62 protein-coding genes and 1 riboswitch (1 of these 63 running past the window's edge) are annotated in these 55,631 nt (G+C 59.6%); of the genes, 44 read left to right on the top strand and 18 right to left on the bottom strand.

Annotated features, from left to right (window positions below; genetic code table 11):
- Both H8S11_RS11990 and H8S11_RS11995 read left to right on the top strand, forming a co-directional pair.
- Positions 1–234, top strand: a 234-nt coding sequence (locus H8S11_RS11990; RefSeq protein WP_186853283.1) for an S-layer homology domain-containing protein, incomplete at its 5' end; no start/stop codon positions are given.
- Positions 235–515: 281 nt separating this feature from the next.
- Complete coding sequence (locus tag H8S11_RS11995) at positions 516–701, top strand: hypothetical protein (RefSeq protein WP_147570941.1); 186 nt, start codon at positions 516–518, stop codon at positions 699–701.
- Positions 702–775: 74 nt separating this feature from the next.
- On the opposite strand, the gene H8S11_RS12000 is transcribed toward H8S11_RS11995, so the two are convergent.
- From H8S11_RS12000 to thiW, 8 genes are all read right to left on the bottom strand, one after another.
- The gene (locus H8S11_RS12000; RefSeq protein ID WP_186853284.1) at positions 776–1,456 is read right to left on the bottom strand and encodes a TenA family protein; all 681 of its coding nucleotides are present in this window, start codon (positions 1,454–1,456) and stop codon (positions 776–778) included.
- Positions 1,453–2,064 carry an energy-coupled thiamine transporter ThiT gene (locus H8S11_RS12005; protein WP_186853285.1) on the bottom strand — a complete coding sequence of 204 codons (612 nt, stop codon included), beginning with the start codon at positions 2,062–2,064 and terminating at the stop codon, positions 1,453–1,455. Before H8S11_RS12005 ends, H8S11_RS12000 begins: the two co-directional genes overlap by 4 nt.
- The gene (gene thiD, locus H8S11_RS12010; RefSeq protein WP_186853286.1) at positions 2,061–2,858 is read right to left on the bottom strand and encodes a bifunctional hydroxymethylpyrimidine kinase/phosphomethylpyrimidine kinase; all 798 of its coding nucleotides are present in this window, start codon (positions 2,856–2,858) and stop codon (positions 2,061–2,063) included. The genes H8S11_RS12005 and thiD overlap by 4 nt, the downstream gene beginning before the upstream one ends.
- A gap of 79 nt (positions 2,859–2,937) precedes the next feature.
- On the bottom strand, positions 2,938–3,240 hold the full coding sequence (locus H8S11_RS12015) for a thiamine-binding protein (protein ID WP_147570937.1): 303 nt from the start codon (positions 3,238–3,240) through the stop codon (positions 2,938–2,940).
- 1 nt (position 3,241) lies between these two features.
- Positions 3,242–3,877 (bottom strand): HAD family hydrolase, encoded by a 636-nt coding sequence (locus H8S11_RS12020; protein WP_186853287.1) that lies wholly within the window; start codon positions 3,875–3,877, stop codon positions 3,242–3,244.
- Complete coding sequence (gene thiE / locus H8S11_RS12025; protein ID WP_186853288.1) at positions 3,870–4,532, bottom strand: thiamine phosphate synthase; 663 nt, start codon at positions 4,530–4,532, stop codon at positions 3,870–3,872. Before thiE ends, H8S11_RS12020 begins: the two co-directional genes overlap by 8 nt.
- Complete coding sequence (thiM, locus tag H8S11_RS12030) at positions 4,519–5,343, bottom strand: hydroxyethylthiazole kinase (RefSeq protein ID WP_186853289.1); 825 nt, start codon at positions 5,341–5,343, stop codon at positions 4,519–4,521. The genes thiE and thiM overlap by 14 nt, the downstream gene beginning before the upstream one ends.
- A complete protein-coding gene (gene thiW / locus H8S11_RS12035) occupies positions 5,336–5,869 on the bottom strand; it encodes an energy coupling factor transporter S component ThiW (protein WP_147570933.1) in 534 nt (177 codons plus the stop codon). The genes thiM and thiW overlap by 8 nt, the downstream gene beginning before the upstream one ends.
- Before the next feature lie 72 nt (positions 5,870–5,941).
- Positions 5,942–6,046, bottom strand: a riboswitch (TPP riboswitch).
- A 106-nt stretch (positions 6,047–6,152) separates the two neighbouring features.
- Here thiW and H8S11_RS12040 point away from each other — a divergent pair.
- The 19 genes from H8S11_RS12040 (at position 6,153) to argF (ending at position 23,899) form a co-directional block, all read left to right on the top strand.
- A complete protein-coding gene (locus H8S11_RS12040) occupies positions 6,153–6,770 on the top strand; it encodes a pentapeptide repeat-containing protein (RefSeq protein WP_186853290.1) in 618 nt (205 codons plus the stop codon).
- Between the two features lie 12 nt (positions 6,771–6,782).
- On the top strand, positions 6,783–7,178 hold the full coding sequence (gene cdd, locus H8S11_RS12045; RefSeq protein WP_186853291.1) for a cytidine deaminase: 396 nt from the start codon (positions 6,783–6,785) through the stop codon (positions 7,176–7,178).
- 89 nt (positions 7,179–7,267) lie between these two features.
- Positions 7,268–7,480: a DUF378 domain-containing protein gene (locus tag H8S11_RS12050; protein WP_147570930.1), complete on the top strand. Its 213-nt coding sequence runs from the start codon at positions 7,268–7,270 to the stop codon at positions 7,478–7,480.
- Positions 7,481–7,718: 238 nt separating this feature from the next.
- The gene (locus H8S11_RS12055; RefSeq protein WP_186853292.1) at positions 7,719–8,621 is read left to right on the top strand and encodes a phosphate ABC transporter substrate-binding protein; all 903 of its coding nucleotides are present in this window, start codon (positions 7,719–7,721) and stop codon (positions 8,619–8,621) included.
- Between the two features lie 164 nt (positions 8,622–8,785).
- Positions 8,786–9,637 (top strand): phosphate ABC transporter permease subunit PstC, encoded by an 852-nt coding sequence (pstC, locus tag H8S11_RS12060; protein WP_186853344.1) that lies wholly within the window; start codon positions 8,786–8,788, stop codon positions 9,635–9,637.
- A 4-nt stretch (positions 9,638–9,641) separates the two neighbouring features.
- Positions 9,642–10,487 (top strand): phosphate ABC transporter permease PstA, encoded by an 846-nt coding sequence (gene pstA / locus H8S11_RS12065; protein WP_147570928.1) that lies wholly within the window; start codon positions 9,642–9,644, stop codon positions 10,485–10,487.
- 14 nt (positions 10,488–10,501) lie between these two features.
- Positions 10,502–11,260, top strand: coding sequence for a phosphate ABC transporter ATP-binding protein PstB (gene pstB, locus H8S11_RS12070; protein WP_147570927.1), 759 nt, complete (start codon positions 10,502–10,504; stop codon positions 11,258–11,260).
- A 1-nt stretch (position 11,261) separates the two neighbouring features.
- Positions 11,262–11,903: a phosphate signaling complex protein PhoU gene (gene phoU / locus H8S11_RS12075; RefSeq protein WP_186853293.1), complete on the top strand. Its 642-nt coding sequence runs from the start codon at positions 11,262–11,264 to the stop codon at positions 11,901–11,903.
- Positions 11,904–11,989: 86 nt separating this feature from the next.
- Positions 11,990–12,661 carry a response regulator transcription factor gene (locus H8S11_RS12080; RefSeq protein WP_147570925.1) on the top strand — a complete coding sequence of 224 codons (672 nt, stop codon included), beginning with the start codon at positions 11,990–11,992 and terminating at the stop codon, positions 12,659–12,661.
- Between the two features lie 33 nt (positions 12,662–12,694).
- Entirely contained in the window at positions 12,695–14,347 is a 1,653-nt protein-coding gene (locus H8S11_RS12085) for a sensor histidine kinase (RefSeq protein WP_186853294.1), read from the top strand.
- A gap of 165 nt (positions 14,348–14,512) precedes the next feature.
- On the top strand, positions 14,513–15,031 hold the full coding sequence (locus H8S11_RS12090; RefSeq protein ID WP_147570923.1) for a DUF4358 domain-containing protein: 519 nt from the start codon (positions 14,513–14,515) through the stop codon (positions 15,029–15,031).
- A 261-nt stretch (positions 15,032–15,292) separates the two neighbouring features.
- The gene (locus tag H8S11_RS12095) at positions 15,293–16,507 is read left to right on the top strand and encodes an argininosuccinate synthase (protein ID WP_186853295.1); all 1,215 of its coding nucleotides are present in this window, start codon (positions 15,293–15,295) and stop codon (positions 16,505–16,507) included.
- A 78-nt stretch (positions 16,508–16,585) separates the two neighbouring features.
- Positions 16,586–17,965, top strand: a complete 1,380-nt coding sequence (gene argH / locus H8S11_RS12100) for an argininosuccinate lyase (RefSeq protein WP_147570921.1) — start codon at positions 16,586–16,588, stop codon at positions 17,963–17,965.
- Between the two features lie 68 nt (positions 17,966–18,033).
- A complete protein-coding gene (argC, locus tag H8S11_RS12105; RefSeq protein WP_147570920.1) occupies positions 18,034–18,975 on the top strand; it encodes an N-acetyl-gamma-glutamyl-phosphate reductase in 942 nt (313 codons plus the stop codon).
- Positions 18,976–19,038: 63 nt separating this feature from the next.
- A complete protein-coding gene (gene argJ / locus H8S11_RS12110) occupies positions 19,039–20,262 on the top strand; it encodes a bifunctional glutamate N-acetyltransferase/amino-acid acetyltransferase ArgJ (RefSeq protein WP_207721990.1) in 1,224 nt (407 codons plus the stop codon).
- Positions 20,263–20,291: 29 nt separating this feature from the next.
- On the top strand, positions 20,292–20,633 hold the full coding sequence (locus tag H8S11_RS12115; protein ID WP_186853296.1) for a hypothetical protein: 342 nt from the start codon (positions 20,292–20,294) through the stop codon (positions 20,631–20,633).
- A 15-nt stretch (positions 20,634–20,648) separates the two neighbouring features.
- Entirely contained in the window at positions 20,649–21,506 is an 858-nt protein-coding gene (gene argB / locus H8S11_RS12120) for an acetylglutamate kinase (RefSeq protein WP_186853297.1), read from the top strand.
- Between the two features lie 217 nt (positions 21,507–21,723).
- A complete protein-coding gene (locus H8S11_RS12125; RefSeq protein WP_186853298.1) occupies positions 21,724–22,902 on the top strand; it encodes an aspartate aminotransferase family protein in 1,179 nt (392 codons plus the stop codon).
- A gap of 79 nt (positions 22,903–22,981) precedes the next feature.
- Positions 22,982–23,899 carry an ornithine carbamoyltransferase gene (gene argF / locus H8S11_RS12130; RefSeq protein ID WP_147570916.1) on the top strand — a complete coding sequence of 306 codons (918 nt, stop codon included), beginning with the start codon at positions 22,982–22,984 and terminating at the stop codon, positions 23,897–23,899.
- A 55-nt stretch (positions 23,900–23,954) separates the two neighbouring features.
- On the opposite strand, the gene H8S11_RS12135 is transcribed toward argF, so the two are convergent.
- From H8S11_RS12135 to H8S11_RS12160, 6 genes are all read right to left on the bottom strand, one after another.
- Positions 23,955–24,653 carry a zf-HC2 domain-containing protein gene (locus H8S11_RS12135; RefSeq protein ID WP_147570915.1) on the bottom strand — a complete coding sequence of 233 codons (699 nt, stop codon included), beginning with the start codon at positions 24,651–24,653 and terminating at the stop codon, positions 23,955–23,957.
- Positions 24,650–25,126 carry an RNA polymerase sigma factor gene (locus H8S11_RS12140; protein ID WP_147570914.1) on the bottom strand — a complete coding sequence of 159 codons (477 nt, stop codon included), beginning with the start codon at positions 25,124–25,126 and terminating at the stop codon, positions 24,650–24,652. Before H8S11_RS12140 ends, H8S11_RS12135 begins: the two co-directional genes overlap by 4 nt.
- Positions 25,127–25,214: 88 nt before the next feature.
- Complete coding sequence (locus H8S11_RS12145; RefSeq protein WP_186853299.1) at positions 25,215–26,243, bottom strand: threonine aldolase family protein; 1,029 nt, start codon at positions 26,241–26,243, stop codon at positions 25,215–25,217.
- Positions 26,244–26,339: 96 nt separating this feature from the next.
- Positions 26,340–29,156 (bottom strand): phenylalanine--tRNA ligase subunit beta, encoded by a 2,817-nt coding sequence (gene pheT / locus H8S11_RS12150; RefSeq protein ID WP_186853300.1) that lies wholly within the window; start codon positions 29,154–29,156, stop codon positions 26,340–26,342.
- A gap of 156 nt (positions 29,157–29,312) precedes the next feature.
- Entirely contained in the window at positions 29,313–30,338 is a 1,026-nt protein-coding gene (gene pheS, locus H8S11_RS12155; RefSeq protein ID WP_186853301.1) for a phenylalanine--tRNA ligase subunit alpha, read from the bottom strand.
- Positions 30,339–30,365: 27 nt separating this feature from the next.
- The gene (locus tag H8S11_RS12160; RefSeq protein ID WP_186853302.1) at positions 30,366–31,385 is read right to left on the bottom strand and encodes a polysaccharide deacetylase family protein; all 1,020 of its coding nucleotides are present in this window, start codon (positions 31,383–31,385) and stop codon (positions 30,366–30,368) included.
- 318 nt (positions 31,386–31,703) lie between these two features.
- Between H8S11_RS12160 and H8S11_RS12165 the strand changes: the two genes are divergently transcribed.
- From H8S11_RS12165 to H8S11_RS12205, 9 genes are all read left to right on the top strand, one after another.
- On the top strand, positions 31,704–32,012 hold the full coding sequence (locus H8S11_RS12165) for a hypothetical protein (RefSeq protein WP_186853303.1): 309 nt from the start codon (positions 31,704–31,706) through the stop codon (positions 32,010–32,012).
- A 171-nt stretch (positions 32,013–32,183) separates the two neighbouring features.
- The gene (locus tag H8S11_RS12170) at positions 32,184–32,912 is read left to right on the top strand and encodes an ABC transporter ATP-binding protein (protein WP_147570908.1); all 729 of its coding nucleotides are present in this window, start codon (positions 32,184–32,186) and stop codon (positions 32,910–32,912) included.
- A gap of 13 nt (positions 32,913–32,925) precedes the next feature.
- A complete protein-coding gene (locus H8S11_RS12175; protein WP_147570907.1) occupies positions 32,926–33,843 on the top strand; it encodes a SufB/SufD family protein in 918 nt (305 codons plus the stop codon).
- A 96-nt stretch (positions 33,844–33,939) separates the two neighbouring features.
- The gene (locus H8S11_RS12180) at positions 33,940–34,446 is read left to right on the top strand and encodes a hypothetical protein (RefSeq protein ID WP_186853304.1); all 507 of its coding nucleotides are present in this window, start codon (positions 33,940–33,942) and stop codon (positions 34,444–34,446) included.
- Positions 34,443–36,134 (top strand): NAD(P)H-hydrate dehydratase, encoded by a 1,692-nt coding sequence (locus H8S11_RS12185; protein ID WP_186853305.1) that lies wholly within the window; start codon positions 34,443–34,445, stop codon positions 36,132–36,134. The genes H8S11_RS12180 and H8S11_RS12185 overlap by 4 nt, the downstream gene beginning before the upstream one ends.
- Positions 36,135–36,193: 59 nt before the next feature.
- Positions 36,194–36,751 (top strand): hypothetical protein, encoded by a 558-nt coding sequence (locus tag H8S11_RS12190; RefSeq protein ID WP_186853306.1) that lies wholly within the window; start codon positions 36,194–36,196, stop codon positions 36,749–36,751.
- A 69-nt stretch (positions 36,752–36,820) separates the two neighbouring features.
- A complete protein-coding gene (alr, locus tag H8S11_RS12195) occupies positions 36,821–37,960 on the top strand; it encodes an alanine racemase (protein ID WP_147570903.1) in 1,140 nt (379 codons plus the stop codon).
- Positions 37,961–38,236: 276 nt separating this feature from the next.
- Positions 38,237–38,602 (top strand): type II toxin-antitoxin system PemK/MazF family toxin, encoded by a 366-nt coding sequence (locus H8S11_RS12200; RefSeq protein ID WP_317246521.1) that lies wholly within the window; start codon positions 38,237–38,239, stop codon positions 38,600–38,602.
- A 65-nt stretch (positions 38,603–38,667) separates the two neighbouring features.
- Complete coding sequence (locus tag H8S11_RS12205) at positions 38,668–39,207, top strand: hypothetical protein (protein ID WP_147570901.1); 540 nt, start codon at positions 38,668–38,670, stop codon at positions 39,205–39,207.
- 51 nt (positions 39,208–39,258) lie between these two features.
- Here H8S11_RS12205 and H8S11_RS12210 read toward each other — a convergent pair whose 3' ends face one another.
- Positions 39,259–40,620: an MATE family efflux transporter gene (locus tag H8S11_RS12210; protein WP_186853307.1), complete on the bottom strand. Its 1,362-nt coding sequence runs from the start codon at positions 40,618–40,620 to the stop codon at positions 39,259–39,261.
- A 236-nt stretch (positions 40,621–40,856) separates the two neighbouring features.
- Between H8S11_RS12210 and H8S11_RS12215 the strand changes: the two genes are divergently transcribed.
- From H8S11_RS12215 to H8S11_RS12225, 3 genes are read left to right on the top strand one after another with little or no spacing between them, the layout of a single operon-like run.
- Positions 40,857–41,162, top strand: coding sequence for an STAS domain-containing protein (locus H8S11_RS12215; protein WP_147570899.1), 306 nt, complete (start codon positions 40,857–40,859; stop codon positions 41,160–41,162).
- A gap of 40 nt (positions 41,163–41,202) precedes the next feature.
- Positions 41,203–41,640, top strand: a complete 438-nt coding sequence (gene spoIIAB, locus H8S11_RS12220; protein WP_147570898.1) for an anti-sigma F factor — start codon at positions 41,203–41,205, stop codon at positions 41,638–41,640.
- Entirely contained in the window at positions 41,637–42,353 is a 717-nt protein-coding gene (locus H8S11_RS12225; protein WP_186853308.1) for a sigma-70 family RNA polymerase sigma factor, read from the top strand. Before spoIIAB ends, H8S11_RS12225 begins: the two co-directional genes overlap by 4 nt.
- Before the next feature lie 187 nt (positions 42,354–42,540).
- Here the strand turns inward: H8S11_RS12225 and H8S11_RS12230 are convergent, their stop codons facing one another.
- The 3 genes from H8S11_RS12230 to H8S11_RS12240 form a co-directional block, all read right to left on the bottom strand.
- Positions 42,541–43,098 (bottom strand): hypothetical protein, encoded by a 558-nt coding sequence (locus tag H8S11_RS12230; protein WP_147570896.1) that lies wholly within the window; start codon positions 43,096–43,098, stop codon positions 42,541–42,543.
- Positions 43,099–43,599: 501 nt separating this feature from the next.
- A complete protein-coding gene (locus H8S11_RS12235; RefSeq protein ID WP_147570895.1) occupies positions 43,600–44,307 on the bottom strand; it encodes a response regulator transcription factor in 708 nt (235 codons plus the stop codon).
- Positions 44,300–45,487 (bottom strand): sensor histidine kinase, encoded by a 1,188-nt coding sequence (locus tag H8S11_RS12240; RefSeq protein WP_186853309.1) that lies wholly within the window; start codon positions 45,485–45,487, stop codon positions 44,300–44,302. The genes H8S11_RS12235 and H8S11_RS12240 overlap by 8 nt, the downstream gene beginning before the upstream one ends.
- Before the next feature lie 228 nt (positions 45,488–45,715).
- On the opposite strand from H8S11_RS12240, the gene pyrE reads away from it, so the two are divergent.
- The 11 genes from pyrE to uvrA form a co-directional block, all read left to right on the top strand.
- Positions 45,716–46,390, top strand: coding sequence for an orotate phosphoribosyltransferase (gene pyrE, locus H8S11_RS12245; RefSeq protein ID WP_147570893.1), 675 nt, complete (start codon positions 45,716–45,718; stop codon positions 46,388–46,390).
- 185 nt (positions 46,391–46,575) lie between these two features.
- Positions 46,576–46,851 (top strand): PF20097 family protein, encoded by a 276-nt coding sequence (locus H8S11_RS12250; protein WP_186853310.1) that lies wholly within the window; start codon positions 46,576–46,578, stop codon positions 46,849–46,851.
- Positions 46,852–46,856: 5 nt separating this feature from the next.
- Entirely contained in the window at positions 46,857–47,570 is a 714-nt protein-coding gene (locus tag H8S11_RS12255; protein WP_147570891.1) for a JAB domain-containing protein, read from the top strand.
- A gap of 115 nt (positions 47,571–47,685) precedes the next feature.
- Positions 47,686–49,653 (top strand): excinuclease ABC subunit UvrB, encoded by a 1,968-nt coding sequence (gene uvrB / locus H8S11_RS12260; protein ID WP_186853311.1) that lies wholly within the window; start codon positions 47,686–47,688, stop codon positions 49,651–49,653.
- Between the two features lie 20 nt (positions 49,654–49,673).
- The gene (locus H8S11_RS12265; RefSeq protein ID WP_186853312.1) at positions 49,674–50,084 is read left to right on the top strand and encodes a hypothetical protein; all 411 of its coding nucleotides are present in this window, start codon (positions 49,674–49,676) and stop codon (positions 50,082–50,084) included.
- 134 nt (positions 50,085–50,218) lie between these two features.
- Positions 50,219–50,425 carry a hypothetical protein gene (locus H8S11_RS13995; protein ID WP_240286912.1) on the top strand — a complete coding sequence of 69 codons (207 nt, stop codon included), beginning with the start codon at positions 50,219–50,221 and terminating at the stop codon, positions 50,423–50,425.
- Positions 50,426–50,435: 10 nt separating this feature from the next.
- The gene (locus H8S11_RS12275; RefSeq protein ID WP_243201047.1) at positions 50,436–51,137 is read left to right on the top strand and encodes a TraX family protein; all 702 of its coding nucleotides are present in this window, start codon (positions 50,436–50,438) and stop codon (positions 51,135–51,137) included.
- 18 nt (positions 51,138–51,155) lie between these two features.
- The gene (ybaK, locus tag H8S11_RS12280; RefSeq protein ID WP_340405289.1) at positions 51,156–51,644 is read left to right on the top strand and encodes a Cys-tRNA(Pro) deacylase; all 489 of its coding nucleotides are present in this window, start codon (positions 51,156–51,158) and stop codon (positions 51,642–51,644) included.
- A 13-nt stretch (positions 51,645–51,657) separates the two neighbouring features.
- Positions 51,658–51,978, top strand: coding sequence for a TfoX/Sxy family protein (locus H8S11_RS12285; RefSeq protein ID WP_186853314.1), 321 nt, complete (start codon positions 51,658–51,660; stop codon positions 51,976–51,978).
- On the top strand, positions 51,975–52,820 hold the full coding sequence (locus H8S11_RS12290) for a DUF3788 family protein (protein WP_147570887.1): 846 nt from the start codon (positions 51,975–51,977) through the stop codon (positions 52,818–52,820). Before H8S11_RS12285 ends, H8S11_RS12290 begins: the two co-directional genes overlap by 4 nt.
- A 13-nt stretch (positions 52,821–52,833) precedes the next feature.
- Positions 52,834–55,631, top strand: the 5' portion of a protein-coding gene (uvrA, locus tag H8S11_RS12295; RefSeq protein WP_186853315.1) for an excinuclease ABC subunit UvrA. The gene runs 28 nt beyond the window's last position; only the first 2,798 of its 2,826 coding nucleotides appear in the window; its start codon is at positions 52,834–52,836; the stop codon falls past the right edge of the window.

Here is a 55,631-nt window from a genome sequence, read left to right on the forward strand (position 1 = left end):
CTGTACCGCTATGCCCAGAACGAGGGGTACAAGACCAGCCAGAGCGGCAAGGGGACAGAGGGCTATCTGGACGCCTCCTCCATCTCCAGCTATGCCGTGAAGGCCATGGACTGGGCGGTGAACGCCGGTCTGCTGTCCGGCAAGGGAAACGGTATCCTGGCGCCTACCGCCGGGGCCACCCGTGCCGAGGTAGCACAGATCTTCATGAACTTCTGTGAGGATATCGCAAAGTAAGGCCGATTTTATTCCAATCGTGTACTGGCAAAGGGGCCGCTCCATCATGGAGCGGCCCCTTCTTTTGCTTGGCAACCATAAATGATATGACGACCGTGCGGATTTGTGGAGATGTGGCAAAAAGAGAAATTTTTGTTTTGCCGCAAGTTTTACCAGAACACGGGGTGTAGCAGGAAGCTGCTAAAAATTTGACAACAGATTTTTTGAAATTTTGGGAAAGAATAATGGTGCGTGGAACAAAGCGTTCCACGCCTTTTGAAAACAGGGAAGGAGCGAGGAGAATGAACAACAGCGGTTGTGGAGGATGCGGAAAATTTGTTCTGGGCGTGGCCACTGGAATGGCGGCGGGCGCGGCCCTGGGCATGACTATGGCGCCATCCCACCGACAGATCAAGCGGGCCGCCCATATGGCCGCCAAGCGGGTCAATGAGGCGGTGGAAAACCTGGCCGAGGCCATGGACCTGTAAAGGCAAAACAGAGCCGGACAGTCCTGGACTGCCCGGCTCTGTTTTTGCGGGTTCCCGATTTCTGCATCCAGTCTTCAGGGGGATGTAGGGAGGTCCTCCCTGGGGTGAGCGCTCATCTCCCAGAAATGTAGCTCATGGAGGGAGCAGGCGCGGAAAATCTCCCTGCACTTTTTTGCCCGCTCCGGTGCTAGATCTTGGCAGGCCTGGTCAGTAAACTCGGCCCAAGCCCGGCAGATGGCGTCGTAGCGGTTGCCGGCGTAGTCCCGGACAAAGGGCCAGTAGGGAGTATTTTCCACTCCGGGGGAGCGGCGGATCAGCTCGCCAAAGATCCAGCCATAGCTCAACATACAGGGCAGACAGGCCATCATGCACTCGGCGGCCCCCTCCCCGTCCCGGGCGGCGGCCAGCATACTGTCCACATAGGCCCGATTCTCCGGCCGGAGGGGGAGGGGCTGGATCTCCTCGTCCGTAATGCCGTAGCGTTTCAGGTAGTAACGTCGGGTGGCATCCTCGCTCTCATTGACAAAGGAGAGCAGGGAGTAATAGTTACGGATCTCCGCCATGTCCCGGGAGTGGATCATCCCCCAGGCAAATACCTTGGAATACTCCCGCAGGTACAGACTGTCGTCCACGATGTAGCCCTTGAAGCACTCCTCGGGGAGAGAGCCATCGGCCACACCCTTCAAAAATTTTGTATTCAGGCAGGACTCCCAGATGGGCAGGCTGTCCTGGATGCACTCCTCTAAAAAGTTCATGACTGTTTCCCTCCTATGGCGTTTTGGATGGTCTTCAGCGGCAGGGCGAGCATAATCAGCGTGGTAGCGGTGCCCTCGGGGATCTTGCAGGACAGGTGGTAGGTGATGCTGTACCCCCAGGCCCCCCAGCCGTCCCAGGCGTTTTGAGAGAAAAAGACTACGCCGGAGAGCATCTGGCCAATGAACCGCAGCAGGATGGCCAGCAGTACCCCGCACAGCACCTTCCATTTCTTGCCGTTGCCGAAGATCCCGGCATAGCCCAGGGCGGAGAAGGCAACCAGGTGCTCCACGAAAATCTGGGCCCAGTGGACGGGGGCCCAGGCGGGGATGAGGAAGATGGCCAGAATACCAGTGACCCAGCCGGTGACGCAGGCCAGCCGCCAGTCATAGGTGAGGGCCAGCAGCATCAGGGGAATCCAGGAGCCCGGACTGATGGCCGCCCCGGTGGGAAGGTAGAGCAGAAAGGAGCCCAAAACCAGGGTGGCGGCACACGTCAATCCGCCGTAGCACACAGACCTGGTGTTTAGGCGCAGTCCCCGGCACAGCCAGGCGGTGACGGCCAGATAGGCGACGGTAAAGACAGCGGTGATCATGGTGGAGGGGGTCATTTAACAAACTCCCCCTCTAGGTTAAAGAGATGATCCAGCGGCCCTTTTCCCTGCCCCAGGTCTAGCATGGAGGCCAGGGCGCCGGAGAGATAGGTCTTGGCCCGCTCCACGGAAGTGTCTAGGTCGTAGCCCTTGGCCAGGTTGGAGGCGATGGCGGAGGACAGGGTGCAGCCGGTGCCGTGGGTATTGGGATTGTCGATTCGGCGGCCATAAAACCACTTGGCCTCGCCGGAGCGCCACAGCAGGTCATTGGCGTCGTTCAGGTCGTGGCCTCCCTTGCACAGCACGGCGCAGCCGTACCGCTCACTGATGGAGCGGGCGGCCCGCTCCATGTCCTCGGGACCATGGATGGTCATGCCGGAGAGGACCTCCGCCTCCGGGATGTTGGGGGTGAGAACGGTGGCTAGGGGGAGCAGCTCCGCCTTCAGGGCATCCACCGCCTCCTCGGAAATGAGACGGTCGCCGGAGGTGGCCACCATCACCGGGTCTACCACCAGCTTCTCCACCCGGTATTCCTTCAGCTTCCGGGCGATGACCTGGATCAGAGGCACGCTGGATACCATTCCGGTCTTTACCGCGTCCGGCATGATGTCCGTAAAGACGCAGTCCAGCTGTTCCGCCAGAAATTCAGGCGTGACCTCCATGATGCTCTTGACGCCGGTCGTATTCTGGGCCACCAGGGCTGTGACCGCGCTCATGGCGTATACGCCATTGGCGGTCATGGTCTTGATATCGGCCTGGATACCGGCGCCTCCGCTGGGGTCGGTCCCAGCGATCGTCAATGCTGTTTTCATTGTGAAAACTCCTTTCTTTTTTTGCATTGAAGTTTTATTACGCGACAGCAGGTGGTGCCCCCAAGCTGCCGCGGAAAAATCAGCTCCGCTGATATTTCCCAATTTTCTGGTCGATGGTCAAAATCTCGCCGTCGGGGCGATAGACCACCTTCACATAGGCCGAGACCTTGGGCGCTCCTGCCCGAACGGCCACATGCTGGCATTCCTTCACAATATCCATCAGTTGGTCGTAGCTCTCCCCTTCGATGGTGGTTTCAAAAGGGCCCACCTGATAGTTCAGTCCGGTGCTTTTGATATAGTCGATGACCCGGTCCACGATCCGGCACACATCGGCATCGTTGTCCACTTGGGGCAGTACCTGAATGGCGATGCTTGCGCTCATATTAAATTTCCTCCTTCCAGTTGTCGATGGCTTCATCCGCCAGCTTCTTCAATTCCTCCCAGGGCTGGGTACCGCCGTCGTAGACGGCTACCACATAGTACCCCGCCATTTTGGCAGTTTTTGCAGCGCCTAGGGCGTCCTCGTAAACGGCGATCTCTCCGGGGGAGGCCCCCAGCCGCCGGGCGGCTTCGTGGTACACGTCGGGCCGGTCCTTGCCCCAGCCCACCTCCTCACAGGAGAGAAGAAAGTCAAAATAGTCCAGCACCCCCAGCCGATCCAGACAGGCTTTCATCAGCGGGAGGGCGGTGGCTGAGGCCACGCACATCCGCACCCCATCCCGGCGAAGCCGGTCTAGGTAGAGGGCAACCCCCTCTTTCAAGGGGATGTCTCCCCGGTAGTGCGCCTCAATCATGGCGTTCATCTCCCCAGCGAGAGTTTGGGGAGTGCCGGACAGTCCAAAGGTGCGGATGAACAGCTCCGCCGACTGGGTCATGGTCATAGGCTTGATCCGCTCCAGCAGCTCGGGGGAGGGGGCAAGTCCCTGCCGGGCCAGATACTCCCGGGCCAGACCACGCCAGTAGTCCATGGAGTCTACCAGGGTCCCGTCCATGTCGAAAATGGCAAAGGCTTTATCCATGGGCGGCCACCATGTCCTTTGCCAGCGCCAGCAACTGGGACGTGGCCGCGCCTGGGTCCTCCGCGCCGAAAATGGCAGAGATAACAGCCACACCGTCCACATTGCTGCCCTTCAGCTGGGCGATATTGCCTGCGTTGATACCGCCGATGGCCACCACAGGGATGGACACGGCCCGGACGATGTCCCGCAGGGCCTCCACTGTCAGGTTCCGGGCGTCCTTCTTGGTGCTGGTGCCGAATACAGCGCCCACGCCGATGTAGTCAGCCCCGGCCTCCTGAGCGGCCTTAGCCTCGGCCACTGTGCCGGCGGAGATGCCTAAAATGCGGTCTGGCCCGATGAGGGCGCGGATGTCTCTCCCCCTGAGGTCGGACTGTCCCACATGGACGCCGTCGGAGCCGCAGGACAGGGCAATCTCCACGCTGTCGTTGACCACAAAGGGGACGTTCCGCCGCTGGCAAAGCTGGCGCAGTTCCTCCGCCTCCTGGGCAAAGCGGCCGGGCTCCAGGTCCTTCTCCCGAATCTGGAGGAAGGTGGCCCCGCTGTCCAGCACACGGCGGCAGACGTCGGCCAGGCTCTCCCCCTCCTTCAGCCATGTGCGGTCACTGATGGCATAGAGCAGCATGGACCGGCGGATTTCATCCCTAGTAAATTTCATATCTTACACCCTCTGTCAGTTGTTTTTCAGTCAGGTTGAACACCGCGTCGATGAGATCAGTGCGGAAGGTGGCGTTTCCCGTGCCGTTTTTCAGCCGGCGGGCCTCGGCCGCCTCACCGCACACGCCCATGGCGGCCATGGCGGTACAGACAGCGGCAAAGGGGTCCGACGGCATGGCGCCGCAGAAGGCGCCGATCAGGGAGGTGAGCATACAACCGCTGCCGGTGATGCGGGCCATGGTGGGGCAGCCATTCCGGAGGACCATAGTCTGTTCCCCGTCAGAGATGACATCCAGAGGGCCGGACAGGGCGATGATGCCGCCAATGCGCCGGGCCAGCCCCGCGACCGTCTGGACAGCGGCAGGTAGGCTGTCCTGAGACACGGTGTCAGCCGCCGCCGCATCCACCCCGCTGCCGGACGCCTCCTGGCCGGCCAGACTGCGGATCTCCGAGGCGTTGCCCCGGATGGCGGTAAACCGTACCTTCTCCAAAAGCCGCTTGGCGGATTCCCGCCGAAGGCGGGTGCCACCGGCGGCCACTGGATCTAGTACCACCGGCGTACCAAGCTGGTTAGCACGTTTCCCGGCCAGCACCATGGCGTCTATGTCCTCGATGGCCCCCATGTTGCACACTAAGGCCCGCACTCCAGACACGGCGTCCTCCACCTCTCGGATGTCATGAGCCATAGAGGGGGAGCCGCCGGCGGCTAGGATAATGTTGGCGCAGTCGTTTACTGTGACGAAATTGGTGATGCACTGGACCAGGGGAGCCCGCTCACGGACCAGATGCAGGGCGTTGGAAAAATCAACCATGGGGCGCCTCCCGGCCCAGCTCGGCCAGCATCCGGTTCAGCAGGCCGGACCGCTTGAAGATGAGCAGAGCGGCCACCCCCATGCCGCCTCCCACCAGGGCGGCGGGGGTATAGAGGGGGATGTAGTACAGAGGGGACTGGGCGTCCAGGCCGTAAAACAGCTTCATCAGCGGATAGGCGGTCATGGCCCCCAGCAGGCCGGTGCCAGCTACCTCACCCACCAGGACCAGCCAGATGTTATGGGTCTTTTGATAGATGAGTCCGCCCAGGATGGGTCCAAAAACGGCGCCGACCACTGCCTGAATGGTCCGGCCGGACATCATCCGCATGATCCCGCATAGAAAGGCGGCGGCGCAGGCGTACCACGGCCCCAGCAGGACGGCGGCGATCACATCCACGAAGTGCTGGAAGGGCGCCATGGATGGAAAGTAGACATAGGTGTTCAATACGAAGGCCAGGCAGGCCAGCATGGCGGTAAGCACCATCTTCTTGGTTCGGAGCTGGGTTTTTGCTTGGATCTGCTGCATCGATATTTCCTCCTAAAACGTAAAATGCCGTGGGCCTGTCTTTTACCTCTTAGAAAGACGTTCCCACGGCATCAGCCGAAAAAACTATCTCCCTACGTTGGCATTACCCAAATCAGGTCACAGGTCGAAGCGCACAGCTTCCTCTCAGCCCGTTTGCGAGCTCCCTTGTTGTTTGGCCCCATCCCACGGCTGGAGCCGGCCCTCATTATAATACTTTCAAAATGGGATTGCAAGTTTTTTTGTCCTGGAGTATCCTAAAAATAAAAAAGGTGGAAAGGCGAGCGTGGAAGAAATAGGATTTTTAGACGCTCTGGCCCAGGCCAGGGAGGAGGACGACCAGATATGTCGTCTGACTCAGCTCCGCCAGGAGCTGAAGGGACTGGACCTGTCGGAGCTGGAGCTGCGGGACTGCCATTTCCATGGCTGCCGCTTTACAGACTGCGATTTTTCCAGCGCTGTCCTTGAGCGATGCCTGTTCCATAGCTGCCAGTTGGTTCAGTGCCGCTTTGGAAACAGCTGCTGGCGGGATACCGCCCTCCTAGAATGTAAGGCCGAGGGCAGCGACTTCCGCGGGGCCAGGATAAGGGAGTGCGGTTGGAAGGATACGCTGCTCCGTTACTCCAACTTCAATGAGAGCCAGTGGAGGAGCGCAAAGCTGGAGTGCTGTGACCTGCGGGAGACCACCCTGTCCAGCGCTGTGGTGAAGGAGCTGACGCTGGAAAAGGTGGACCTGACAGGAGCGGAGCTGTTCAGAACCTCACTGAAGGGAACCGACTTGTCCCGGTGCACCATAGACAGCATCTCCCTGTCGGCCAGCTGCGCCGAGCTGAAGGGAGCCAGGATTGCTCCCCATCAGGCGGCGGTGGTGGCCCGCATCTTGGGGATAGATGTGGCGGAATAGGAGGAAAATAGAATGACAGATCAAGAACTGGTGGACAAGGCCTTTGAGATGCACCAATATTCCTATGTGCCGTATTCCCATTTTCCGGTGGGAGCCGCTCTGCTGTGCGGGGATGGCAGGGTGTTTACCGGCTGCAATGTGGAAAACGCCGCCTTCGGCTCCACCATCTGCGCCGAGCGCACCGCTCTGCTAAAAGCGGTCAGTGAGGGGTGCCGGGAGGACTTCCTCGCCATCGCCATCGCCGGCAGGGGGGAGGACTACTGTTGGCCTTGCGGCTCCTGCCGGCAGATGCTCTACGAGTTTGCCCCGGATCTGCGTGTGTTGTGTGCCCGTGGGGACGGCGCCTTCGTTGAGACCAAACTGTCCCAACTGCTGCCCCACGGCTTTGGACCCAAGTCCTTGAAGTAGACTGTTGATTGGAAATATTTTCCGTGTGCATAGACTGCCCTTATCTGGTCAAACTACCTGTGGAACTTGATCCGAGGAGGTGACCTGATATGGTCATGGATAAGATCGCCCTGACCCTGCTGATCATTGGCGGGCTGAACTGGGGCAGCGTGGGACTGTTCCAGTTCGACCTGGTGGCCTTCGCCTGCGGCGGGGCCGGCAGCTTGGTCAGCCGGGTAGTATATGCCCTAGTGGGCCTGTCCGCTGTATGGTGTGTTTCCCTGCTGTTCCGGGATCGAGACCCCGTCGAGGAGCGGAGCTGACCCCTGCGCAGTCAGAGATAACCGATAAAGCCGGCCCGGACCGCACTGCGGTCCGGGCCGGCTTTTCTGAGGACTTTGGCGCGTTTTACGCGCTAGAGCCCTCTTTTTTTACATTGAGACGGAATTTTACAAAGACTTAACAGAGGTAGTGTTTCGCATTTTACATTCCTTTTTTATACTGGGCACCGTAGCACAGATCAAAAGAACCAAGACAGAATAAAAAGGAGTAATCACGAAGATGAAAAAACTGACTTGCCTGGGTCTGGCGCTGGTCATGGCCCTGTCCCTGACCGCCTGCGGCGGCAACAATAACTCCAGCTCCAATTCAAACGGCACCGGCAACTCCAACACCGGCTCCGCCGCCGGGGCGCAGAGCACAGACAACAATACACAGACTGACCTGAGCGGCTCCGTTACCACCAACGGCTCCACCTCGATGGAAAAGGTGGTCCTGACGCTGAATGAGCAGTTTATGATCGACCACCCCGATGTAAAGGCGTCCTACGACCCCACCGGCTCCAGCACTGGCATCGAGGCCGCCAAGAACGGCTCTGCCGACATCGGCCTGGCCTCCCGCGCCCTGAAGGACGAGGAGGTGGCCGACGGTCTGAAGAGCACCACCCTGGCCCTGGACGGCATCGCCATCATCGTCAACGCCGACTCCGCCATCTCTGACCTGACCGTGGAGCAGATTGCCCAGATTTTCAAGGGCGAGGTCGCCAACTGGTCGGAAATGGGCGGCGCGGACGGCACCATCGCCTGCATCGGCCGGGAGGGCGGCTCCGGCACACGGGACGGCTTTGAGTCTATCACCGGGACGGAGGACGTCTGTGTGCTCTCCCAGGAGCTGACCTCCACCGGCGCTGTCATCGAGGCAGTGAAGAATAACCCCCAGGCCATTGGCTACGCCTCCCTCTCCGCTGTGGAGGGCCAGGAGGGCATCAAGGCCATCACCGTCAACGGTGTCGCCTGCTCGGAGGAGACCGTGCTGGACGGCAGCTACGAGATCCAGCGCCCCTTCATCCTGGTGACCAAGGAGGGCGAGACCTTGAGTGAGGCCGCCCAAGCCTGGTTTGACTGGGCTACCTCCGCCGCCGCTTCCGACCTGATCCGTGCCGCCGGCGCGGTGCCTATGGTCTGATTCTGAGAGATCCTTCCGCGACAGCCTCCGCTCTGCTGATAGAGTGGAGGCTGTTGGGCTGAACGAAAGGAGTTTTGGCATTGGAAAGCGAGAAGGTCATGGACTGGGCCGCCTCTAGGGCGGAACACAAGCCGGCCTCCAGTCTCCGCCGGGGCCGGGACACTATGGAATTCATCGTCAAGATGGTATTCCTATTGTGCGGCTTTGTAGCGGTGGGCTGTGTGCTTTTTATCTGTATTTATCTAATTATTGCCGGGCTGCCCGCCATTTTGGAGATTGGCGTCACCGACTTCCTGTTCGGAACGGAGTGGGCGGGCAAACAGGAGAAGTTCGGGATCCTGCCCTTCATCCTCACCTCGGTGGCCGGCACGGCCGGCGCCGTCCTGGTGGGGGTGCCCATTGGGCTGATGACCGCCATGTTTCTGGCCAAGGTAGCGCCGCCCAAGGCGGCTAAAGTCATCCGTACCGCCGTGGAGCTGCTGGCGGGCATTCCCTCCATTGTCTACGGTCTGGTGGGCATGATCGTCCTGGTCCCCGCCATCCAGCGAACCTTCGAGCTGGCCTCCGGCGCCAGCCTGCTGGCCGCTATCGTGGTGCTGGCCATCATGATTCTGCCCTCCATTGTCAACGTGGCGGAGACCTCCCTCCGGGCGGTGCCCAAGGAGTATGAGGAGGCCAGCCTGGCCCTGGGAGCCACCCACATTGAGACCATCTTCCGGGTGACTCTGCCCGCCGCCCGGTCCGGCGTGGCAACCGCTGTGGTGCTGGGGGTGGGGCGGGCCATCGGTGAGGCCATGGCCATCATCATGGTGTCCGGCAATGTACCCAATATGCCGGACAGCCTGTTTACCCCCGTGCGGTTCCTGACCACAGCTATCGCCTCTGAAATGTCCTATGCCGGAGTGGGTACCCTGTGGCGGCAGGCCCTGTACTCCGTGGGTCTGGTGCTGTTCCTCTTCATTATGCTCATCAACGTGATCCTTAACCTGTTTATCAAGAACAAAAAGGAGGGCTGAAGCCATGGAAAAGCTGTCTAAGAGGCGCTGGCTCTACGACCGGGGGCTTCGTGCCCTGCTCTACCTGTGTGGTCTGCTGGTGTGCGCCCTGCTGGTCTTTCTCATCGGCTATATCTTCGTCCGGGGACTTCCCTTAGTCACCTGGGAGCTGCTGTCCACCCAGACCAGTATGCTCAAGGGAACCACCGGCATCCTGCCCCACATCGCCAGCACCATCTACATCATTGTGCTGTCCATGGCCATCGTCCTGCCACTGGGGGTGGGCGCTGCCATCTATCTGACGGAGTATGCCTCCAACCGGCGTTTGGCCGCTATCATCGAATTTGCCGCCGAAACCCTCACCGGGATCCCCTCCATCATCTTCGGCCTGGTGGGCATGATGGTTTTTATCCAGCTTATGGGACTGAAGGCGGGCATCCTGGCCGGCGGCCTGACGCTGGTGGTCATGATTTTGCCCACCATCATCCGCACCACCCAGGAGAGCCTGAAGACTGTTCCCCAGAGCTACCGGGAGGGGGCCCTGGGCCTGGGGGCCGGCAAGTGGCATATGATTCGCACCGTCGTGCTGCCCAACGCCGTGGACGGGATCGTCACCGGCTGTATCCTGGCTGTGGGCCGTATCGTGGGCGAGTCGGCCGCCCTGCTGTTCACCGCTGGCTTCGGCACAGTGCTGTACAGCTTTGGCGAGGCGCTGAATAACTCCTCCGCCACCCTTACCGTGGCCCTATACCTTTACGCCAACGAGCGGGGCCGGACGGATATCGCCTTTGCCATCGCGGCCATCCTGATGATTCTCACCCTGGTTATCAACCTGTCCGCCAGCCTGGTTGGGAAGAAGCTAAAGAAGTAAAGGAGCACAGAGCCATGGACCATACTATCCTGTCCGCCCGGGACCTAAATCTGTATTATGGCGAGAACCATGCCTTGAAAAATATTATGATCGACCTGCCGGAGCGGCAGATCACCGCCCTGATCGGCCCCTCCGGCTGCGGAAAGTCCACCTTTCTGCGGACCATTAACCGGATGAACGACCTGATTCCGGGGGTGAAAATCACTGGATCCCTGACCTATCGGGGGGAGGAGGTATACGCCCCAGGCAGGGATGTAACCGATTTGCGCCGCCGCATCGGCATGGTGTTCCAGAAGGCCAACCCCTTCCCCATGTCTATCTATGACAACGTGGCCTACGGCCCCCGGACCCATGGGATCCGCAACCGTGTGAAGCTGGACGAGATCGTGGAGCAGTCCCTTCGGGGGGCCGCCATCTGGGAAGAGGTGAAGGACCGGCTGAAGAAGTCCGCCCTGGGCCTGTCCGGCGGCCAGCAGCAGCGGCTGTGCATTGCCAGAGCCCTGGCCGTCAAGCCGGACGTACTGCTGATGGACGAGGCCACTTCCGCCCTGGACCCCATCTCTACCTCCAAGATAGAGGACCTTGCCTCAGAGCTGAAAAAAGACTATACTATCATTATGGTGACCCATAACATGCAGCAGGCCGCCCGTATTTCAGATAATACCGCCTTTTTCCTCATGGGGGAGCTGGTGGAATTTGGAGAGACGGAGCAAATATTCTCCATGCCTCAGGACAAGAGAACCGAGGACTACATCACCGGGAGGTTTGGCTGATATGAGGAACCGTTTTAATGAACAGCTGGAGCAGCTGAATGTAGAACTGATTAAAATGGGAGCCCTGTGCGAGGAGGCCATCTCCGCCGCCACCAAGGCGTATGTGGAGGGAGACCGAGAGCTGGGAGAGCGGGCCAGGAGCCTGGAGCAAGACATCGACCACAAGGAGCGGGATATCGAGAGCCAGTGTATGAAGCTCCTCCTGCGTCAGCAGCCGGTGGCCAAGGACCTGCGGGCCGTATCCGCCGCCCTGCGGATGATTTCCGATATGGAGCGCATCGGGGATCAGGCCGCCGATATTGCTGAGATCGCCCGGTATATGGAGAAAAGCGCCATTCTGCGGCAGGTGCCCATGGAGGAGATGGCCCTGGCTGCCATTAAAATGGTGACGGACAGTGTGGACTCCTTTGTCCGGGGTGATCTGGCCCTGGCCCACTCAGTCATCGCCCAGGACGACCAGGTGGACAGCCTGTTCCTGTCCGTCCGGGAAAAGCTGACCGCGCTGATCGCCGGAGGGGAGAATGGCGGCCTCTGCCTGGACCTGCTGATGATCGCCAAGTATTTCGAGCGCATCGGCGACCACGCCTGTAATATCGCCCAGTGGGTGGAGTACGCCATCACCGGGGACTATGAGGATGACTGAAAGAGAAGATTGCCGGACGGCGGCATGGGGAAGAAGGCACAGTCCCTCTCCCGCCGGGGAAACAAGACTGGAATGAGGTGGACCCCTTGATCTATATTCTGGAGGACGACGCCAGTATCCGCAAGTTGGTGGTATACACCCTGAACAGCCAGGGGATGGAGGCGGAGGGCTTTGAACGCCCCTCCAGCTTTTGGCGCGCTCTGGAGGAGCGGCAGCCCGACTTGGTGCTGCTGGATATCATGCTGCCGGAGGAGGACGGGCTGCAGGTGCTGAAGCGCCTGCGGGCCGATTCCAACACCAGAAGGCTGCCGGTCCTGATGCTGACGGCCAAGAGCACCGAGTATGACAAGGTGCTGGGGCTGGACCAGGGGGCGGACGACTACATTGCCAAGCCCTTCGGCATGATGGAGCTGATGGCCCGCATCCGTACGGCCCTGCGCCACTCCGGGCAGGGGGAGAACGGAGGCAGGACCTATCAAGTGGGCGCTCTCTATGTGGACCCAGGCCGCCATGTGGTCCGGGATGGGGAGCGGGATGTAACCCTGACCCTAAAGGAGTTTCAGCTGCTCTGCCTGCTGCTGGAGCGGCGAGGCACCGTATTCACCCGGGACCAGTTGCTTAATACCATCTGGGGATATGAATTTGACGGGGCCAGCCGCACGGTGGATGTCCATATCCGCACCCTGCGGCAAAAGCTGGGAGAGGCGGGCGCCTGCATCGAAACAGTCCGGGGTATCGGCTACAAGGTATCGGAATAGGACAAGGCCGTCAGAATTGAGAGGTGTAGCGGTTTGACATCAAAGATCTTTCGCAATTCCATGGCGGTAGGGCTGTCCGTATTTCTGCTGTCAGTGGCCCTGTTCATGGGAGTGCTGTACCAATACTTCGGCGACCAAATCACCGGTGAGCTGGAGAACGAGGCGTGGCTGGTGGCCCGGGGTGTGGAGTCCATGGGAATGGACTATTTTGACGGCCTCCAGTCCTCCAGCCGCATCACCTGGGTAGGGGAGGATGGAACGGTCCTCTATGACAGTGTGGCGGACGCCTCCACCATGGAGAATCACGCCGACCGGGAGGAGATCCGTGAGGCGATGAATGGTTCCCGGGGGACGGCCCAGCGCCAGTCGGCCACCCTGTCGGAAAAGACATTTTATGTAGCCCGGCGGCTGGAGGACGGCTCTGTCATCCGTCTGGCCAGCGCCCAGTATACAGTGGTGGTCCTGCTGGTATCCATGGTCCAGCCCCTGCTGATCATCCTGGTCCTGTCCCTGATCCTGGCCGCGGTGCTGGCCAACCGGCTGTCCAAGGGGATCATCCGGCCTATTTTGGACTTGGATCTGGAGCACCCGGAGGAGTGCAATACCTATGACGAGCTCTCCCCGCTGTTGACAAGGATCCGGCGGCAGAATGACACCATCCGGGGCCAGATGGACCAGCTCCGCCAGCGTCAACAGGAATTTGCCGCCCTCACCGAGAACATGACCGAGGGCTTTGTGCTGTTGGATCAAAAGGGCCGCGTTCTCTCTTATAACTCCGGCGCCCTGCGGCTTTTGGGCGCCATCCCGCCGGGGGGCGAGGCCAATGTCCTGACGCTGGACCGGACGGATGCCTTCCGCCGAGTAGTGGAGCAGGTGCTGGACGGGGTGCGCGGACAGACCCGCCTGGACCGCCAGGGCCGGTGTGTCCATCTCCTGGCTGACCCGGTGTTCCGGGAGGGAGCTGTGAGCGGAGCGGTCCTGGTACTGCTGGACGTAACAGAGCGGGAGCAGGGGGAGCGGATGCGCCGAGAGTTCACCGCAAACGTGTCCCATGAGCTGAAGACTCCCCTGACAGCCATCTCCGGCATGGCCGAGATCATCAAGGATGGTCTGGTGGACCCGAAGGATGTGGCGGGTTTCGCCGGCGATATCTATAAGGAGAGCCAGCGACTCATTAGCCTGGTGGAGGACATCATCCACCTGTCCCGCCTGGATGAGGGAGGCGTGGGGCTGGAGACGGCGCCGGTGGACCTGCTGGAGCTGTGCCGCCGGGTCATGGAGCGGCTGGAGCCCGCCGCCAAGCGGGCTGGCGTGAGCGTCAGCGTAGAGGGGATGCCAGCTACGATCCACGGGATCCCGGCAGTGTTGGAGGAGATGGTGTATAACCTGTGCGACAACGCAATCAAATACAACCGTCCGGGAGGGAGCGTGGCACTGAACCTCTCCCTAGGGGAGAAAGAGATAGAGCTGTCCGTGGCCGACACTGGCATCGGTATCCCGGCCGAGGACCAGGAGCGGGTCTTTGAGCGATTCTACCGGGTGGACAAGAGCCATTCCAAGGAGATTGGAGGGACCGGTCTGGGCCTGTCCATCGTCAAGCATGGCGCCGCCCTGCACAACGCCGCAATCAGGCTGGAGAGCGTCCCTGGGCATGGAACCACTGTGCGCCTAATCTTTCCCATCTGATTTTTTCATCCCGCGGGAGGCCGCCGGTTTCTGCCGGCGGCCTCCCGGCCTGTTATCCGCACATGATAAAAAACGGAAAAGAAGGGAACTTTTTGGGATAGGGGCCGTCTAATAGAGGGAAAGCTAAATAGGCTGAAACTTTACGACAAAACGGAGGATTATGTTATGAAGAAGATTTTAACGCTTGCCCTTGTCCTGGCCCTGGCTGTCACCGGGCTGTCTGGCTGCTCCGGAAACGGCGGGACCACGTCTGACAAGAGCCCGGAGGAACTGGCCCAGCTCTACCATACTGCCATCACAGACAACGGCGGCGAGATGGTGGAGTATAACCCTGTGATCACAGAGAAAAAAGAGGACGACGGCTCCGCTATGCTCCTTGAGATGCTGGGGCTGGATACTGGCGATATGACCGCTTTTGGAATCAGTGCCTCCATGATGAATGTCAAGGCTTACGCCATCGCCGCCGTCATGCCCGCCGAGGGGAAGGCCGATGCTGTGAAAGAGGGGCTGCAGGGCTACATCGACCAACAGAAGAGCAGCTTTGAGATGTATCTGGCTGACCAGTACGAGGTAGCTAAGAACGCCAGACTGGAAACTCTGGAGGACGGCACCATCCTGATGGTTATGTGTGAGGACCAGGATACGGTCTTTGACGCCATCTCCGCCGCCATCCAGGCCGGCTAAAGCCCACAAAACATCCCCGGTCCCCGGACCGGGGATGTTTTTGTATCAAAGTGAATAAATAAACGGAATATCCAAATATATATTCATTTTTGGTAAATATATATGGAAAATAATTGTTAGTATATGCATATTAATGCAAATAACCTCTTGCAATTACGTTAAGGGAGTGGTAGACTGTTGCCATGGAAAGCAGAGCGGACGGCGCAGACCACCAGACAGAGGAAAAAGCGCGCCCCGCACTGAGATTTGGAGGGAAAAATCATGGCTCAAGTAAAAAAAGTAGTGCTGGCTTACTCCGGCGGTCTGGATACATCCATCATCATCCCCTGGTTGAAGGAGAACTATAATGACCCTGAGATCATCGCTGTTTCCGGCGATGTGGGGCAGGGCACTGAACTGGACGGGCTGGAGGAGAAGGCTATCAAGACTGGCGCCTCTAAGCTGTATATCGAGGACCTGACCGACGAGATGGTTGACGACGTTATCATCCCGTCCATGATGATGGGGGCCAAGTACGAGGATTATCTGTTGGGCACCGCCTTTGCCCGGCCCATCATTGCCAAGCGGCTGGTGGAGATCGCCAAGAAGGAAGGCGCCGACGCCATCTGCCACGGCTGCACCGGCAAGGGCAACGACCAGGTCCGGTTCGAGCTGGCCATCAAGAGATTTGCCCCTGAGATGAAGATTATCGCCCCCTGGCGGGAGTGGGACATCAAGGGCCGCGACGAGGAGATCGACTACGCCGAAGCCCACAACGTCCCCCTGAAGATCAGCCGGGAGACCAACTATTCCAAGGACAAAAACCTGTGGCACTTGTCCCACGAAGGGCTGGACCTGGAGGACCCCGCTAATGAGCCCCTGTATGACAAGCCCGGCTTCCTGGAGATGGGCGTGTCCCCCGCCATGGCACCAGACGCCCCCACCTATGTCACCTTGGACTTTGAGAAGGGATGGCCTGTGGCCATTGACGGGGAGAAGATGAAGGCGTCCGACATCATCCGCAAGCTCAACGAGCTGGGCGGGGCCAACGGCATCGGCCTGCTGGACATCGTGGAGAACCGGCTGGTGGGCATGAAGGACCGGGGCGTGTACGAAACTCCCGGCGGCACCATCCTCTACCGGGCCCACGAGGTGCTGGAGCAGATCACCATCGACAAGGATACCAAGCACATGAAGCAGAAGCTGGCGGTGGACTTTGCCGATCTGGTGTACAATGGCAAGTGGTTTACCCCCCTGCGGGAGGCCCTGACCGCCTTCGCCGTGGATACCCAGAAGTACGTCACCGGCACTGTGAAGCTGAAGCTCTACAAGGGCAATATCATCACCTCTTCCATCACCTCGCCCTGCACCCTGTACTCAGAGAATCTGGTGACCTTTGAGGAGAGCGACTATGACCAGAAGGACTCCCAGGGCTTTATCAACCTGTGGGGCCTTCCCGACAAGGTACAGGCGCTAAGAGAGCAGGGCAAGCTGTAATATTTAAGAGTGGAGAGTGGAGATAAGCCCAATATCTTCGCTCTCCATTCTATTCTTAATATTTGTGAGGTAACTGACATGAAGTTATGGGCAGGAAGATTTCAAAAGGAAACTGACACACTGGTGAACGATTTTAACTCCTCTATCGGCTTTGACGCCCGGCTGTATCGGCAGGATATCCAGGGCTCCATCGCCCACGCCCAGATGCTGGGCAGGCAGGGGATCATCGAGGCACATGAGGCGGAAAAGATCGTAGAGGGCCTGAAGGCTATCCTGGCTGACATTGAGGACGACAAGGTGGAGTTCTCCCTGGACAACGAGGACATCCACATGAATATCGAGGCCATGCTGACCCAGCGCATCGGCGACGCGGGCAAGCGCCTCCACACCGGCCGTTCCCGGAACGACCAGGTGGCGGTGGACACCCGGCTGTATGTCAAGGAGGAAATCCCTGTTATCATCGGCCAGGTGTTGGCGCTGGAGGAGGTCCTGGTCAAAAAGGCCGAGGCCAACCTAGACACCGTCATGCCGGGTTATACCCACCTTCAGCGGGCCCAGCCCACCACCTTTGCTCACTACATGATGGCCTACGCCAACATGTTCAAGCGGGATGTCACCCGGCTGGAGGACTGCCTGGAGCGGCTGGACGAGTGCCCCCTGGGGGCGGGCGCCCTGGCCACTTCTACCTATCCGGTGGACCGCTTCGCCACTGCCCAGGCTCTGGGCTTTAAAAAACCAACCGACAATTCCATGGACTCAGTGTCCGACCGGGACTACGCCATCGAGCTGCTGTCCGCCCTGTCCATCCTGATGATGCACCTGTCTCGGTTCTCTGAGGAGATCGTGCTGTGGTGCTCCTGGGAGTTCAAGTTCGCGGACCTGGACGACGCCTACTCCACTGGTTCCTCCATCATGCCTCAGAAGAAGAACCCAGACGTGGCCGAGCTGGTGCGGGGCAAGACTGGGCGGGTGTACGGTGCCCTGGTCACGTTGCTTACTGTGATGAAGTCCCTTCCCCTGGCCTACAACAAGGATATGCAGGAGGACAAGGAGGCCGTCTTTGACGCCATTGACACGGTGGAGCTGTGCCTGCCCGTGTTTGCCGCCATGGTGGATACCCTGACCGTGCGGCCTAAGAACATGGCCAAGGCAGCGGCCGGCGGCTTCATCAACGCCACCGACTGTGCCGACTACCTGACGAAAAAGGGGCTGCCCTTCCGGGAGGCCTATATGATCGTGGGCCGGCTGGTCAACCTGTGCATCAAGACGGGGGACACCCTGGATACGCTGACCTTAAAGGACTTCCGGGCCATCTCCTCCCTGTTTGATGAGGACGTGTACCAGGCCCTGGCCCTCAAGACCTGTGTGAATGAAAGAAAGGTCTATGGCGGCCCGGCGAAGGAGAGCGTGGAGAAGCAGATCGCCCTGATTGAAGAATTTGTGGCAGAGCGCAAATAAGCCATTGCAAAAATTCCCAGGTTAGACCATAATAGAACTATCATTTCAAAGAAATCCAGGTGGTCCATATGAGTAAGCCAAAGGTATATATCGACGGTAAGGAGGGCACCACCGGCCTGCAGATCTATGAGCGGCTGGGCGGCCGGGAGGACATCGAGCTGCTCCTCATCGACGAGGATAAGCGAAAGGACACAGAGGAGAGAAAGAAATTCCTCAACGCCGCCGACCTGGTGTTCCTGTGTCTGCCTGACGCCGCCGCTGTGGAGGCGGTGTCCCTCATAGAAAACCCTAAGACCCGAATTATTGACGCTTCCACCGCCCACCGGACGGCGGAGGGCTGGGTATATGGCTTTGCCGAACTGCTGCCCGGCCAGCGCCAGCGCATCAAGTTCTCCTCCCGAGTGGCCAACCCAGGGTGTCACGCCACTGGCTTTTTGTCCACGGTGGCCCCCCTGATAGAGCTGGGGGTGCTGCCCAGGGACTACCCCTTATCCTGTTACTCCCTCACCGGCTACTCTGGCGGAGGAAAGAAGATGATTGCTGAGTATGAGGCACCGGACCGGGACCCTCTGCTGGACTCTCCGGCTCCTTACGCCATTGGCCTGTGTCACAAGCACCTGCCTGAGATGCGTCAGGTGGCGGGCCTGGACTTTCCACCCAATTTTCTGCCGGTGCTGGGGGATATCTACAAGGGGATGGCGACCACTGTTATGCTCCAGAACCATCTGCTGAATGGCACGCCCAATGCCCAGGACGTCCACGATCTGCTGGCCGGCTACTACCAGGACCAGAAGCTGGTCCAGGTCACCCCCTTCGGAGGGGCCGGTCCCCGGCTGTATACCAGCCAGCTGGCGGGAAAGGACAGCCTGGAGATCACGGTTTCCGGAACGCAGGAGCAGACGCTGCTTACTGCCCAGTTTGATAATCTGGGAAAAGGAGCGTCGGGGGCCGCGGTCCAGAATATGAACATTATGATGGGGTTTGAAGAAACTGCCGGACTTAGCCTGTAATAGCGTGTCCTGCGGTGGGGCGCGCACTGTGCGCCCCGATGAAATAAAAGGAGGGTATCCCTCATGTTGAATGAAATTTCCGGCGGCGTGTGTGCCGCCCGGGGCTTCCAGGCCGCCGGTGTCCACTGTGGCGTCAAGGCCAGCAGCAGCCCGGATAAGAACGACCTGGCCCTGATCCTGTCGGAGCGGGAGTGCGCTGCCGCCGCCGTCTATACCCTGAACCGGGTGAAATCCGCCCCGGTGTATGTCACCATGGACCACCTGGAGGACGGAACCGCCTGGGGTGTGGTGGCCAACAGCGGCAACGCCAATGCCTGCTGCCCTTTGAGCCACGAGAACGCCCAGGCCATGTGCGCTGCCGCCGCCCAGGCCACCGGCCGCCAGCCAGAGGACTTTGTGGTGGCCTCCACCGGAGTCATCGGAAAAACGATCAACATCGGTGTGATTCAGGCAGGTATGCCAAAGGCAGCCGCCGCTTTGGGTAGGGACGGCTCCGACAGCGCGGCCAATGCCATTATGACGACGGATACAGCGAAAAAAGAGATTGCGATTTCTTTTGAGCTAGGCGGGAAAGAGGTGCGGATGGGGGCTATCGCCAAGGGCTCCGGCATGATTCATCCGAACATGGGCACCATGCTGGCCTTTATCACCACTGACTGCGCCATTACCCACGAACTTCTATCTGATGCTTTGCACCAGGTGGCAGCGAGAACCTTTAACCGGGTGACCGTGGACGGGGATACCTCCACCAACGACACCTGCGCGGTGCTGGCCAACGGTCTGGCGGGCAACACCCTTATCGAGTGGAAGGACGGAGACTACGAGATCTTTGTGGCTGCCCTGGACCATGTGTGCCGCTATCTGGCCCGGTCTATCGCGGCCGACGGCGAGGGGTGCACCAAGCTGATCACCTGCCTCATGTCCGGCGCCCGCAGCGAGGAGAGCGCCGAGCGTCTGGCCAAGTCGGTGGTGGGCTCCTCCTTGGTGAAGGCGGCCATGTTTGGCGCCGACGCCAACTGGGGCCGGGTGCTGTGCGCCATGGGGTACTCTAAAGCCCCCTTCCGCCCGGAGCATGTGGACGTGACGTTCCGCTCTGCCGCGGGGGAACTCCTGGTCTGTAAACAGGGTGAGGCCGTAGATTTTGACGAGGCCAAGGCCAAGGAGGTCCTGTCTCAGAAGGAGGTCATCATTGCCGTGGACCTCCACGAGGGGGAGGACAGCGCGGAGTGCTGGGGCTGCGACCTGACGTATGACTATGTGAAAATTAACGGCGACTACCGCACCTGATCCTGGAAAATGGGAGGCGCTGCGCTGAGATGGCTGCATTGGTGAAGGACTTGGGGGCGGAGCTGCTCCTGAAGCTTCCCATCTATCTTCTTCCGGCAGTAGTACTAGGGGTGCTGTCACGCCGGGGAATAAAAAGCCGGGTGGGGAGATGGTGCGCTGGCCTTCTCGTTCTGGGGTTGAGCGCCGGGCTGCTGTACGGCGTGCTCCGCGCCTTGGGGGTGATCCTGTACCCCAACGACAAAGTGGGAATGTCCTACTACTGGTACGGCTCCAGCTTCCGGGACGAGGGGATCAGAACGGCCGCTTTCTGCGGGCTGTTGCTTTTGGCGGCGGCCATCCCTCGGATGGGGAAGCTGCTTGATAAAAAATGAGGAGGGATCTGTCCCATGTCCTTTAATGAGATCGACCGGGCCCAGGTGCTGGCTGAGGCCCTGCCTTATATTCAAAAATTCACTGGTAAGACCATCGTGGTGAAATACGGCGGCAACGCCATGGTTTCTGATGAGCTGCGCCACGCCGTCATCTCCGACATCATTCTGCTGTCCCTGGTGGGGATCCGGGTAGTGGTGGTTCACGGCGGCGGCCCGGAGATCAGCGAGATGCTGAAAAAGCTGGGCAAGGAGTCAAAATTCGTGGACGGACTGCGCTATACAGACGAGGAGACGATGGATATTGTCCAGCAGGTCCTGTGCGGCCGGGTGAATAAGGACCTGGTAGCCACTCTGAACCGCTTGGGAGGCCGGGCTTTGGGGCTGTGCGGCCTGGACGGTGCCCTTCTCCAAGCGAAAAAGCTGGATGACAAATACGGCCAGGTGGGGGATATCACCAAGGTGGACGCCGCCCCGGTCATTGACGCCCTGAATAACGGCTATATCCCTGTGGTAGCCACAGTGGCCCAGGGGGTAGATGCGGAGGTGTCCTACAATATTAACGCCGACACTGCCGCCGCCAAGCTGGCTGTGGCCCTTGAGGCGGAGAAGCTGATCCTGCTTACCGATGTGCGCGGCCTGCTCCGGGATCCCAAGAATGAGGCCACCCTGATCCCCGAGCTGCAACTCTCCTCTGTCCCTGCCCTGGTGCGGGAGGGAGTCATTTCTGGAGGGATGATCCCCAAGGTGGAATGCTGCGTGGAGTCTGTCCGTTCCGGCGTCAAGTCGGCGGTTATTTTGGATGGCCGGGTGGCCCACTCCCTGCTGATGGAGCTGCTCACCGACGCGGGCATCGGCACCATGCTGACCAACTAAAGGCGCCCCTAAATGGCGTCGGCATCTGGCGGAGAGGGATCGCATGAATTTACCCTCGATTTCTTTCGAGACCGTCGGGAGGAATTTCGTGGGAGATGTCACATTTCCGGTGCCATCCTGGAGGATAACGAGAGAAAATTATGATTCCGCGCCGATGAGTGTCGGAACTCCTTGCGGAAAAGATGTTTCGCGGAGATATGATTGAAGGGGGAACACCATGACCTTTGAAGAGATCAAGGCTCTGGACGAGCAGTATGTGATGCACTCCTATGGCCGCTTCCAGGTGGCCATTGACCACGGAAAAGGGGCTACTGTCTGGGCTGTGGACGGAAAGGAGTATATTGACTTTTCCGCCGGCATCGGTGTGTGCTCGCTGGGATACGGCGATCCGGGCTGGGTGGAGGCCGTTTCCACCCAGGCGGCCAAGCTGGGACATATCTCCAACCTGTTTTACACCGAGCCTTATGCCAAGGTGGCCCAGAAGCTGTGTGTCCGCACCGGAATGTCCAATGTGATGTTTGGCAACTCCGGGGCGGAAGCCAACGAGGCCATGATCAAGCTGGCCCGGAAATACTCCTTTGATCGGTATGGCAAGGGCCGCGGAACGGTCATTACCCTCCATAACTCCTTCCACGGACGCACGATCACGACTCTGGCGGCCACGGGGCAGGATAAGTTCCACAACTACTTTTTCCCCTTCACCGAGGGGTTCCGCTATGCCGATGCCAACGACCTGGATAGCGTGGAAGCGGTGGCCGGCCATGACGTGTGCGCCGTCATGATGGAACTGGTCCAAGGAGAGGGAGGGGTACTGCCCCTGGACCTGGAGTTCGTCCAAAAAGTGGCGGAGCTGTGCGCCAAGCGGGATTGGCTGCTCCTTGTCGATGAGGTTCAGAGCGGCATGGGCCGTACCGGCTCTCTGTTTGCCTTCCAGCAGTATCACATCCAGCCTGATGTGGTGTCCTTCGCCAAGGGCATCGCTGGCGGACTGCCCTTCGGCGGCATCATGGCCAATGAGAAGTGCAGAGAGGTGTTCTCTCCCGGCACTCACGGCACCACCTTCGGGGGCAACCCTGTGGCCGCCGCCGCCGCCTGCCATGTACTGGACCGGATGGACGACGCCTTTTTGGCCCAAGTGAAGGAGAAAGGGGCGTATCTCCGCCAGGCCATCGAAGCCATGGAGCTACCCTGCCTGGGCAAGACTCGGGGGCTGGGGATGATGGTCGGCATCGATGTGGTGGGGGAGCAAACCAACAGCCAGCTGGCCGCCAAGCTTATCGAGAGCGGCCTGCTCATTCTCACCGCGGGACCCGGCTTGAGGCTGCTGCCCCCCCTGACCATCACCCAGGAGGAGATGGACAAGGGGCTGTCCATTATGAAAGCGGCGCTGTTATGATAGAGTGGAGAGAGAAAAGTGAGGGGTGGAGAGATACTCTATCTTCACGCCTCCCTCCTACAAAGATTGGTGATTTGATATGAAAAAAGATTTGTTAAAGCTGCTGGATTTGTCCCAGGAAGACATCACCCTGATCCTGAATACGGCGGACCAGTTGAAGTACGAGCAGAAGCACAACATCCACAGGGATTATCTCAAGGGCAAGACCTTGGCCATGATTTTTGAGAAAAACTCCACCCGCACGCGGGTGTCCTTTGAAACAGGGATGTTCCAACTGGGCGGCCACGCCCTGTTCCTGTCTGGCAAGGAGAGTCAGATCGGCCGAGGGGAGCCTATTGAGGATACGGCCAGAGTGCTGGACCGCTACTGTGACGGAATTATGATCCGCACCTTTGGCCAGGACGAGGTGGAGGAGCTGGCCCGGAACACCAAGATCCCGGTCATCAATGGCCTGACCGACTTCTGCCATCCCTGCCAGGTGCTGGCCGACCTGCTGACTATTCGAGAGCATAAGGCGGTGCTGGAAGGACTGAAGCTGTGCTACATTGGGGACGGCAACAATATGGCCAACTCCCTGATCGTAGGCGGGCTAAAGACGGGGATGGAGGTGTCAATCGCCTGCCCCGAGGGCTACGATCCCGATTCCCAGGTGCTGGACTTTGCCAGGAGCGACCCCGGTTTCCACTTCTCTCTGTTCCGCACCCCCCAGGAGGCGGCGGCAGGGGCCGATGTGTTGATCACCGACGTGTGGGCCTCCATGGGCCAGGAGGGGGAGAAGACCGTTCGGGAAAAGGCATTTGCGGGCTATCAAATCAACGACGGGCTGATGGCGCTGGCCAACCCCGGCTGCATGGTGCAGCACTGTCTGCCCGCCCACCGGGGAGAGGAGATCACAGCCGAGGTCTTTGAGGCCCACGCAAACGAGATATTCGACGAGGCGGAGAACCGCCTCCACGCCCAGAAGGCAGTTATGTACCTGTTGATGAAGGACCAGTAACAGTAGAGAAGGCCGGCGCACAGACTGTGCGCCGGCCTTTGCTGTCGCCTGGAGCTTAACTACGCTGCCAGAGGAGGACCGCTCCATCGGTGGCAGCGGAAAATTCCGCCTCGCCCATATCCTCTAAAGCGGCATAGTCTCCCGCCAGATAATACACCTCCTGAATTTGATCCTGGGAGGGGATCTGGACAGCGGCCCCCTTTACGGTGTCCAGCAGCAGCCCATTCCCAATGGACAAGTGGCCGGAGGATTCAGGCCTGCCTGCGTGGCTGAACAGGGGAGTAAGGTTGGATTTGATATTTTGGGTATAGCACAGATAGACCGCCGTCCGTCCATCGATCTCCCGGTCCAGTACCCGGAACGAGGCGTAATTTCCCCCATAGTAGTAGATGTCGATGACGCCGTCTGAAGCCAGAGAGACGTCCACCATGCCCTCCTGGTACGGCACGGGCCGCTCTACATCGGCGGCGGCGGTGAACACCAGGAACATGGCCAGCATGGCAGCCGCTGTGGCCAGCACAGACAGGCGTTTCCGGCGGGAGAAGCGGCGTTTGACGCCCGCTATGACTTGGGCCTTTTCCCGGTCCACATCCGCTGTCTCCCTGTCCAGATTTTCCTCCCTTCCCATCTCGCGTAGCACCTCGGCACAGTGGGGACAACTTTGAATATGCTCGTCTACCGCCTGGCGGCTCTCCTGGCTGCATACCTCATCACGGTACAGGGGCAGCAGATCCTGAATGATTTTGCAGTTCATTGATCTTCCTCCTTTAATTTTGATCTGGCCCGGTGGTATGTTACTCGGGCCCAGCTCTCTGTCCTGGAAAAGAGTTGAGCGATCTCTCCAAAGGACAGCTCTCCAAATACCCGGAGAGAAAAGACCTCCCGATAGGGCTCAGGCAGGGCATGGAGCCGGCGGTGAAGTTCCATGGCGGATTCCCGGTCCAGCAGCCGTTCCTCCAACTGGTCGGGGCTGGGCTGGCGCTCCAGATCGGGCATCTCCCCGCTCCGCTTCTGCCGCCGCAATCCGGCTAGATATTTCCGTTTGCCGATTTGGCACAGCCAGACATAGAGCTTGCAATCTCCCCGGAAGCTGTCGATGTGCTGGATGGCCTGAAAAAAAGTCTCCTGGGTCAACTCCTCTGCCAGATCCCGGTCGCCGCACAGGACCAACAGATACCGGTACACCTGTGGGAACAGCTCCTCGTAGACCGCTTCAAAAGATTCCATCTTCTCCCTCCTTTCTGCTTATAGGATGCAGATTGGGGCAAATTGTTACAAAAGAGCCATGGAAAAATTTTTCCATGGCTCTTTCTGCCTATAAGGCGCGGATCGTGGATAGAAGAGCGTCGATATCCTCGTCCCGGGTGGACCAGGAGACGCAAAACCGGACAGCGGTATGGGTCGGGTCCGGCTTGGACTGTAAACTAAAGGAGTATCGCTGGGACAGGGCCGCTGCGGCGTGGTCGGGGAGGACAGGAAACTGCAGATTGGTGGGAGAGTTCGCCAGCAGGGGCCAGCCCTTGTCCAAAAAGCCCTGGCGCAGCCGCATGGCTTGGACCACCGCCCTTCTGCCGATATCCAGGTAAAGTCCGTCCTCCAGCAGCGCCTCGAACTGGACGCCCAGCAGCCTGCCTTTGGCCAGCAGCCCGCCGTGCCGCTTGATGAGGTAGCGGAAGTCCTGTTTCAGGGAATCCTGGGTGATGACCACCGCCTCACCAAAGAGCGTGCCCGCCTTAGTGCCCCCCAGATAGAATACGTCACACAGCCGGGCCAGATCGGGCAGGGTTACATCGGAAGCGGCCAAGCCATAGACCAGCCTGGCCCCGTCCACAAACAGGGTCAGATGGTACTGGTCAGCCACCCTGCGGATGTCCTCCAGTTCAGCAACAGAATAGACGGTACCCAGCTCGGTGGGGTGGGACAGATAGATGAGGCCCGGCTGGACCGTGTGTTCGGCGGTGGGGTCGTCATAGTGGCCCTGACAGAACTGGGCGATCTGGTGGGCGGTCAGCTTGCCGTCCTGGCTGGGGATAGTGAGCACCTTGTGACCTGTGGCCTCTACCGCTCCGGACTCATGGACGTTGATGTGGCCAGTCTGGGCACAGATGACGCCCTGATGGGGCCGAAGGGCGGCGGAGATCACGGTGGTATTGGCCTGAGTACCCCCCACCAGGAAGTGGATATGGGCATCGGGAGCCTGGCACAGGTCCCGGAGCAGGGCCCGGGCGCGGTCGCAGTGGGGGTCCGTGCCATAGCCGGGATGCTCCTCCAGATTGGTGTCCACCAAGGCCTGGAGCACCTTGGGGTGAGCCCCGGCGGCGTAGTCACATTCAAAGCGTACCATGGGATTACCTCCTAAAAAGGGGAGGCGGGATGATAGTCCCGCCAGAATATAAGCTCCCCCGCGGAAACCCCGCGGGGGAGCGGCAGATGGAAAACTTCAGCGCAGGATTGCTCCGCAGTCTTGCTCGAGAGTCGCTAAAATAGCCTTCACATCCTCGTCGGCCTCCTCGCTGGTGAGAGAGCGGTCATCCGCCCGGAGGACCAGATTGAAGGCCACAGACTTCTTGCCCTCGGCCACGCCCTTCCCACGGTAGATATCAAAGAGGGAGACCTCCTTCAGCAGACCCTTGGCTCCTCTCCTGATTGCCTGCTCCAGGGCCCCTACGGTAACGGCCTCATCACAGACGACGGCGATATCGCGGGTGACGGCGGGGAACTTGGGCAGAGGGACATACTCCGGATCGGGGCCCTTGGCCAGCATCAGCTCGTCGAAGGACAGTTCCGCACAGTAGAGCTCGGTGTCCACCCCGTAATTCTGGGCCACCAGAGGGTGAATCTGACCGAAGATACCGATACAGTCACTGCCGGACCACACGGTGGCCACCCGGCCGGGGTGCCAGGAGGCGTCGGAGGGAGCGCCGGTGGGCCCCTCGAAGTGGATGTCTACTGCCCGGATCTCCTTCAGAATAGCCTCGACGGCCCCCTTCAGGGTGAAGAAATCCATATCCTCGCCATAGGCGCCCATGGACAGCACCTTGGCCTCATTGGCTAGGCCGTCGTCCTGATTCATCTGGTTCAACGCGCCGGTAAGGGCTTCCGTAAGCCCATTCACTCCCATATTTTCCAGCTTCTCCTTGGAGGCGGCGAGAGCGGGAGAGTCAGGAGAAACAGGGGTGGAGCCAGATTTGGGCAGATAGATCCGGCCCACTTCATACAGCTTGGCAGACTTGTTGCGGAAATTGTAGTTCCGGGTCAGGATCTCCAGCATAGAGGGCAGGGTAGTGGTACGCATAATGGAGGTGTCCTCTCCCAGGGGGTTGAGGATCTTGAAGCTCTTGCGGGCGTGATAGTCGGCGGGCCAGAGTATCTTGTCATAGTAGGTGGGGGAGATAAAGGAGTAAGTGATGATCTCGTCATACCCACAGGCCCGGCATACGGAGCCCAGGGTCTGCTCCAGCTTTTGCTCCGGCGAGTAGCCGCCCCGGGTGGTCTCCCCCCGAACAAGGGTGGAGGGGATCTTGTTGTAGCCGTGGAAGCGGGCTACCTCCTCGGCCAGGTCGGCCATACCCACCACGTCGCCGCGCCAGGACGGGACCGTAACCTGGTCCCCCTCCACCTGGAAGTCCAGCTTTTTCAGAATGGCGGTCATCTCGGCGGCACTGATCTCGGTACCCAGCAGGGCGTTGATCTTGTCCGGCTCCAACGTCAGGATCCGGGGCTGGGGCACGAAGTTGAGGATGTCGATGACGCCGTCCACCACCTCGCCGGCGCCCAGCAGTTCCACCAGCTCACAGGCCCGGTTTACGGCGGGGAGGGTGTTCAGGGGGTCCAGTCCCTTTTCAAACTTGGCGCTGGCCTCGGTGCGCATCCCTAGAGCCAGGGCCCCCTTACGGATGCAGGTGCCGTCAAAGTTGGCCGACTCGAAGACCACGTCCACCGTGTCAGCCACGATCTCGGAGTTCTCACCGCCCATGATGCCCGCCAGGCCAACTGCCCGATGCTCATCGGCGATGACCAGATGGTTGGCGGTCAGCTTGCGTACGTTGCCGTCCAGGGTGGTCAGCTCCTCGCCCTCCTCCGCCCGGCGAACAATGATCTTGCCCCCCTTTACGTAGCGGTAGTCGAAGGCGTGCATAGGCTGGCCGTACTCCAGCATGACATAGTTGGTGATATCCACGATGTTGTTGATGGGGCGCACGCCCATAGCCCGCAGCCGCTCCCGCATCCACTTGGGGGAGGGGGCGATCTTTACGTTTCGCACCATCCGGGCGGTGTACCGAGGGCACAGGTCGGCCGCCGGAGTTTCCACGTCCAGCAGCTCCACCAGGGAACCCTCGGCCCCGCCCTTGACCAAGGGCTGATGGAGGCGCAGGGGCTGGTCAAAGGTGGCGGACACTTCTCTCGCCAAGCCGATGACCGACAGGCAGTCGGGGCGGTTGGGGGTGATCTCAAACTCCACCACATGGTCATCCAGGCCAACGACCGGCTTCAGGTCATCTCCGGGCTTGCAGTCCTCGCGGAGGATAAAGATACCGTCTGGGATGCAGTGGGGGAACTCTGCCTGCTGGGCGTGGAGGTCGGCCAGAGTGCAGATGGAGTCCATCTTAGTGTTATAGGCCACTAAATCTCCTTCATGGAGGTTGGCGCATGCTGTGTCGGGGCAGGCGGTGGAGCCTCCCAGGTCCAGACAGGTGTGGAAGGAGCCGTTGGGCTGGGCGGAGGCCTCCAACACCTTAGCGCACACCACGGGGCCGAATACCTTGTCCCCGGCCTTGATATCGGCGGGGATGGAGGGCTTGTCCTTATCCAGAGGGTGGTAGTCGTTTAGGAGAGCGGCGGCGGTTATGACAGCGTAGGGGAAGTCCCGCTCGTCCAGTCCCAGCTCAGACAGACCGCACATCATGCCGTTGGACACCACGCCGCGCAGCTTGCCCTTCTCGATCTTCTTGCCGCCGGGCAGAGTGGACTTGTGCAGGGCCACAGGGACCAGGTCGCCGGGATGGATGTTCCAGGCGCCGGTGACGATCTGGACGGGCTCGGCCTGCCCCACATCGATCTGGCATACCCACATATGGTCGGAATCGGGGTGGCGCTCCATGGACCGGATCTGGCCCACCACCACGTTGGAAATTTCAGAGCCCAGGTCGTGGGTCAGCTCCACCTTGGAGCCAGACAAGGTCATGGCCTCGGCAAAGTCTTTGTCATTGGCCTCAACGGTGACGAACTCGTTGAGCCATTTGCGAGATAGATTCATATTATAAAACTCCCTTTGTTTGAATTAGGAATGAGGAGTTAGGAATTAGGAATTTTGGGGTCCGGCTGCCGCCGGACGGCCGGGAATCAGGCCGCCGAAAGGGACGCCCCAATTCCTGACTCCTAATTTCTAATTCCTAATTGATTCTTGGAACAGTTAAAATTGCTCTAAGAATCTCACGTCGTTCTCGAAGATGAGCCGCAGGTCGGCAATCTTGAAGCGGCGCATGGCGGTGCGCTCCAGACCCATGCCGAAGGCCCAGCCTGAATACACATTGGGGTCAATGCCCGCCATCTCCAGCACCCGGGGGTGGACCATGCCGGCGCCCAGCAGCTCAATCCAGCCTTCTCCCTTGCAGGTGGGACAGCCTACGCCGCCACACTTGTGGCACTGCACGTCCATTTCACAGGAGGGCTCGGTAAAGGGGAAGTGGTGAGGGCGGAAGCGGGTCTTGGTGCCCTTGCCGTACAGCTGCTCCACCACCGTATTTAGGGTGCCCTTTAGGTCGGCCATGGTGACGCCCTTGTCGATGACCATGCCCTCTACCTGGTGAAACATGGGGGAGTGGGTGGCGTCCACCTCATCTTTACGGTACACACGACCGGGGGCGATGATGCGGATAGGAAGGGGCATGGTGTCCATAGCCCGTACCTGCATGGGACTGGTCTGACTGCGGAGCATCACCCGGCTGTCCTCGTCAAAGTAGAAGGTATCCGACCAGTCCCGACTGGGATGGCCCTCGTCGGCGTTCAGGCGGTCAAAGTTGTATTCGGCCAGCTCCACCTCCGGCCCATCCAGCACGGTAAAGCCCATGCCCACAAAGATGTCCTTGATCTCGTCCAGGGCGATATACATGGGATGCTTGTGGCCCAGCTTGACCGCCTTGCCGGGGATAGTCACATCAAGCGCCTCGTCCCGGAGCTTCTGCTCCAGGGCCTGCTTTTCCAGCTTCCTGGCGGCTGCCTCAATGGCCCCTTCCAGAGCGGCCCGGACCTCGTTGGCCAGCTGGCCCATGGCGGGTCTCTCCTCGGCGGAGAGGGAGCCCATACTCTTCAGCACATTGGTGAGCTCTCCCTTCTTGCCCAGGTACTGAACCCGGAGGGCATCCAGGGCGGCGGGATCGGCGGCCCCCTCGATGGCCGCAAGGGCCTGAGACCGGATGTTCGCTAACTGTTCTTTCATGGATAAAACTCCTTTGTTCGGGGACGATCAGGGAAGATATTGGCTGACCGGAGCCCGCATGGTGATATTATGCCGGGGCATCTGGTACAGCCCCTTACGGATATCGGCAGCGCCGTGCCGGGTGGTGACGGATACGGAGAAATGTTCGGTGAGATAGGCGTCGGACCAGGAATCGGTCTGCCCGTGGGGATAGGCGAAGTAGTCTACCTCTACGCCTACGTTCTCCTCAATGAGGTCGATGCTGGCCTGCAGATCCGGGAAAATGCGCTGGGCGTATTCCTCTGGTGTTTCCTCCTTGATATGCAGGATGCCCCGGGGATCTGCCTCCTTGTGGGAGTCGTAGGTGTGGGAGCCGAACTCCACCAGCCCGGACTGGGCCATCTCTCGGCACATCTCCCAGGTGAGAAAGTCGGGCTTGGTGTCCACGGTCCGGCGGACGATCATAGCGATGGCGGCCTTGGCCTGAAATTCTTGAAGCAGGGGATAGGCAATTTGGTAGTTGCTGGCATAACCGTCGTCAAAGGTGAGCATGACCGCCTTCTCCGGCAGGGGCTCTCCCGCTGCCAGCTCCCGGGGTAGGACCGTGGTATAGCCGTTGTCCGCCAGCCACTGCAGGTCCTCCCGAAAGCGGCTCTCCGTAAGCGTCCAGTCGTTAAGCTCCTCGTCGGTATCAGGCACAAAGTGGTGATACATCAGGATATACAGAGTGTGGTTATCCACGGGCGGCGCCGGCTCCTCCACCACAGGCGGCGGCGTTTCAGCGGGTTCCTCTTGAACAGGAGGTTCGTCTGGCATCGAAGGCTCCACAGGGACAGCAGGGCCTTCAGGCTCATCGGGAGAGGAACTGGGGAACTGATTGACAGAAAGGTCCGGCAGAGTATCGCCGGTGTCGGAGGGCGTGGACTGGTCAGTATCCTCCGTCTCTGGAATAGGGACAGAGGAGCTGACATCAGAACCGGGCAGGGGACTGGGGCCAGCCTTTTGGCAGCCGGCTAGCAGAAGCACACAGGTCAAAGCAGCCAGGATCGGGATAAATCGACGCTTCATGGCACATCACCTCATGTTTCAAAAAACAAAAAGACCTTCCATCCCCAAAATTCAGGGACGAAAGGCCAGCCTTCCGCGGTACCACCCGCATTCGTACACACTTGTACGCGCTCAAAGCCCCGATAACGGTGGGCAGACCGTCCCCCTCTCAGGGGCCGCTCCCAGGCGAACCAAGGGGCCGTTTCCAGGCAGGCTCTCAGCCGGTGACCTACCCTCTCTGACGAACACAGTTCCCCTATTTTCCTGTTCTCCGCAATTTACACTAAAGGTACTTATATCACAAAAGCGCCGGGAATGCAAGTCATCCCGACGAAAAATATGAAAAAGCTGACCCGCAGAGAAAGAGGAGGCCTGAAAAGGGCCGGATGCAGGGCCCCTCGGGAGAACCAAAGAGGAGGGCCGGGCGGGGCGGGCCGCAAGGAGGAGCGGGACAAGATTGAGCCCAATCAAGCAGAGAATAAGCCCCTTCCAGTCCAGGCGCTCCGCGCCGTAGCGACACAGGAGGAGGGAGAGCGGTATCTCTCATGGCGGGACTTCCTTTTTAAAAGAAGTTTCATTCTGTATATACTTCCCTGTAAAGAGGGGGCTGATCCCTTGAGGGCCAGGATAATAAAGCATAAAATCTGAAAAATAAAATTCCTATTAAAAAAGTAGGAAATTAAGGATAGACAAATTCTCCCTCCCGTGATAGAATAAAGACGCCTCAAAGGACAGGCCCTGTTTGGCGGCCCAGTCCAGGGGGCATGATACTGTTTAGACAGACCGGCTCCAGAGCCGGAAACCATAGGAGGGGTTCCCATGCTGGAATTACAGCATATCAGCTATGACGTGGAACAGGACGGCGACAACAAGGGCATCCTGCGCGATATCGATTTGACCATCAGCGAGCGGTTCGTGGCCATCACCGGACCCAACGGAGGGGGGAAATCCACTCTGGCCAAGGTCATCGCCGGCATCCTGACGCCCACCCAGGGGCGCATCCTGCTGGACGGAGAGGATATCACCGGCCTGTCCATCACCGAGCGGGCCCGGAAGGGCATCAGCTTTGCCTTCCAGCAGCCGGTTCGCTTCAAGGGGCTGACGGTGAAGGATCTGATCACCCTGGCCAGCGGAAAGAGCATCGGCGTGCCGGAGGCCTGCAACTATCTTTCAGAGGTGGGCCTGTGCGCCAAGGACTATATCGACCGGGAAGTGGACGCCTCCCTGTCCGGTGGAGAGCTGAAGCGCATTGAGATCGCCATGATTATGGCCCGTTCCACCAAGCTGTCTGTCTTTGACGAGCCGGAGGCGGGCATTGACCTGTGGTCCTTCAGCAACCTCATCCAGGTGTTTGAGCACCTGCATGAGAAGATCAACGGTTCCATCCTCATCATCTCCCATCAGGAGAGGATTTTGAACATCGCTGACCGCATTATCGTCCTGGCGGACGGCCAGGTCCAGCGGGACGGGCCCAGGAAGGATATCCTGCCCTCGCTGCTGGGAGCGGCGCCTGAGGTTTGCAGCGCCCTGACGGACAAGGTGCGGTAAAGGAGGGATTTTTATGGACGCAATCCAAAAGAACCTGCTGGAGCAGGTAGCGGAGCTCCACGGCGTGCCTGAGGGGGCCTATAACATTCGGGCCAACGGGAAGGCGGCTGCCCGGAATACCACTGCCAGCATCGATATTGTTTCCAAGACGGACAAGGACGGCATCGACATCATTATCAAGCCCGGTACCAAAAACCAGTCGGTCCACATCCCGGTGGTCCTCAGTGAGAGCGGCCTGACCGAAACGGTGTATAACGACTTCTTCATCGGGGACGACTGCGACGTGACCATCGTGGCCGGCTGCGGCATCCACAACTGCGGGGTGCAGAACTCGGAGCACTCTGGTATTCATGCCTTCTATGTGGGGAAAAACGCCCGGGTGCGTTATGTGGAGCGCCACTACGGCGAGGGGGACGGACTGGGAGAGAATATCATGAATCCCACCACCATCGTGGAGATGCGGGAGGGCAGCTACATGGAGATGGAGACCACCCAGATCAAGGGAGTGGACTCCACCATCCGCACGACTAAGGCCAAGCTGGGGCCCAATTCCACCCTTATTATCAAGGAGAAGGTGATGACCCACGGCCGCCAACTGGCCAAGTCCGATTTCACAGTGGATCTGGACGGGGAGGGCTGCCACACCAATGTCATCTCCCGGTCTGTGGCCCGGGGCGAGTCCAAGCAGGTGTTCCTGGCCCGCATCAACGGGAACGCCGCCTGCTACGGCCACTCTGAGTGCGATGCCATTATCATGGATCAGGGCGTGGTGTCCGCCATCCCGGAGGTCACCGCCAACTGTCTGGACGCCCAGCTCATCCACGAGGCGGCTATCGGCAAGATCGCCGGAGAGCAGCTCACAAAGCTTATGACCCTTGGCCTGACGGAGAAAGAGGCCGAGGAACAGATCGTCAACGGATTTTTGAAATAAAGATTGAATTCGGGGAGGGCCGGAGGCCCTCCCCCTCTTTTTTTGTCCGGGGAAGTGTGGTAGAATGGGAAAAAATCTGTGACAGGGGAGAGAACTGTGAGGACCGTTTACTTTGACATGGGGGAGCTGAATCGATTTGGCGCGCTGGGGCTCTTAAGCAGCGAGGCGAAGGTCCTTCCCGCCGGGACTGTGATCCACACCGAGCAGGCCAAGGTCCGGAAGGAGCTGCCTCAGTATCAGGAGATGGCGAAGCGGGCCGGGGTGTTCTTTTTCTTTGAGGACGAGGACATTCCCAACGCCCCGTTTTTTACAGTGCCCTATATGGAACTTGTCGCCCGGGACCGGGATGGCGGCTGGTATGGCCGGGCGGAATCCATCGGAGACGGGGTTTACTGCGTCACCCCGGACGGGGCGGTGTTCCTGGTGTCGGAAGGTATGGAGCGATTTTCCGGACGGCTGCTGGCGGGGGAGGAGGTCCGGGAGCTGTGGGAGCCGGCCCTGGAGCTGACGGTATACCCATCGAAGACGGCGGCGGCCCAGGTGGTGGAATTAGTCCCAGTGGAGGAGCTGCTGCCAAAGGGATGGAAGGAGCGGGAAAAATGAGTATGCTTGCCACCACAGAGCAGATGAGGGAATTGGACCGGAGGACCATTGAGGAGCGGGGGATTCCCTCTCTGGAGCTGATGGAGAACGCCGCCCGGGAGGCGGCCCAGGCGGTGGTCGATCTGGTGGGGCCTGTGAAGGAGCCAAGACGGCCGGATGGCGTGATTGGGTCGGCTGTTTCGGTAGCATTTGTTATGATGGAGGACAGCCGGGAGCCCACGCCGGAGGAGCAGCGGGAGATGGAGGCTGTCCGGGCCATCGTGGAGAGCAAAAATACCGACCCCACCCAGAGGATCGCTGTTTTCTGTGGTCCTGGCAACAACGGTGGGGACGGCATTGCCGCCGCCCGCATCCTGCTGGAGGAGGGCTATCGTGTCCGTGCCTTTTTGGTGGGCGGCCGGGAGAAGATGACGCCGGACGCAAAGGCGATGGAGGCCCGTCTGATCGAGGCCGGCGGCGTGCTGGAGCCTCTGGACCTGGAGGACAGGAGGCTGGCGGCCTGGCTGGGGACTTGCGACTGCTATGTGGACGCCCTGTTCGGGGTGGGGCTGAAGCGGCCGCTGGAGGGGGATTTTTTGGCGGCGGTCCAGTGGATGAACGGCCGGCGGGCCCCCGTAGTGTCATGCGACCTGCCCTCCGGAGTGGATGGGGACACTGGGGAGATACTGGGCCAGGCTGTCCAGGCCGAAACTACAGTTACCTTCACCTGCGCCAAGCCGGGGCTCTATTTGGGCGCTGGTGCGGGCTGTGCCGGAGAGGTGCGGGTGGCCCATATCGGCATCCCCCAGGACCTGGTTCACCAGATGATATGGCGGGGCCCGGAGCCAATAGAGCTCCGTCCGGACTATATGCACTGGAATCTCCCCCGCCGGCCGGCAGACGGCCACAAGGGGGACTTTGGAAAGGTGTTTATTTTGGGGGGCAGCGAGGGCTATACCGGAGCTCCTGTGCTGGCCGCCTGTGGGGCGCTGCGCACCGGAGCCGGACTGGTCTATGTGGGAGTGCCCCGAGAGATCTATCCCATTGTGGCTGTCAAGTGCCAGGAGGCCATGGCCTTTCCTCTGCCGGAGGAGTATGATAAACTATTGGAGAAGGCCCGGTCCTGTGATGTGGCTGTGATCGGTCCGGGCCTGGGCCGGCATCCGCGGATGGAGCGGCTGGTGCGCTCCCTGCTATGTGACCTGGAGATACCGGTGGTGCTGGACGCCGATGGCATAAATGCCCTGTCCGGGCATATAGATAGTTTGGACAGACGGCGGGCGACCACGGTCCTGACCCCTCACGCCGGGGAATTTGTCCGGTTGACGGGGTGTGCCCTCCCCATCCAGGACAGGGTGACGGCAGCCCGGACTTTTGCCAAGGATCACCGCTGCACGTTGGTCCTCAAGGGGCGGGGCACTGTCACTGCCGCTCCAGACGGCCGCACCTGGCTCAACGGCACCGGGAATCCCGGCATGGCAAAGGGAGGTTCCGGCGATGTGCTGGCCGGGATGATCGCCGCCCTGCTGGGACAAAAGCACCTTCAGGGACCCCATGCCACGGTGTCGGAAACAACTGCTCTGGCTGTGTGGCTTCATGGGAAGGCCGGGGACAAGTGTGCTCAACGGTTTGGGGAGTACGCTATGCTGCCCTCTGACCTGATTGGGATGCTCCCCGAGGTGCTGAAGGAGAATGAGGAGCGAAAATAAAAGCCTATTCATGACGCTTTGGAGGGAAAACTGTGCGCAAACTTCTGTTTTGCGTACCAATGATGATCCTGCTGCTATCCGCCTGTACCGGCGGAGCGGAAGGGAACGAGGCGGAGGAGCTGGCCTTACAGATCCGGGGGGAGTATCTGGCCATGAGCTCCTGCGCGGGGCAGGCGGCCATTACCGCCGACTACGGGCAGCGGGTGTACCAGTATGAGCTGGCGGTGGCGGTGGACGGCGAGGAGACCACTCTGACCCTGTCCGCTCCGGACACGGTGGCCGGCATCACGGCCCGCGTTACAGGGCAGGATGGACAGCTGGAATATGACGGTCTTTCAGTGGAAACGGGCCCGCTGGACCCGGAGGGGTTGAGTCCTGTGTCCGCCGTCCCCGCCCTGCTGGAAGGGGCCCGGTCAGGCTACATCGTGTCCTGCGCGCTGGAGGAGGACGGCGCCCTGCTCCGTATGGACTGTGGGGACCCGGAGGGAACTCCGGGCACCGGAAGCGAGGTATCCCTGTGGTTCGACACCTCTACCCATGCCCTGTCCAGAGGCGAGATATCGGTGGACGGATTCCGGGCCATTTTATGTGAGTTTACAGATTTTGCTATGTCCTAGGGGAACAGGCCCTTGGGAGAGGAAAATGGGGCGGCAGGCCCTATTTGGATACAAAAGAAGGTATGACCGATGACAGACAGACGGAAGGCCCGCACCTGGGCGGAGATAGATTTGGGGGCCATGGCACACAATTACCGGGCCCTAAAGGCCTTGACCCCGGCGGGCTGCGGATTTTTGGGGCTGGTCAAGGCGGACGCCTATGGCCATGGGGCGGTTCCAGTGGCCCAAAAGCTCCAGGAGCTGGGAGCGGATATGCTGGCGGTGGCCTGTGCAGCCGAGGGGGAGGAGCTGCGGCGGGGCGGTATTGTCCTGCCCATCCTCTGCCTGGGCCAGACGGACCCGGCGCTGGCCCAGGACCTGCTGGACTGGAACATCACCCAGACTGTGGAGGATCTGGAGTCCGCCCAGGCCCTGTCCCGAGTGGCGCTGGCCGCCGGAAAGAGGCTGCGCGTCCACCTGAAGGTGGACACTGGTATGGGACGGCTGGGGTTTCTCTGGGGGGATGGAGAGAACGGTTCCGCCCTGGAGAAGATGACCGCCCTGTGCGCCCTGCCTGGGCTGGAGGTGGAGGGGATGTTCACCCACTTCGCCGCTGCGGATGAGGACGAGACCTACACCGCAGCCCAACTCAGGCGGTTTCTGGAGGCGAAGAAGGCTCTGGAGGACCGGGGGCTTCATTTCGCAATTTACCATTGCGGCGCCAGCGCCGCTGTGTTACACTATGGGCAGAGCCACATGGATATGATTCGTCCCGGCATCGCCCTATACGGCTTCCCGCCTGCGCCGGGGATAGAGGCCCCCGGCCTGATCCCGGTCATGACTCTGAAAAGCCGGGTGGCCGCCGTCCGGCCAATGCCTGCCGGAAGCCCCATCAGCTATGGCTGTACCGCCGTGCTGGAGCGGGATTCCAGGGTAGCTGTCCTGCCGGTCGGTTATGGGGACGGCCTGCCAAGATCCCTGTCCAACAAGCTGCAGGTCCAGATCGGGGACAGGCTGTGCCCCGTCCTTGGACGCATCTGTATGGATATGTGCATGGTGGACGTGACGGACCTGCCCGACGTGGCGCCGGGGGATGTGGCCCGGATCTATGGCCCTGGGCTGACCCAGCGCGCTGCGGATCAGGCTGAGACCATCGTCTATGAATTATTGTGCCAGCTCTCCCGGCGGGTCCCCCGTATCTATTTGGATGGTGGAAGGGAGATCCGTTGAGTTTGGCCCCCAAAATCCACCGGACAGGCTGGCCCGCTGCCTGTCCGGCCCCGTGACCGCCCGGCTCAGACCCACATAGGATGAGTTGGAGCGGCGGAGAGGGGAGGACCTCTCCAGGGTACAAAGGCGCGGCGGGCTTGGTCAAAGCAAAAAATGCTATTTTTTGGCGGAGAGTATAAACCCCGCCGCTCCGTGGGAGAATCATAGTACAGCGTTACATAGGACCCGGTGGGCGCCTGTAACGCGTACTATCTTTCCAGCGGAGTGTGAATGTACGTGGATAACAGCGTGAAGCGAGGCGACATCTTTTACGCCGATCTCAGCCCGGTGGTGGGCAGTGAGCAGGGGGGCGTGCGGCCTGTTCTGATCGTCCAAAACGATACGGGCAACCGTCATAGCCCGACTGTCATCGCCGCGGCCATCACCTCCCAGACAGGGAAGGCCAGACTGCCCACCCATATCTCGGTGGCACCTCTGAGCTGCGGGCTGCCCAAGGAGTCGGTTATCCTTCTGGAGCAGGTGCGGACCCTGGATAAGCGTCGCCTGCGGGAAAAGATGGGCCGACTGGACGAGGGAGTCATGAAGCAGGTGGATACCGCTATCGCGGTCAGCTTCGGGCTGCACCCAGAGACCATGGTGTAAAAGTAAGCGGCTCCGCCTATGGGCGGAGCCTACATAAGACAGCGACAGAGATAGGAGTACTTATCATGAAAAAAAGCAGGAGATGGACCCTGGCGGCGGGAACCGCCATCTTGGCCGCCCTCTGCCTGGGGGCTGGAGTGGTGCTGGCCGCCAACGGGGACCAAAATGACCCTCTGGTTACCATGAGCTATCTGGATGAAACGGTTATTCCTGAGGTGGTGGCCAAGGTGGAGGAGAACACTAAGGTCCGGCAGCAGGAGCTATCCACCCAGCTGGCTGCCCAGATAGCCAAATATCAGCAGGAGATAGAGGCGGCAGGCGGTTCTGCCGGTTCTGGCAGCGCCTCCTATACCCTGGTCACGATGACCAGTGGTCAGACCATGGCTCTGGAGGTAGGCTGCGAGGTCCTTCTCCGGGTGGGATCGGCCACGGTCCAGTCCAATACCAGCCCCGCCCTCATTGATATCTCCACCGGCGGGACCGTGAACAGCGGCGCCTCCCTCACGAAAAACCACCTCTATATGTCCACCATCCCAGACCGTACCCTGAAGGCAGCTGCCAGTGATGTGAAGCTGTTGGTCCGAGGCGGCTGGTCCGTTTCCTGAAATTGTTGAATAAGTGAGAAAGCCGCGGCCCACGGGCCGCGGCTTTCTCACTTATTGAGGTGACTGAGACTTTTTGGGCCAGATGCCCTTGACTGCTAGGACAAAGACAGAGGCGTGGAAGATGTTGATTGCGACCCACCCCACTCCGGTGGCCAGAGCCACCGCATCCAGCCCCATGGCCCCTACCAGCAGATAGGTCCCGGCTACCCGCATGGCGATCTGAATGGTGGTGCCCCAGAAGGTAATGTTCATCCGTCCCACGCCCCGGTACCAGCCGACCCAGGCGTGACCGGTGAAGGACAGGAAATAGAACCAGCTGATGTACTTCAAATAAGAGATACATAGCTCCATCCCTTCCGCCTTGCCGCCCAGGAATAGGGCAGACAGGGGATAGGCGCCCAGATTTATTGTCAGGGAGAAGAAAAGACCCATGGTCAAAAGGGTAAAAATCCCCCATCTAAATCCCTGATAGGTGCGGAGTTCCTGGCAGGCACCCCGGTTCTGGGCCACAAAGATTGCGATGGACTCACATCCACTTATGCCGAAGGCCTGAATGAAGTTCTCCACACGGGTGGCGGCGGTGAAGGCGGAGATGGGAGCGGTACTTACCAGGCTGATGCCGTTGACTGCACTCTGGATGATGAGCTTGCCCAGGTAGAGACTGGACTGTTGGAGGGCCGCCACAGCGGCATAGCTGCTGGTCAGCCGGACCAACTGGCGGTCCATTCTCATATCTCCCCGATGAATCGTAAGAAAGGCACGCCGTTTGCGAATGTAGAGGAAGCATAGCAGGGTGGACAGCAGCTGGGCGGAAGCGGTGGCCAGAGCGGTCCCCTGAATGCCCATGTCAAGCACCGCCACCAGCAGCCAGGCGCAGACTAGGTTGTATCCAAGGGAGGCGAGAAGAAAGTACAGGGCGGCCTGGGTGTCTCCCACAGCCCGGAGGGTGGCGGCCAGATAGTTATAGGTGAAGGTGAATACCATGCCAATTAGAATAATGCGCAGATAGGAGGACACATCTCCCATCAGCTCCGCTGGAGTCTGGATGACGCCCAGTAACTGGGGCAGGAAAATCTGGCCCAACAGGACGGCACCCAGGGTACATCCGCCGATGAGGACGGCGGACACATAGAGCTGCTGCCGCAGACGGGGGAAGTTTTCCTCGCCGTAAAACTGAGCGATCAGGACGGAAGCGCCCATACAGGCCCCGGTGATGACGTAGATAAACAGGTTCATTACGCTCTCGGCTACCCCTAGGGCGGCAAAGGCACTGTCCCCGATGTAGTAGGTCACCACCAGAGAATTGATGATGTTGTACAGCTGCTGGAGCACGTTGGCGGCCAATAGAGGCAGACAGAGCCGGACCAGCTGGGGCATAATAGGGCCAGAGGTAAGATGTATTTCTCGTGACACCCGAAAGCGCCTCCTGTTGTCAATCGTTCTTCGCATACTACTATACGGCAAAATACAAAATTTGTAAAATAAAAAATTTTACCCCAAAAGATAGGGAAGGAATGACAACGGAAAAGGAGGGAAATACTGTCAACAGACAGAAAGAGGCAGGATATGACAGAGGGCCTGTCCTATAATCAAACCATCTGGGACATAGGGGCGGCCGTCTGCCTTCCCCTGGAAAGGAGCCACAAGAAATGCCTGTGAACTGCACTGAAGAGGAGCGCCGGCTGACCGCGGCGGTGACGGGAGAGCTGGATCACCATGGGGCCAAAGCGGTGATGGAGGAGCTGGACCGGAGGATCGACGCCGCACTGCCCAGGGAACTGACTCTGGACCTGGGAGGGTTGACCTTTACCGACAGCTCCGGCATCGCCGTGCTGCTGCGGGCACACCGCCGGATGGGCCAGGTGAGAGGAGCCATGCGGGTGATCAACACGCCGGGGCAGGCGGAAAAGGTGTTCCGGGCCGCCGGCCTCCAGCGTATCATCCGATTTGAATAGAGGGGGCGGCCCGCCCTGCACGAAGGAGGACCTACATAATATGAAAATTGAAAATCATGTGAATCTGGAATTTCCCAGCCGCTCCGCCAACGAGGGCTTCGCGCGGGCGGCGGCGGCCTGCTTCGCCGCCCAGCTTGACCCCACGCTGGAGGAGGTCAACGACGTGAAGACCGCGGTCAGCGAGGCGGTGACCAACGCCATCGTCCACGCCTATCCAGACACCATTGGCAAAATCGCCATGAAGCTGCGTCTGCGGGAGGATCACAGCTTGGAAATCGTCATCCGGGACTGGGGAGTGGGGATCGCTGATGTGGACCAGGCCAGGACACCACTGTTTACCACAGGGAACGAGGAGCGGTCCGGAATGGGCTTCACCATTATGGAGAGCTTTATGGACACGCTGAAGGTCCGCTCTGCCCCCGGTAAGGGGACCACTGTGACCATGCGGCGGAAGATCGCCCGCCGGGCTGGGCGGTGAGCGGCACTCTCTCCGACCTGGATCTGCTGGAAGCGGCCCGAAATGGGGACAGCCGGGCCTGTGAACAGGTGCTGGAGGAGAACAACGGTCTGATCTGGAGCGTAGTTCGGCGGTATTACGGCCGAGGTGTGGAGCCGGACGACCTATATCAGTTGGGGTGCCTGGGCTTTCTGAAGGCGGTCCGCGGCTTTGACCAGTCCTATGGCACTCAGTTTTCTACCTACGCGGTCCCCAAGATCGCCGGAGAGATCCGGAGATTCCTTCGGGATGACGGGCCGGTGAAGGTGAGCCGGGGGCTGAAGGAGCGGGGGATGTCAGTCCGGAATGCCAGGAGTAAGCTTTCCACCCGACTGGGCCGGGAGCCAACCCTGTCTGAATTGGCCCAGGACACCGGGTTGTCCCCGGAGGAGATTGCCTCGGCGGAGACCGCGGCGGAACCTGTTATCTCCCTTCAGGCGGAAACCGGAGATGGGGGATTGACCCTGGAGGGCCTGCTTACTGCCGGAGGCGAAGAGGAAGGGCTGGTGGAGCGGCTCACACTCCGCACTGCCCTTTCCACCCTGCCGGAGCGGGAACAGCAGGTGCTGCTGCTGCGGTACTACCGAGGAATGACCCAGGTTCAGACGGCGCGGGTGTTGGGCGTGTCTCAGGTCCAGGTATCCCGGTTGGAGCGTCGGGCGCTGGACCGCCTACGTCAGGAATTGGTCCCATAAAAAGGAAAAATGACCCAGGCCCAAAGGCCTGGGTCATTTTTTGAAAAAGAGAGGACAGTCCCAGGGAGAGGAGGGACTGTCCAAAAGGGTTTGGCCGGATAGGGGATGAAAAGGAGAGAAGAAGATCATCCCAAGGCCAAATAAGGGAAGAATTGTCCGGCAAAGTGGGAGAGGGGAGCGCCGGACATCAAGCTAGATAACGAAGCAGCTGGCCGGGCTGATCGATGTGATAGAACATCAGACCGGCCATATCTTCTCTGCTGTCCACATTTCGCATGCCAATCACGGCGTGGTCACGGCTTTTCTTGGCGGGCTTGCCGACCAGCTCACCGAAGCGAAGGCTGCCGAAGCCATCTTCGTGGGATTGAACGGCGGTCTTGATCCCTTTGACCAGGGGGAGGTACATCACCTCACCCTTGACCAAGGCGATGATGCGGAAATTGGTGATGGCATAGAGCGTGTTCTTTTCCAGGCACTTTTTATCCATGAAGGGCCGAGCGGAGAGGGCCACAGGTAGAAACAGGGCTACGATGGCCATAATAAGGACATCGGTGAAGGAGCGGGTGCCAGTAATAGAGCTGAAGACCATCAGGACAATGACTGCTGCCAGAACCAGGGCGGAAACGATCCAGGTGAGCAGAATCGAATTTTTGCTGTCGTGATCGAACAGGGAGAAGGGCTTGGGGCGGCCAGACCAGCGGACTTCTTCTCCTTCCCAGAGGATGTTTTTCAAACGGGTGTCCATGATGTACATTGCCTCCTTGTGTTGTTTGTATCCTGATTATAGCAGAGAAGAAATTAAATGGGTGTTAACGAAAAGGAGGTCCAGATTAAAAAGTTGACAAGGAGGCATTTACGCCTCTCCGGCAATAAAAAAAACCCGGTCCCATACTGTGAAACCGGGGGCCCAATATTAGGTGGACAGCCGGCTTTGGCGGAAGCGGCTGTCCGTGTGTGCTGGCTGACAGACCGCTTTCGGGAGAGAGAAAGGGGCGTCAGCCGGAGAGAGAAAGGGTCCGGGAAAAGTGAGGAAACCCGGATGATGCGGGCAGAGAAGTATTCACTGTCTGCCTTCGCGTGGGAATAGCTCCTACCTGTATTATAGCATCGGGGGAGTGAAATGGGTGTAAATGAAAGAAAGGAAGATGTAAAGAAACCGTTAATCACCGTCGGGGGACAAAAACAGCTCCGGAGGGAGAGACCCGCTCCGGGGCTGCTCTAAGGTCTGCCTGCTCTGCTGGTGGGGTCAATCCTCCAGCATACGGTAGCCAATGCCAAGCTCGGTGTGGATATATTTGGGCTTGGAGGGATCCTCCTTTAGCTTTCGGCGGATATTGGCCATGTTGACCCGCAGAATCTGATTGTTATTGTTGCCGCCGTAGGGCCCCCAGACGTGCTCCAAAATAAAATCGTAGGTGAGCACCTTCCCGGCGTGAATGCACAGCAGCTCCAAAATCTTGAATTCATTTTGGGTGAAGTGGATCTGCTCTCCTGCTAACAGCACCTGGTGCTTCGTGATATCCACCACAAGGTCCTGGACCTGATACACGTCCCTCTGGGCGCCCTGGGACATCTTCAAACGATCCGCCCGGCGGAGCGTGGTGCGGATACGGGCCAGCAGCTCGGACACGCCGAAGGGCTTTACCACATAATCATCCGCCCCCATGTCCAGAGCGCGAACCTTCTCCGACTCGCGGTCACGGGCGGAGATGATGATGACAGGGACCTCTCGGGGCAGGTCGCTGAGCTGTTCCAGCACCTCCAGCCCGTCCATATCGGGCAGTCCCAGGTCCAGCAGGACCAGGTCGGGGCTGTGGGAGAAGAACAGGGAAAGCCCCTCCTTGCCGCTGGAGGCGGGGATGGCCTTATAGTCATTGGCGGCCAGCGCGCGGCAGATAAAGTTGCTGATGGCGTGCTCGTCCTCGATGACCAGGATCAGTCGTTTTTCATTCATGGTCAGACTCCTTCATGGGGAGGCCGAAGCGGATCACCGCTCCGCCCTCCGGGGCGTTGCCCGCGGCAAAAAAGCCGTTGTGGGCCTTGATGATGCTTTGACAGACAGACAGACCAATGCCCATCCCGCGGGTGGAATCCCCGTTCAGATCTCGGGACAGAGGCCGGCCAGACTGGACGGCCTGACACACCTCCGGGGGCAGTCCTTTGCCGTGGTCCCGGACCTCCACCACTGCCCACTCGTCCTGACGGAACAGATTGAGCAGGATGCCGGACTGGCTGCCGGAGTGGCGGACCGCGTTCTCCAGCAGGTTGACCATCACCTGCTTGATGAGCATGGGCTCCATAGGTAGGTATAAGATATCCTCGGACAGCTCCAGATCCACATGACAGTTGGGGAACCGGCGCCGGGTGGTCAGAATGGCGTCCCCCGCCACCTCCTCCAGCATCTCCTCCCGCTTTTTCAGGGGTATGGTGCCGTCTTGAATTCGGGTGACGGACAGCAGATTTTCCACCATGACGATCAGAGCATCAGCGTCTGCCTTGATATCGTTGGCAAGGGAGGCGTTTTTTTCTGACCGGAGGATGTCCTCGCTGGACAGAAGGACAGAGGCGGCGCCGGAGATGGCGGTCAGAGGGGTGCGCAGATCATGGGACACGGCCCGGAGGATGTTGCCCCGGATCGTCTCCCTGGCGGACTGTAACTGGATGGCCGCTTTTTCTGCGTTGAGCTTTTCATTCATCTCATAGAGGGTCTTGGTGTTCTTTTCCCGGCGGACAGCCTCAATGGCCTGCTGCTTGACCCGGGAAGTAAGGGCGCACACGATACAGGAGATAGCCACCATGGACAGCATGGCAACCGGGTAACCCGTATGGCTCAAGGAAAAGGCGGAATAGGGGACCATAAAAAAGTAGTTGATGCAGAAGGTCCCTATGATGGAGGCGGTGATCCCATAGGCATAGCCGGTGGTAAAAAAGGAGATGCACACCACTGCCAACACGAATACCAGGGCGGAATTGTTTTCCCCGCCAGTGTGGGAGATCAGAATGCCGCTGGTCCAGTAGGCGGCGTACAGCAGAAGAGCAGTGGTTAGGATATCCCGGGGGACCGAAGGTATTCGGTGGACCAACTGGTCCATATAGCCAAAGAGGGCTTTGCATCGCTGCGTCAGGGCGGACATGTCCATTCTCTCTCCTTCCGGGACCCTGCCGCCACAGAGGAGCGGAGGCATTGGGCAAAAATATTATATCAAACCTGGCCCGAACCGTAAAGTACAGACACTGTAAAAAAGCCGAAGAAAAATCCGGATGAAAAAAGACGGCGATTTCTTGTATCTGGGGAGGAAAAATGATATAATAATACGATTTCCGGCCTGTGCCGGGCAAACTGGAGAAAAGAGGTCGAAACGATGACATACAAAGAGGAATTTATCACATTTATGGTGCGCTCTGGCGTGCTTACCTTTGGGGATTTTACCACGAAGTCCGGACGGAAGACCCCTTATTTCGTCAACACCGGGAACTACAAGACCGGGGCCCAGGCGGCCAAGCTGGGAGACTACTACGCCGCCTGCATTCAGGAGCATATGCCGGAGGGAATCACCTGCCTGTTCGGCCCCGCCTACAAGGGGATCCCTCTGGCGGTGTCCGCCGCGGCCTCTCTGTACCGGAACTATGACCGGGACCTGCCTTACTGCTTCAACCGCAAGGAGGCCAAGGACCACGGCGAGGGTGGTTCCATGGTGGGCTACAAGCCACAGGACGGAGATGATGTGGCCATTATTGAGGACGTGGTCACCGCTGGCACCGCCGTCCGGGAGTCTATCGAGCTGTTTAAGCATGTGGCCAAGGTCAACATGAAGGCCCTGTTCGTGTCGGTGGACCGGATGGAGCGGGGCACCCGGGACTGCTCCACCCTGGATGAGCTGCGCCAGGACTATGGTATCCAGGTTTACCCCATCGTTACCGTCCGGGAGGTCATCGCCTTCCTCCATAATAACCCTGTGGATGGCAAAGTCTATATTGACGACGAGATGAAGGCTAAAATGGAAGCCTACCTGGCGGAGTACGGGGCCAAAGCATAAACCTATAACCCCCCGTCCCCTTGGAGAGCATGGGGGGCATCAGGGGGTAACTGGTCCCCCCTGAAAATGCGGTGTGCGAAGCGCATATGTTTTTCCCGCAGGAGAAAACCCGCATTTTGAATGGAGGCGTACCTGGCAGAGTACGGAGCCAAGGGCTGAGAGAGCCTTTGATTGGAGGTGCTGGAATGAACTGTCCATACTGTGGCGGATCAATGCTGGAAGGGACGTTCCACGACCGGGGAGACAGCTATATTCTACCGGCCGGGGAGGTGCCTCCCAAGCTCTGGACCAAGGCTGTCCTGAAGAAAAAGCACGCCATTTTGCTGCCTCCGGAGTCCTTTGGCGCTGTGTGGGCACAGCGGCCAAGTGCGTTCTGGTGCGGGATATGTAAAAAAATGCTGGTAGACTATGGGGAGCTGATGTCCCAGGTTGAGGGGCAAGGTACTGAGGGAAAGGAATAGGTCCCATGGCAGAACAAGGAAAGCACCGCCATGCCGGCCACCGGCAGCGGATGAAAACAGAATTTCTGACCCGTGGGTTGGAGGGCTGGCCGGACCACAGGGTGCTGGAGCTGCTGTTGTTTTACGCCATTCCCCAGGGGGATGTGAACGCCATCGCCCACGACCTGATCGACCGCTTTGGCTCTCTGGCCGGGGTGTTGGATGCCTCGGTGGACGAGCTGACAAAGGTGCTGGGGGTGGGGGAGCACACCGCGCTTCTGCTGCGGCTTATCCCCGCTCTGGGCAGGCGCTACCAGATGGACAGGAGCGACCTGGGAAAGATTATCAACAGCATCCACCAGGCTGAGGAGCTCCTGGGTCCCTATTTTTTTGGGGCGAGAAACGAGATGGTCTATGGCCTCTTCCTGGACAGCAAGCGAAAGGCCCTGGGGGTCCGACTGGTGTCAGAGGGCAGCATCTCTGCCTGTGACATCAATATCCGGCGTATTTTGGAGGAGGCGGTGGGTCTGCGTGCCTCCAGGCTGTATCTGGCCCATAACCACATCAGCAATCTGGCCCTTCCCTCCGACGCCGACTGGCAGGCCACTGATGTCATCCGCAGCGCCCTGCTGCCCGCTGGGGTGACGCTGGAGGACCATCTGATCTTCGTGGACGGGGACGTGGTGTCCCTGATGGAGACAGAGCGCCGGCAGGGCCGTCCCATGTATCAGCTGTTATAAGTACCCGCTCCTCCCCCTGCAAAAACGGTGGGAGGAGCGAAAAACTCTTGTGTTGGAACAAATGTTCTGATATAATGAGGAGTAATCTGTATAGACTACTGGCGAGGTGAAGGGAATGCCCAAATTTGAAGTGGTTTCAGAATATACCCCCAGCGGCGACCAGCCGGAGGCCATTCAGGCTCTGGCCCAGGGGATCGAGATGGGGCTGGACGAGCAGACCCTGCTGGGAGTGACCGGCTCGGGCAAGACCTTCACCATGGCCAAGATCATCGAGAAGGTCCAGCGTCCCACCTTGGTACTGGCCCATAACAAGACTCTGGCCGCCCAACTGTGCGCCGAGTTCCGGGAGTTTTTTCCCAACAACGCGGTGGAATACTTCGTATCCTACTACGACTACTACCAGCCGGAGGCCTATATCCCCCATACGGATACGTTTATTGAAAAGGACTCCGCCATCAATGAGGAAATCGACCGTCTCCGCCTGTCCGCCACCGCCTCCCTGCTGGAGCGGCGGGACGTGATCGTGGTATCCTCGGTGTCCTGCATCTACGGCCTGGGCGAGCCGGAGGATTTTGAGAAGATGATGGTTTCCCTCCGGGTGGGTGCCCAGATGGAGCGGGACGAGATGCTGAAAAAGCTGGTGGCCATCCGCTACGAGCGCAACGACATCGCCTTTGAACGCAATATGTTCCGTGTCCGGGGAGACACGGTGGAGATCTGGCCAGCCTACTGGAAGGACACGGCCATCCGGGTGGAGTTTTTCGGGGACGAGATCGACCGCATCAGCGAGATCAATGTGGTCACCGGCACCCCCATCCGTCGGCTGACCAATATCCCTATCTGGCCTGCCACCCACTATGTCACTCCCAAGGAGAAGATGGACGCCGCTATCCAGGAGATCTACAAGGAGTTGGAGGAGCGGGTGGCTTTCTTCGAATCGGAGAACAAGCTCATTGAGGCCCAGCGCGTCAAGCAGCGCACCATGTACGACGTGGAGATGATGCAGGAGCTGGGCTACTGCTCAGGCATTGAGAATTACTCACGGGTGATTGAAGGCCGCCCCGTCGGCTCGCCTCCCCATACCCTGCTGGACTATTTCCCAAAAGACTTCGTTCTGTTTATCGACGAGAGCCATGTCACCCTGCCCCAGGTGCGGGCCATGTACAATGGGGACCGGGCCCGCAAGACCACCCTGGTGGACTACGGCTTCCGCCTGCCCTGCGCCTTTGACAACCGGCCGCTGAAATTTCCGGAGTTTGAGCAGCGGGTCAACCAGGTGGTCTATGTATCCGCTACCCCTGGGGAGTACGAGCGCACCCGTTCCGGACAGATTGTGGAGCAGGTCATCCGGCCCACCGGTCTGCTGGATCCCCGCATTGAGGTCCGTCCCGTAGAGGGCCAGATCGACGACTTGATCGGCGAGATAAACCAGCGTACCGCCAGGAACGAGCGGGTGCTGGTCACCACCCTGACCAAAAGGATGGCGGAGGATCTGACCGCCTATCTCCAGGGGGCGGGGATCAAGGTGCGCTATATGCACCACGACATCGATGCCATGGAGCGCATGGAAATTATCCGGGATCTGCGCCTGGGTGCCTTCCATGTGCTGGTGGGGATCAACCTGCTGCGGGAGGGGCTGGATCTGCCTGAGGTGTCCTTAGTGGCCATTCTGGACGCGGACAAGGAGGGATTTCTCCGAAGCGAGACTTCCCTCATCCAGACCATCGGCCGGGCGGCCCGAAACGCCGAGGGCATGGTCATCATGTACGCCGACACCATCACACCCTCCATGCGCCGGGCCATGGACGAGACGGAGCGGAGGCGGGAGAAGCAGGACGCCTTCAACAAGGCCCACGGCATCGTACCCAAGACAGTCATCAAATCGGTGCGGGCTCTGCTGGATATCTCTGCCGAAGGGGAGGATACCCCGGAGAAGAAGGGCGAGGTCCAGGGCCTCACTAAACAGCAGAAGGCAGAGCGGATCGCCCGTCTGGAAAAAGAGATGCGCGAGGCTGCCAAGATGCTGGAGTTCGAGCTGGCGGCCGCCCTGCGGGACCAGATCATCGAGCTGCGGGGGAAATAACCGTGAGCGCAAAATTTTCTATGGGTAGAAACTGTGTGGAGATATTCGATTTTTGGTGTAATGACCGGGAAAGTAACGATCCCTACGGCACCGAGTTCAAGGTTCGTGTGTGCTCCAATGGCGAGGACAATTACGGAGAGAGCGAGGAAGAATATGTCGGCACCGGCTCTTGGATGTGCGGGATCGAAGAGGTCAGGAACTTTGTGGGTCAACTGGATGAGATGAATCATCTCCAGGGGAAACACGCTGAGATTAAAGATGTTTCCTACGGAGGCAGGCTGTGCTTCGATCTGGACCGCATGGGCCATGTTCAGGTCAGCGGTACGCTGTTTGGTGTGTATGGGATCCAAAGCCTCAAATTTGAATTTACAGGGGATCAGACCGCCCTGGGACCCTTTTTGGACGGCCTGCGTGAATGTTTGAGGGGATGAGCCAATGGTCATGCCCAGGCGCAAACAAAACCGCCTGCCCGATTGCGACTATGGCCGACCGGGGTATTATTTCATCACGATTTGCACCCGCGGAAAGAGACATACACTTGGGACTGCCGTAGGGGCCGATGCTGGTGCGTTATTTAAAACGCTCTGTCACCGTAGCGTGGGATGAACCAGTGTGGCAGGATGATTATTACGACCACATCATCCGCAACGACCGGGACTATCGACGCATCTGGCAATACATCGACACCAATCCCGCCAAATGGCGGGAGGACCGCTACTACTGTGATATGGAGAGAGAAAATGACCGTGCTCAACCGGCTGAAATGCCTTAATTCCCTGCATTTGAAACTATTGGCGATGGCGCTGATGCTGTGTGACCATATGTGGGCCACAGTGATTCCCGGGGCCGCGTGGATGACCAGTATAGGCCGGCTGGCTTTTCCCATCTTTGCCTTCCAGATTGCGGAGGGCTTTGCCCGCACCCATCATTTCAAAGGATATCTGGGGCGGATCTTTCTGTTTGCCCTGATCTCCGAGATCCCCTTTAATCTGATGTACGGGGGGAATGTGATCTATCCCTTCCATCAGAACGTGCTGTTCACCTTCTGTCTGGCCCTGCTGATGCTGCGTCTGACCCGGGCTGGGGCGGAAAAAGGCGGTCTCTGGCGCTATCTGACCCTTGGAGTGGCCTGCTGGCTGGGCTATGTTCTGGGCCAGCTGTCTATGGTGGACTACGGCGGTCTGGGGGTGCTGACGGTGCTGCTGTTCTGGGTGTGCCGGGAGCTGCCCTTTGGCTGGCTGGCGGAGCTGGCTGGGCTGTGGATCATCAACGGCGTGCTGATGGGCGGGATGCAGTTTCCAATCTCTCTGGGAGGACTGGAGTTCTCCTTCCCGCAGCAGGGGCTGGCCGTGCTGGCCTTGCTCCCTATTTGGATGTATAACGGGCGGCGAGGGCCCGGCGGGCGGGGATTCCAATATTTCTGCTATGCCTTTTATCCCGTCCATATTTTGATCCTGGCTGTGCTGTGGATCTACATACTGTAAGAGAAATGAGGCGATCCCGTGGCAAAGCAGAAGGATGAAAAAACCAATGTGATGCGGATCTTGGACCAAAAAGAGATCCCCTATACCCCCCACACCTATCCCCACGAAGAGGGGGAGGCGGTGGACGGGGTGACGGTGGCCGGGATCATAGGCCGGGATCCGGAGTGTGTGTTCAAAACGCTGGTGGCCCGGGGGGCGTCCGGTGCCTTGTATGTCTTTGACATCCCAGTGGCCGACAGCCTGGACCTGAAAAAAGCGGCCAAGGCGGTAGGGGAAAAGTCCGTCGCCATGCTCCACCAGAAGGAGCTGCTCCCCCTGACAGGCTATGTCCACGGGGGCTGCTCGCCCATCGGTATGAAGAAGCAGTACCCCACGGTGTTCCATGAGACAGCGGAGATTCTGGACACCATTATCGTGTCCGCCGGTAAAATCGGCTGTCAGGTGGAGCTTTCCCCCACAGACCTGATTGGGCTGGTTGGGGCGGAGACCGCCGATCTGACTGTTTGAAAAGGAGAAGACTATGTCTACCAGCCCTGAATTTGTTGCCTATCTCTGCGAACAGCTGGAGGGAACGGGGGAAGTCCGCTCCCGCAAGATGTTCGGAGAGTATATGGTGTATCTCAACGACAGGCCTGTGCTGCTGGTGTGCGACGACACCCCCTTTGTCAAGATGCTCCCCTGTGTGGAAGGGCTGCTGGGAGACCGCCCCTCCGCCGCCCCCTATGAGGGGGCCAAGCCCCACTATGTCCTGGACCCGGACGACGGGGAAACCCTGCGCCGGGCGGCGGAGCTGGTGTCCCCAAACAGTCAACCGCCCAGGAAACGGAGGAAGCAGACATGAGAGAGCAAGCAGACAGGGAAAAATTCCAATACCTCCCCACCGCTGAAAACGGGTTTCTCCTGCTGGGAAAATCGGAGGAGGGGGGCTGGACGGTGCTGGAGGAGTCCGGGCCGAGCCCGGCTCCTGAGCCGGAGCCAGAGGAGCCGGCGGGAATTTATCCCTGCCCCTGCTGCGGATTTCTTACCTTCCCCGTGCCCAAAGAGGAGGCCCTGGCCTATATCTGTCCGGTGTGCTTCTGGGAGAACGACCTGTTTGATCCCGGCGAGGACGACCCCAGCGATGAGAACCGCGGCATGACCCTGCGCCAGGGCCGGGAAAACTACCGGAAATGGGGGGCGGTGCGGGAGGACCTGGTCCGCTTCGCCCGGGAGCCCCGACCGGAGGAAATGAGACTGGATCCTTCGACTCCCTGGGATGCGGCATTTCCCCGGAACATTCAGCCCAACATGGATGAAATCGCCCGCTGGGTAGGCAGTCCACTGTTTTTCCGGCTCCAGAGCTGGATGGAGAACACTTACGGGGTGAAGCCCGCCATCGAGTTCAGCGGGTGTTCCATGGATCGTGGCTGGAACGTGAAGTATAAAAAGGGATCCGGGGCCCTGTGCGCCTGCTACATCCGGGCGGGCTGGTTTACCGCCCTGGTGACGGTGGGGGCAAAGCAGATGGAGGAACTGAACGCCCTGCTGCCCACCTTTTCCCCGGCCTTTCAAACCGTGTTTGAGAATACCCCGCTGTTCAACGGCGGCAAGTGGCTGGTGCTGGATGTGAAGCGGGAGGAGCAGCTGGAGGATGTCCGACGGCTGGTCCTGCTGAAGGCCGGACCGCCCAAAGGGAAACAATAAGGAGAACCAGATCATGCATACTCATATTACTGTCAAAGGCGCACGGGTGAACAACCTGAAGAATATCGACGTGTCCATCCCAAGGGACAAGCTGGTGGTGCTCACCGGACTGTCCGGGTCGGGTAAATCCTCCCTGGCTTTTGACACCATCTACGCCGAAGGGCAGCGCCGCTATGTAGAGTCCCTATCCTCCTATGCCCGGATGTTTCTGGGCCAGATGGAGAAGCCGGATGTGGACTACATCGACGGCCTGTCCCCGGCTATTTCCATCGACCAAAAGACCACCAGCAAGAATCCCCGCTCCACCGTGGGGACGGTGACCGAGATCTACGACTACCTCCGGCTGCTGTGGGCCAGGGTGGGCACGCCTCACTGCCCCATCTGCGGCAAGGAGATCCGTCAGCAGACCATAGACCAGATTATCGACCAGGTGCTGGCCCTGCCGGAGGCCACCCGTATCCAGGTCATGGCTCCTGTGATCCGGGGAAAGAAGGGGGAGCACGCCAAAGTTTTTGAGGATGCCCGGAAGTCGGGCTATGTCCGCTGCCGGGCGGATGGCATCACCTATGACCTGTCCGAGGAGATCAAGCTGGAGAAAAACAAGAAGCACGATATTGAGATCGTGGTGGACCGGCTGGTCATTCGGGAGGATATCACACGCCGGCTTACCGACAGCGTGGAGATCGCCTCCAACCTGGCGGGGGGCCTGGTGGTCATCAACGTGGTGGGGGAAGACCGGGATATCCTGTTCTCCCAGAACTACGCCTGTGAGGACTGCGGCATATCCATTGAGGAGCTCACCCCCCGGATGTTCTCCTTCAACAATCCCTTTGGGGCCTGTCCCACCTGTATGGGCCTGGGCTCCCAAATGAAGATCGACCCGGACCTCATCATGCCAAACAAGAATCTATCCATCGTCGAGGGGGGGATCACCGCCTCTGGCTGGAACAACATCAAGTCGGACGGAATCTCCCGGATGTACTTTGACGCATTGGCCAAGAAATATAAGTTCAAGCTGAACACCCCCATCAAGGACCTGCCGAAGGAGGTGCTGGACGTTATCCTCTACGGCACGGGCGGGGAAAAGCTGACCCTCCACTATGACCAGCCCAGGGGCCAGGGCACCCTGTACCAGCCCTTTGAGGGCATCGTCACCAATCTGGAGCGCCGCTATCGGGAGACCCAGTCCGACGGTATGAAGCGGGAGCTGGAGGAGTGTATGTCCCAGTGCCCCTGCCCCACCTGCCAGGGGCGCAGGCTGAAAAAGGAGTCCCTGGCCGTCACTGTGGGAGGGCTGGATATCGACAGCTACTGCCACAAGAGCGTCAGCGACGCCCTGAACTTCATGGAGCGGCTGGAGCTGAATCCCACCCAGACCATGATCGCCGCCCAGATCATCAAGGAAATCAAAAGCCGGCTGGGCTTTCTACGCTCCGTGGGCTTGCAGTACCTGACCCTCAGCCGGGAGGCGGGGACCCTGTCCGGCGGCGAGAGCCAGCGGATCCGGCTGGCTACCCAGATCGGTTCCTCTCTCATGGGGGTGCTGTATATCCTGGACGAGCCCTCTATCGGTCTGCACCAGCGGGACAACGACAAGCTGCTTGCCACCCTGAAGGAGCTGCGGGACCTGGGCAACACCCTGCTGGTGGTGGAGCACGACGAGGACACCATGCGGGAGGCAGACTATATCATCGACGTGGGTCCCGGCGCAGGAGTTCATGGCGGCCAGATCGTGGCCGCCGGCACCCCGGAGGAGGTCATGAACACCCCAGGCTCTATCACCGGGGACTACCTGTCCGGCCGCAAAAAAATCCCCGTTCCCATCCAGCGCCGGAGAGGGAACGGGAAGTATTTGAAGATATTTGGGGCCAGGGAGAACAACCTGCGGGGCGTGGATGTGGAGTTTCCCCTGGGTACCTTTACCTGTGTTACCGGGGTATCCGGATCGGGCAAATCCTCCCTGGTCAACGAGATCCTGTTTAAGAAGCTGGGAGCTGATTTGAACCGGACCAAGACCAGAGCTGGGAAGCACGACCGCATCGAGGGGGAGGAGTTTTTGGACAAGGTCATCAACATCGACCAGTCCCCCATTGGCCGCACGCCCCGCTCCAACCCAGCCACCTATACCGGCCTGTTCAACGATATCCGGGACCTGTTTGCCTCCACCCCCGACGCCAAAAGCCGGGGCTATGGCCCTGGACGATTCTCCTTCAACACCAGGGGCGGCCGGTGCGAGGCCTGTACCGGCGACGGGCTCATCAAGATCGAGATGCACTTTTTGCCCGATATCTATGTCCCCTGCGAGGTGTGCAAGGGCAGGCGGTACAACCGGGAGACGCTGGAGGTGCGCTACAAGGGCAAGAACATCTACGAGGTGCTGGAGATGACGGTGGATGAGGCCCTGCCCTTCTTTGAAAATCTGCCCCGCATCTATAACCGCCTGAAAACCCTGGAGGAAGTGGGGCTGGGCTATGTGAAGCTGGGCCAGCCCTCCACCGAGCTGTCCGGCGGCGAGGCCCAGCGGGTCAAGCTGGCCACTGAGTTGTCCAAGCGATCCACGGGCAAGACCATCTATATCCTGGACGAGCCCACAACGGGCCTCCACTCCGCCGACGTCCACAAGCTGATTGAGGTCCTCCAGCGGCTGGTGGAGGGGGGGAACACGGTGGTGGTCATCGAGCACAACCTGGATGTCATTAAGACCGCCGACCATATCATCGACCTGGGCCCCGAAGGGGGCGACGGCGGCGGGACCATTGTGTGTACCGGCACGCCGGAGGAGGTGGCGGCCTGTCCGGCCAGCTATACCGG

This window comes from Flintibacter hominis, assembly GCF_014287965.1.
Lineage (GTDB): Bacteria > Bacillota > Clostridia > Oscillospirales > Oscillospiraceae > Lawsonibacter > Lawsonibacter aceti.

What these genes read in the sequence shown, in the direction of transcription:
- spoIIAB (WP_147570898.1), top strand. Translation starts at nt 41,203, where the DNA reads ATGAAAATTGAAAATCATGTGAATCTGGAATTTCCCAGCCGCTCCGCC.
- phoU (WP_186853293.1), top strand. Translation starts at nt 11,262, where the DNA reads ATGAGGAACCGTTTTAATGAACAGCTGGAGCAGCTGAATGTAGAACTG.
- H8S11_RS12240 (WP_186853309.1), bottom strand. Translation starts at nt 45,487, where the DNA reads ATGTCCGCCCTGACGCAGCGATGCAAAGCCCTCTTTGGCTATATGGAC.
- H8S11_RS12230 (WP_147570896.1), bottom strand. Translation starts at nt 43,098, where the DNA reads ATGGACACCCGTTTGAAAAACATCCTCTGGGAAGGAGAAGAAGTCCGC.
- cdd (WP_186853291.1), top strand. Translation starts at nt 6,783, where the DNA reads ATGACAGATCAAGAACTGGTGGACAAGGCCTTTGAGATGCACCAATAT.
- H8S11_RS12095 (WP_186853295.1), top strand. Translation starts at nt 15,293, where the DNA reads ATGGCTCAAGTAAAAAAAGTAGTGCTGGCTTACTCCGGCGGTCTGGAT.
- H8S11_RS12290 (WP_147570887.1), top strand. Translation starts at nt 51,975, where the DNA reads ATGAGAGAGCAAGCAGACAGGGAAAAATTCCAATACCTCCCCACCGCT.
- pheT (WP_186853300.1), bottom strand. Translation starts at nt 29,156, where the DNA reads ATGAATCTATCTCGCAAATGGCTCAACGAGTTCGTCACCGTTGAGGCC.
- H8S11_RS12250 (WP_186853310.1), top strand. Translation starts at nt 46,576, where the DNA reads ATGAACTGTCCATACTGTGGCGGATCAATGCTGGAAGGGACGTTCCAC.
- H8S11_RS12135 (WP_147570915.1), bottom strand. Translation starts at nt 24,653, where the DNA reads ATGAACTGCAAAATCATTCAGGATCTGCTGCCCCTGTACCGTGATGAG.
- H8S11_RS12160 (WP_186853302.1), bottom strand. Translation starts at nt 31,385, where the DNA reads ATGAAGCGTCGATTTATCCCGATCCTGGCTGCTTTGACCTGTGTGCTT.
- argJ (WP_207721990.1), top strand. Translation starts at nt 19,039, where the DNA reads ATGTTGAATGAAATTTCCGGCGGCGTGTGTGCCGCCCGGGGCTTCCAG.
- argF (WP_147570916.1), top strand. Translation starts at nt 22,982, where the DNA reads ATGAAAAAAGATTTGTTAAAGCTGCTGGATTTGTCCCAGGAAGACATC.
- pyrE (WP_147570893.1), top strand. Translation starts at nt 45,716, where the DNA reads ATGACATACAAAGAGGAATTTATCACATTTATGGTGCGCTCTGGCGTG.
- H8S11_RS12235 (WP_147570895.1), bottom strand. Translation starts at nt 44,307, where the DNA reads ATGAATGAAAAACGACTGATCCTGGTCATCGAGGACGAGCACGCCATC.
- pstC (WP_186853344.1), top strand. Translation starts at nt 8,786, where the DNA reads ATGGAATTCATCGTCAAGATGGTATTCCTATTGTGCGGCTTTGTAGCG.
- H8S11_RS12055 (WP_186853292.1), top strand. Translation starts at nt 7,719, where the DNA reads ATGAAAAAACTGACTTGCCTGGGTCTGGCGCTGGTCATGGCCCTGTCC.
- H8S11_RS12140 (WP_147570914.1), bottom strand. Translation starts at nt 25,126, where the DNA reads ATGGAATCTTTTGAAGCGGTCTACGAGGAGCTGTTCCCACAGGTGTAC.
- H8S11_RS12285 (WP_186853314.1), top strand. Translation starts at nt 51,658, where the DNA reads ATGTCTACCAGCCCTGAATTTGTTGCCTATCTCTGCGAACAGCTGGAG.
- H8S11_RS12265 (WP_186853312.1), top strand. Translation starts at nt 49,674, where the DNA reads ATGGGTAGAAACTGTGTGGAGATATTCGATTTTTGGTGTAATGACCGG.
- pstA (WP_147570928.1), top strand. Translation starts at nt 9,642, where the DNA reads ATGGAAAAGCTGTCTAAGAGGCGCTGGCTCTACGACCGGGGGCTTCGT.
- pstB (WP_147570927.1), top strand. Translation starts at nt 10,502, where the DNA reads ATGGACCATACTATCCTGTCCGCCCGGGACCTAAATCTGTATTATGGC.
- H8S11_RS12090 (WP_147570923.1), top strand. Translation starts at nt 14,513, where the DNA reads ATGAAGAAGATTTTAACGCTTGCCCTTGTCCTGGCCCTGGCTGTCACC.
- argB (WP_186853297.1), top strand. Translation starts at nt 20,649, where the DNA reads ATGTCCTTTAATGAGATCGACCGGGCCCAGGTGCTGGCTGAGGCCCTG.
- H8S11_RS12165 (WP_186853303.1), top strand. Translation starts at nt 31,704, where the DNA reads ATGAAAAAGCTGACCCGCAGAGAAAGAGGAGGCCTGAAAAGGGCCGGA.
- H8S11_RS12185 (WP_186853305.1), top strand. Translation starts at nt 34,443, where the DNA reads ATGAGTATGCTTGCCACCACAGAGCAGATGAGGGAATTGGACCGGAGG.
- H8S11_RS12215 (WP_147570899.1), top strand. Translation starts at nt 40,857, where the DNA reads ATGCCTGTGAACTGCACTGAAGAGGAGCGCCGGCTGACCGCGGCGGTG.
- thiE (WP_186853288.1), bottom strand. Translation starts at nt 4,532, where the DNA reads ATGAAATTTACTAGGGATGAAATCCGCCGGTCCATGCTGCTCTATGCC.
- H8S11_RS12115 (WP_186853296.1), top strand. Translation starts at nt 20,292, where the DNA reads ATGGCTGCATTGGTGAAGGACTTGGGGGCGGAGCTGCTCCTGAAGCTT.
- H8S11_RS12190 (WP_186853306.1), top strand. Translation starts at nt 36,194, where the DNA reads ATGATGATCCTGCTGCTATCCGCCTGTACCGGCGGAGCGGAAGGGAAC.
- alr (WP_147570903.1), top strand. Translation starts at nt 36,821, where the DNA reads ATGACAGACAGACGGAAGGCCCGCACCTGGGCGGAGATAGATTTGGGG.
- thiW (WP_147570933.1), bottom strand. Translation starts at nt 5,869, where the DNA reads ATGCAGCAGATCCAAGCAAAAACCCAGCTCCGAACCAAGAAGATGGTG.
- argH (WP_147570921.1), top strand. Translation starts at nt 16,586, where the DNA reads ATGAAGTTATGGGCAGGAAGATTTCAAAAGGAAACTGACACACTGGTG.
- H8S11_RS12000 (WP_186853284.1), bottom strand. Translation starts at nt 1,456, where the DNA reads ATGAACTTTTTAGAGGAGTGCATCCAGGACAGCCTGCCCATCTGGGAG.
- H8S11_RS12020 (WP_186853287.1), bottom strand. Translation starts at nt 3,877, where the DNA reads ATGGATAAAGCCTTTGCCATTTTCGACATGGACGGGACCCTGGTAGAC.
- thiD (WP_186853286.1), bottom strand. Translation starts at nt 2,858, where the DNA reads ATGAAAACAGCATTGACGATCGCTGGGACCGACCCCAGCGGAGGCGCC.
- H8S11_RS12125 (WP_186853298.1), top strand. Translation starts at nt 21,724, where the DNA reads ATGACCTTTGAAGAGATCAAGGCTCTGGACGAGCAGTATGTGATGCAC.
- H8S11_RS12015 (WP_147570937.1), bottom strand. Translation starts at nt 3,240, where the DNA reads ATGAGCGCAAGCATCGCCATTCAGGTACTGCCCCAAGTGGACAACGAT.
- H8S11_RS12145 (WP_186853299.1), bottom strand. Translation starts at nt 26,243, where the DNA reads ATGGTACGCTTTGAATGTGACTACGCCGCCGGGGCTCACCCCAAGGTG.
- argC (WP_147570920.1), top strand. Translation starts at nt 18,034, where the DNA reads ATGAGTAAGCCAAAGGTATATATCGACGGTAAGGAGGGCACCACCGGC.
- H8S11_RS12170 (WP_147570908.1), top strand. Translation starts at nt 32,184, where the DNA reads ATGCTGGAATTACAGCATATCAGCTATGACGTGGAACAGGACGGCGAC.
- thiM (WP_186853289.1), bottom strand. Translation starts at nt 5,343, where the DNA reads ATGGTTGATTTTTCCAACGCCCTGCATCTGGTCCGTGAGCGGGCTCCC.
- H8S11_RS11995 (WP_147570941.1), top strand. Translation starts at nt 516, where the DNA reads ATGAACAACAGCGGTTGTGGAGGATGCGGAAAATTTGTTCTGGGCGTG.
- H8S11_RS12205 (WP_147570901.1), top strand. Translation starts at nt 38,668, where the DNA reads ATGAAAAAAAGCAGGAGATGGACCCTGGCGGCGGGAACCGCCATCTTG.
- H8S11_RS12050 (WP_147570930.1), top strand. Translation starts at nt 7,268, where the DNA reads ATGGTCATGGATAAGATCGCCCTGACCCTGCTGATCATTGGCGGGCTG.
- pheS (WP_186853301.1), bottom strand. Translation starts at nt 30,338, where the DNA reads ATGAAAGAACAGTTAGCGAACATCCGGTCTCAGGCCCTTGCGGCCATC.
- H8S11_RS12005 (WP_186853285.1), bottom strand. Translation starts at nt 2,064, where the DNA reads ATGACCCCCTCCACCATGATCACCGCTGTCTTTACCGTCGCCTATCTG.
- H8S11_RS12175 (WP_147570907.1), top strand. Translation starts at nt 32,926, where the DNA reads ATGGACGCAATCCAAAAGAACCTGCTGGAGCAGGTAGCGGAGCTCCAC.
- uvrB (WP_186853311.1), top strand. Translation starts at nt 47,686, where the DNA reads ATGCCCAAATTTGAAGTGGTTTCAGAATATACCCCCAGCGGCGACCAG.
- H8S11_RS12255 (WP_147570891.1), top strand. Translation starts at nt 46,857, where the DNA reads ATGGCAGAACAAGGAAAGCACCGCCATGCCGGCCACCGGCAGCGGATG.